Origin of the sequence: Telluria antibiotica (assembly GCF_011682055.1) — a bacterium.
GTDB lineage: Bacteria > Pseudomonadota > Gammaproteobacteria > Burkholderiales > Burkholderiaceae_D > Telluria > Telluria antibiotica.
Genome location: NZ_JAAQOM010000012.1, coordinates 171056 through 227208, shown reverse-complemented (window position 1 = coordinate 227208; position 56153 = coordinate 171056). Strand labels below are relative to the sequence as shown.

The 56153-nt window shown below is 68.7% G+C and carries 51 protein-coding genes, 1 tRNA gene and 1 pseudogene (2 of these 53 running past the window's edge); 12 read left to right on the top strand and 41 right to left on the bottom strand.

The window, feature by feature from the left end; translation table 11 throughout:
* The 5 genes and pseudogenes from HAV22_RS20175 to HAV22_RS20160 all read right to left on the bottom strand — a co-directional run.
* Positions 1-1385, bottom strand: the 5' portion of a protein-coding gene (locus HAV22_RS20175) for a methyl-accepting chemotaxis protein (protein ID WP_166861552.1). It extends 265 nt beyond the left edge of the window; only the first 1385 of its 1650 coding nucleotides appear in the window; it begins with the start codon at positions 1383-1385; the stop codon falls past the left edge of the window.
* Positions 1386-1572: 187 nt separating this feature from the next.
* The gene (ppc, locus tag HAV22_RS20170) at positions 1573-4320 is read right to left on the bottom strand and encodes a phosphoenolpyruvate carboxylase (protein ID WP_166861551.1); all 2748 of its coding nucleotides are present in this window, start codon (positions 4318-4320) and stop codon (positions 1573-1575) included.
* A gap of 310 nt (positions 4321-4630) precedes the next feature.
* Positions 4631-4804 (bottom strand): annotated as a pseudogene (locus HAV22_RS30880) (IS5/IS1182 family transposase); the annotation flags it as partial.
* Between the two features lie 39 nt (positions 4805-4843).
* Entirely contained in the window at positions 4844-5632 is a 789-nt protein-coding gene (locus HAV22_RS20165) for a class I SAM-dependent methyltransferase (RefSeq protein ID WP_166861550.1), read from the bottom strand.
* A gap of 389 nt (positions 5633-6021) precedes the next feature.
* Positions 6022-6873, bottom strand: coding sequence for a LysR family transcriptional regulator (locus tag HAV22_RS20160; protein WP_229421328.1), 852 nt, complete (start codon positions 6871-6873; stop codon positions 6022-6024).
* A 119-nt stretch (positions 6874-6992) separates the two neighbouring features.
* Between HAV22_RS20160 and HAV22_RS20155 the strand changes: the two genes are divergently transcribed.
* Complete coding sequence (locus HAV22_RS20155; RefSeq protein WP_166861548.1) at positions 6993-7466, top strand: lipocalin-like domain-containing protein; 474 nt, start codon at positions 6993-6995, stop codon at positions 7464-7466.
* 10 nt (positions 7467-7476) lie between these two features.
* Here the strand turns inward: HAV22_RS20155 and HAV22_RS20150 are convergent, their stop codons facing one another.
* The 9 genes from HAV22_RS20150 to HAV22_RS20110 all read right to left on the bottom strand — a co-directional run bounded on the left by HAV22_RS20150 (position 7477) and on the right by HAV22_RS20110 (position 18480).
* The gene (locus tag HAV22_RS20150; RefSeq protein WP_166861547.1) at positions 7477-8781 is read right to left on the bottom strand and encodes a GGDEF domain-containing protein; all 1305 of its coding nucleotides are present in this window, start codon (positions 8779-8781) and stop codon (positions 7477-7479) included.
* 309 nt (positions 8782-9090) lie between these two features.
* Positions 9091-9167, bottom strand: a tRNA-Pro gene (locus HAV22_RS20145).
* 67 nt (positions 9168-9234) lie between these two features.
* Entirely contained in the window at positions 9235-11130 is a 1896-nt protein-coding gene (locus tag HAV22_RS20140; protein WP_166861546.1) for an MFS transporter, read from the bottom strand.
* 169 nt (positions 11131-11299) lie between these two features.
* Positions 11300-12334: an AbrB family transcriptional regulator gene (locus HAV22_RS20135; protein ID WP_229421327.1), complete on the bottom strand. Its 1035-nt coding sequence runs from the start codon at positions 12332-12334 to the stop codon at positions 11300-11302.
* Positions 12331-13404 (bottom strand): ABC transporter ATP-binding protein, encoded by a 1074-nt coding sequence (locus HAV22_RS20130; protein WP_166861544.1) that lies wholly within the window; start codon positions 13402-13404, stop codon positions 12331-12333. The genes HAV22_RS20135 and HAV22_RS20130 overlap by 4 nt, the downstream gene beginning before the upstream one ends.
* A gap of 18 nt (positions 13405-13422) precedes the next feature.
* Complete coding sequence (locus tag HAV22_RS20125; RefSeq protein WP_166861597.1) at positions 13423-15222, bottom strand: ABC transporter permease; 1800 nt, start codon at positions 15220-15222, stop codon at positions 13423-13425.
* 75 nt (positions 15223-15297) lie between these two features.
* A complete protein-coding gene (locus HAV22_RS20120) occupies positions 15298-16395 on the bottom strand; it encodes an ABC transporter substrate-binding protein (protein WP_166861543.1) in 1098 nt (365 codons plus the stop codon).
* Positions 16396-16441: 46 nt separating this feature from the next.
* Positions 16442-17401 carry a Bug family tripartite tricarboxylate transporter substrate binding protein gene (locus HAV22_RS20115; RefSeq protein WP_166861596.1) on the bottom strand — a complete coding sequence of 320 codons (960 nt, stop codon included), beginning with the start codon at positions 17399-17401 and terminating at the stop codon, positions 16442-16444.
* A 23-nt stretch (positions 17402-17424) separates the two neighbouring features.
* The gene (locus HAV22_RS20110; RefSeq protein WP_166861542.1) at positions 17425-18480 is read right to left on the bottom strand and encodes a porin; all 1056 of its coding nucleotides are present in this window, start codon (positions 18478-18480) and stop codon (positions 17425-17427) included.
* A gap of 175 nt (positions 18481-18655) precedes the next feature.
* On the opposite strand from HAV22_RS20110, the gene HAV22_RS20105 reads away from it, so the two are divergent.
* The 3 genes from HAV22_RS20105 (at position 18656) to HAV22_RS20095 (ending at position 21871) form a co-directional block, all read left to right on the top strand.
* A complete protein-coding gene (locus HAV22_RS20105) occupies positions 18656-19354 on the top strand; it encodes a response regulator (RefSeq protein WP_166861541.1) in 699 nt (232 codons plus the stop codon).
* 8 nt (positions 19355-19362) lie between these two features.
* The gene (locus HAV22_RS20100; RefSeq protein ID WP_166861540.1) at positions 19363-20904 is read left to right on the top strand and encodes a sensor histidine kinase; all 1542 of its coding nucleotides are present in this window, start codon (positions 19363-19365) and stop codon (positions 20902-20904) included.
* A 733-nt stretch (positions 20905-21637) separates the two neighbouring features.
* Positions 21638-21871, top strand: a complete 234-nt coding sequence (locus tag HAV22_RS20095) for a hypothetical protein (RefSeq protein WP_166861539.1) — start codon at positions 21638-21640, stop codon at positions 21869-21871.
* Here HAV22_RS20095 and HAV22_RS20090 read toward each other — a convergent pair.
* From HAV22_RS20090 to HAV22_RS20045, 10 genes are all read right to left on the bottom strand, one after another.
* Positions 21862-23211, bottom strand: a complete 1350-nt coding sequence (locus HAV22_RS20090; protein ID WP_166861538.1) for a sigma-54-dependent transcriptional regulator — start codon at positions 23209-23211, stop codon at positions 21862-21864. The two genes, HAV22_RS20095 and HAV22_RS20090, sit on opposite strands and share 10 nt — an antisense overlap.
* A 9-nt stretch (positions 23212-23220) precedes the next feature.
* Complete coding sequence (locus HAV22_RS20085; RefSeq protein ID WP_166861537.1) at positions 23221-25083, bottom strand: sensor histidine kinase; 1863 nt, start codon at positions 25081-25083, stop codon at positions 23221-23223.
* 29 nt (positions 25084-25112) lie between these two features.
* Complete coding sequence (locus tag HAV22_RS20080) at positions 25113-26120, bottom strand: porin (RefSeq protein WP_166861536.1); 1008 nt, start codon at positions 26118-26120, stop codon at positions 25113-25115.
* A gap of 37 nt (positions 26121-26157) precedes the next feature.
* Positions 26158-27429 carry a dicarboxylate/amino acid:cation symporter gene (locus tag HAV22_RS20075; protein ID WP_166861535.1) on the bottom strand — a complete coding sequence of 424 codons (1272 nt, stop codon included), beginning with the start codon at positions 27427-27429 and terminating at the stop codon, positions 26158-26160.
* A 227-nt stretch (positions 27430-27656) separates the two neighbouring features.
* Positions 27657-28049, bottom strand: coding sequence for a hypothetical protein (locus HAV22_RS20070; protein ID WP_166861534.1), 393 nt, complete (start codon positions 28047-28049; stop codon positions 27657-27659).
* Positions 28050-28113: 64 nt separating this feature from the next.
* On the bottom strand, positions 28114-29436 hold the full coding sequence (locus HAV22_RS20065) for a hypothetical protein (RefSeq protein ID WP_166861533.1): 1323 nt from the start codon (positions 29434-29436) through the stop codon (positions 28114-28116).
* Between the two features lie 127 nt (positions 29437-29563).
* Positions 29564-29986: a lytic transglycosylase domain-containing protein gene (locus tag HAV22_RS20060; RefSeq protein ID WP_371869690.1), complete on the bottom strand. Its 423-nt coding sequence runs from the start codon at positions 29984-29986 to the stop codon at positions 29564-29566.
* Positions 29983-33660 carry a hypothetical protein gene (locus HAV22_RS20055; protein ID WP_166861531.1) on the bottom strand — a complete coding sequence of 1226 codons (3678 nt, stop codon included), beginning with the start codon at positions 33658-33660 and terminating at the stop codon, positions 29983-29985. Before HAV22_RS20055 ends, HAV22_RS20060 begins: the two co-directional genes overlap by 4 nt.
* 98 nt (positions 33661-33758) lie before the next feature.
* The gene (sctC, locus tag HAV22_RS20050) at positions 33759-35498 is read right to left on the bottom strand and encodes a type III secretion system outer membrane ring subunit SctC (RefSeq protein WP_166861530.1); all 1740 of its coding nucleotides are present in this window, start codon (positions 35496-35498) and stop codon (positions 33759-33761) included.
* A gap of 29 nt (positions 35499-35527) precedes the next feature.
* Complete coding sequence (locus HAV22_RS20045) at positions 35528-36922, bottom strand: helix-turn-helix transcriptional regulator (protein ID WP_166861529.1); 1395 nt, start codon at positions 36920-36922, stop codon at positions 35528-35530.
* A 203-nt stretch (positions 36923-37125) separates the two neighbouring features.
* Between HAV22_RS20045 and HAV22_RS20040 the strand changes: the two genes are divergently transcribed.
* The gene (locus HAV22_RS20040) at positions 37126-37809 is read left to right on the top strand and encodes a response regulator (protein WP_166861528.1); all 684 of its coding nucleotides are present in this window, start codon (positions 37126-37128) and stop codon (positions 37807-37809) included.
* Positions 37810-37824: 15 nt separating this feature from the next.
* Here the strand turns inward: HAV22_RS20040 and HAV22_RS20035 are convergent, their stop codons facing one another.
* The 12 genes from HAV22_RS20035 to HAV22_RS19980 all read right to left on the bottom strand — a co-directional run bounded on the left by HAV22_RS20035 (position 37825) and on the right by HAV22_RS19980 (position 47317).
* The gene (locus HAV22_RS20035) at positions 37825-38307 is read right to left on the bottom strand and encodes a T6SS effector amidase Tae4 family protein (RefSeq protein WP_166861527.1); all 483 of its coding nucleotides are present in this window, start codon (positions 38305-38307) and stop codon (positions 37825-37827) included.
* 14 nt (positions 38308-38321) lie between these two features.
* Positions 38322-38735: a Rap1a/Tai family immunity protein gene (locus HAV22_RS20030; protein ID WP_166861526.1), complete on the bottom strand. Its 414-nt coding sequence runs from the start codon at positions 38733-38735 to the stop codon at positions 38322-38324.
* Between the two features lie 19 nt (positions 38736-38754).
* Positions 38755-39102, bottom strand: coding sequence for a type VI secretion system tube protein Hcp (locus HAV22_RS20025; RefSeq protein ID WP_166861525.1), 348 nt, complete (start codon positions 39100-39102; stop codon positions 38755-38757).
* Between the two features lie 98 nt (positions 39103-39200).
* Positions 39201-41726, bottom strand: coding sequence for an ATP-binding protein (locus HAV22_RS20020; RefSeq protein ID WP_166861524.1), 2526 nt, complete (start codon positions 41724-41726; stop codon positions 39201-39203).
* A gap of 8 nt (positions 41727-41734) precedes the next feature.
* Entirely contained in the window at positions 41735-42562 is an 828-nt protein-coding gene (gene sctT / locus HAV22_RS20015) for a type III secretion system export apparatus subunit SctT (RefSeq protein WP_166861523.1), read from the bottom strand.
* Positions 42559-43065: a hypothetical protein gene (locus HAV22_RS20010; protein WP_166861522.1), complete on the bottom strand. Its 507-nt coding sequence runs from the start codon at positions 43063-43065 to the stop codon at positions 42559-42561. The genes sctT and HAV22_RS20010 overlap by 4 nt, the downstream gene beginning before the upstream one ends.
* Positions 43062-44393 (bottom strand): type III secretion system ATPase SctN, encoded by a 1332-nt coding sequence (gene sctN, locus HAV22_RS20005; protein ID WP_166861521.1) that lies wholly within the window; start codon positions 44391-44393, stop codon positions 43062-43064. Before sctN ends, HAV22_RS20010 begins: the two co-directional genes overlap by 4 nt.
* The gene (gene sctL / locus HAV22_RS20000; protein WP_166861520.1) at positions 44390-45061 is read right to left on the bottom strand and encodes a type III secretion system stator protein SctL; all 672 of its coding nucleotides are present in this window, start codon (positions 45059-45061) and stop codon (positions 44390-44392) included. Before sctL ends, sctN begins: the two co-directional genes overlap by 4 nt.
* Positions 45046-45699, bottom strand: coding sequence for a type III secretion protein HrpB4 (locus tag HAV22_RS19995; protein WP_166861519.1), 654 nt, complete (start codon positions 45697-45699; stop codon positions 45046-45048). Before HAV22_RS19995 ends, sctL begins: the two co-directional genes overlap by 16 nt.
* A complete protein-coding gene (sctJ, locus tag HAV22_RS19990) occupies positions 45699-46460 on the bottom strand; it encodes a type III secretion system inner membrane ring lipoprotein SctJ (RefSeq protein ID WP_208296284.1) in 762 nt (253 codons plus the stop codon). The genes HAV22_RS19995 and sctJ overlap by 1 nt, the downstream gene beginning before the upstream one ends.
* Positions 46457-46843 carry a hypothetical protein gene (locus HAV22_RS19985; protein WP_166861518.1) on the bottom strand — a complete coding sequence of 129 codons (387 nt, stop codon included), beginning with the start codon at positions 46841-46843 and terminating at the stop codon, positions 46457-46459. Before HAV22_RS19985 ends, sctJ begins: the two co-directional genes overlap by 4 nt.
* A 9-nt stretch (positions 46844-46852) precedes the next feature.
* Positions 46853-47317 (bottom strand): HrpB1 family type III secretion system apparatus protein, encoded by a 465-nt coding sequence (locus HAV22_RS19980; protein ID WP_166861517.1) that lies wholly within the window; start codon positions 47315-47317, stop codon positions 46853-46855.
* A 220-nt stretch (positions 47318-47537) separates the two neighbouring features.
* Here HAV22_RS19980 and sctU point away from each other — a divergent pair, with 220 nt between their 5' ends.
* The 7 genes from sctU to HAV22_RS19945 are packed head-to-tail and all read left to right on the top strand — an operon-like array spanning position 47538 to position 53937.
* Positions 47538-48638, top strand: a complete 1101-nt coding sequence (sctU, locus tag HAV22_RS19975; RefSeq protein ID WP_166861516.1) for a type III secretion system export apparatus subunit SctU — start codon at positions 47538-47540, stop codon at positions 48636-48638.
* On the top strand, positions 48635-50566 hold the full coding sequence (locus HAV22_RS19970) for an FHIPEP family type III secretion protein (protein WP_166861515.1): 1932 nt from the start codon (positions 48635-48637) through the stop codon (positions 50564-50566). The genes sctU and HAV22_RS19970 overlap by 4 nt, the downstream gene beginning before the upstream one ends.
* 5 nt (positions 50567-50571) lie before the next feature.
* A complete protein-coding gene (gene sctP / locus HAV22_RS19965) occupies positions 50572-51135 on the top strand; it encodes a type III secretion system protein SctP (RefSeq protein ID WP_166861514.1) in 564 nt (187 codons plus the stop codon).
* Between the two features lie 26 nt (positions 51136-51161).
* Positions 51162-52211, top strand: a complete 1050-nt coding sequence (gene sctQ, locus HAV22_RS19960) for a type III secretion system cytoplasmic ring protein SctQ (RefSeq protein ID WP_166861513.1) — start codon at positions 51162-51164, stop codon at positions 52209-52211.
* Entirely contained in the window at positions 52195-52842 is a 648-nt protein-coding gene (sctR, locus tag HAV22_RS19955) for a type III secretion system export apparatus subunit SctR (RefSeq protein ID WP_166861512.1), read from the top strand. Before sctQ ends, sctR begins: the two co-directional genes overlap by 17 nt.
* A gap of 4 nt (positions 52843-52846) precedes the next feature.
* Positions 52847-53107, top strand: coding sequence for a type III secretion system export apparatus subunit SctS (sctS, locus tag HAV22_RS19950; RefSeq protein ID WP_166861511.1), 261 nt, complete (start codon positions 52847-52849; stop codon positions 53105-53107).
* Complete coding sequence (locus HAV22_RS19945; protein ID WP_166861510.1) at positions 53104-53937, top strand: hypothetical protein; 834 nt, start codon at positions 53104-53106, stop codon at positions 53935-53937. The genes sctS and HAV22_RS19945 overlap by 4 nt, the downstream gene beginning before the upstream one ends.
* On the opposite strand, the gene HAV22_RS19940 is transcribed toward HAV22_RS19945, so the two are convergent.
* The 5 genes from HAV22_RS19940 to HAV22_RS19920 all read right to left on the bottom strand — a co-directional run.
* Positions 53934-54389 (bottom strand): CesT family type III secretion system chaperone, encoded by a 456-nt coding sequence (locus HAV22_RS19940; RefSeq protein WP_166861509.1) that lies wholly within the window; start codon positions 54387-54389, stop codon positions 53934-53936. The two genes, HAV22_RS19945 and HAV22_RS19940, sit on opposite strands and share 4 nt — an antisense overlap.
* A 102-nt stretch (positions 54390-54491) precedes the next feature.
* Positions 54492-54704 (bottom strand): hypothetical protein, encoded by a 213-nt coding sequence (locus tag HAV22_RS19935; RefSeq protein WP_166861508.1) that lies wholly within the window; start codon positions 54702-54704, stop codon positions 54492-54494.
* Between the two features lie 107 nt (positions 54705-54811).
* Entirely contained in the window at positions 54812-55024 is a 213-nt protein-coding gene (locus HAV22_RS19930) for a hypothetical protein (RefSeq protein ID WP_166861507.1), read from the bottom strand.
* A gap of 81 nt (positions 55025-55105) precedes the next feature.
* A complete protein-coding gene (locus tag HAV22_RS19925) occupies positions 55106-55348 on the bottom strand; it encodes a hypothetical protein (RefSeq protein WP_166861506.1) in 243 nt (80 codons plus the stop codon).
* A gap of 14 nt (positions 55349-55362) precedes the next feature.
* Positions 55363-56153: the 3' portion of a hypothetical protein gene (locus tag HAV22_RS19920; RefSeq protein ID WP_166861505.1), read on the bottom strand. Its footprint extends 118 nt past the window's final position; 791 of the gene's 909 nt are visible here — the last part of the coding sequence; the start codon falls outside the window, past its right edge — the gene reads right to left on this strand; the stop codon is at positions 55363-55365.

The window sequence follows — 56153 nt, the reverse complement described above, 5'->3', positions numbered from 1 at the left end:
TGTTCGCGCGATGCCTCGGCGATGTCGTTGACGATGGTCATGACGTGCCGGACGCTGGTGACGATCTCCGCCATCGTCCTGCCCGCCCCCGTCACCTGCACCGTGCCCGCCTCCACGCGCGCCAGCGACGACTCGATGAGGCTCTTGACGTCCTTGGCCGCGCTGGCCGAGCGCTGCGCCAGGCCCCGCACTTCCCCGGCCACGACGGCGAAGCCCCTGCCCTGCTCGCCGGCGCGGGCCGCCTCGACGGCCGCGTTCAGCGCGAGGATATTGGTCTGGAAGGCGATGCCGTCCATGATCGCGATGATGTCGGCGATCTGCACGGCCACCGTGCGGATGTCGCCCATGGTCGCCACGACGCCGGACACGGCATCGTGGCCTTGCGTCGCGATGACCGACGCCTGCGACGCCATGCGGCTCGCCTCGAGCGCGCTGTCGGCATTGCGCTTGACGGTCGCCATCAGTTCTTCCATCGAGGACGCCGTCTGTTCCAGCGCCGTCGCCTGCTGCTCCGTGCGCGCGGACAGGTCGAGGTTGCCCGCGGCGATCTGGCTGGATGCCGTCGCGATCGCATCGACGCCTCGCCGGGTCTTGTGGATGATGCGCAGCAGGCTGCCATTCATGTCGTTCAGCGCGGTCAGCAACTGACCCGTCTCGTCGCGCCCGCCTGCCTCCACGCTGCCCGTCAGGTCGCCCGCGGCCACGTCGCGCGCCACGGCGACGGCCCTGCCCAGCGGGACGGTGATGCTCGTCGTGATGAAATAACTGAGCACGGCCGCGGCCAGCAGGGCCACCGCGGTCAACCCCACGAGCGCCGTCGTGCCGGACGCGACGGCCTCGCGTCCCAGCTCGAGCTGCGTGCGGGCAATGTCGCGCTGCAGGTCGACGAGGGCCTGGTAGCGTTCCAGCAGACGGTCCTGCCTGGGCAACGTCTCGCCCAGCATCGTGCGCGTGGCGTCGTCGCGGCGGCCGGCCGTGATCGCCTGGATCACCTTGTCCAGCGACGTCACGTACGCTTCGCGCTCGTCCTTGATGTGCGCCAGCAGGTCCTTGCCGGCCTTCGATGCGACGAGCCTGTCGAGCGTGCGCAGGTAGTCCGCCACCTTCGCGCGGTTCGCGGCCATTTGCGCGAGGATGCGCTCGACATGGCCCGCATCGGCGGCGAGGAACAGTTCGTTGGCGCGCTGCGCATTGGCGCGCGTCAGCGCGCTCACCGTGAGCGCCGCCTCGACCTTCGCCCACTCGACGTCCGCGATATGGCCTGTGATGCGGTCGAGGCTCTTCAACCGGGTTATGCCGACCGCGGACAGGACGACCATCACGGCGATGATCAGCCCGAAGGCCAGGTGAAGGCGGGCGGCGATGCGCAGATGGGTGAATTTCATTGGGTCTCCGGACTCGATCGAACGACGCAGCGCGGAGCGCATTACCACCGATCTGTCCGGCAGGGGACGCGCGCCGCGCACCAACCGACATCATTTATTGGATAGGACATCGATGGCTTGTGGGGCGTCAACGGGACGAAAAAACGGCCGGCGCGAAGGCCGGCCGTGTCGCCCACGTGCGCGTCGATCAGCCGCTGTTGCGCAGGCCTGCCGAGATGCCGTTGATCGACATGTGCAACCCGTTGCGGGTCGCGTCGTCGTCCACGCCGGCGCGGTAGCGGCGCAGCAGCTCCACCTGCAGGTGGTTCAGCGGGTCGATGTACGGCAGGCGGTTGCGCAGCGAGCGCTGCATCTGCGGGTTCCCGTCCAGCAGCTCGTCCTGCTCCATGATCAGCTTGAGGATGGCCACCGTGCGCGCGTGCTCGGCGCTGATGCGCCCGAAGATGCGCTCGCGCAGCGAAGCGTCCGCCACCAGCGCCGCATAGCGGCCGGCGATCGCGATGTCGCTCTTCGCGAGCACCATGTCCATGTTCGACAGCAGCGTGGTGAAGAACGGCCATTCCTTGGCCATCGTGCGCAGCAGCGCGAGGCGCTCCGCGGGCGCGTCCGCGATGAAGCGTTCGACCGCCGTGCCGAAGCCGTACCAGCCCGGCAGCATCAGGCGGCACTGCGCCCAGCTGAACACCCAGGGAATCGCGCGCAGGTCTTCGATCGAGCGCGACTTCTTGCGTGACGCCGGACGGCTGCCGATGTTCAGGCCCGCGATTTCCGAGATGACGGTCGACTCCCAGAAATAGGTCTCGAAGCCGTCCGTCTCGTACACGAGCGAGCGGTACGCGGCGAGCGCTTCCGTGGACAGGCGGTCCATGGCGGCGACCTGCGCGGCGTCCGGCTGCGGCTGGGCGTGCGACAGCAAGGTCGCTTCCATCGTCGCTGCGACGAGCACCTCCAGGTTGCGCCGGCCGACGTCGGCGTTCGCGTATTTCGCCGTGATCACTTCGCCCTGCTCCGTCAGGCGGATGCGGCCCTGCACGGCGCCCGGCGGCTGCGCGAGGATCGCCTCGTAGCTCGGCCCGCCGCCGCGTCCGACGGAACCGCCGCGGCCATGGAACAGCTGCAGCTTGACGCCGTGCTCGCGGAACACCGCGATCAGTTCCAGCTCCGCCTTGTGCAGCTCCCAGCCCGACGTGACGTAGCCGCCGTCCTTGTTGCTGTCCGAGTACCCGAGCATGACTTCCTGCAGGCGGTCGCGCGATTGCAGCAGCCGCATGTAGAACGGCAGCCCGAACGCCGCGGCCATGATGGCAGGGCCGGCGCGCAAGTCGTCGATCGTCTCGAACAGCGGGATGATGTTGACGTCGAGCGTGCCGAGCGTCGGATGCAGCAGGCCCGCTTCCTTCAGCAGCACGGCCACTTCCAGCAGGTCGGAGACGGACGCCGCCTTCGAGATGATGTAGTTCGTGACGGCGTCGCGGCCGTACTTCACGTGCGCGTGCTTCGTCTCGCGCAGGATCGCGAGTTCGGACGCGGTTTCGTCGGAATAGGTTTCGAACGGCGACACGAGCAGGCGCGGCGACTGCAATTCTTCCAGCAGCACCGTGCAGCGCTCGGCTTCGGCCAGCGCCAGGTAGTCGACGCCGGGGCGCGCCTGCGCCATGAGTTCCGCGATCACGCGCTCGTGCACGTCGGAGTTCTGGCGCAGGTCGACGGGCGCCAGGTGGAAGCCGAACACCTTCACGGCGCGGCGCAGCAGGCGCAGGCGCCCGCGCGCGAGCTGGCGCGCGCCGTTGGCGACGAGCGATTCGTGGATGACGTCCAGGTCGGCCAGCAGGTCGGCCGCGCCGGCGTAGGCCGTCGCGGCCGGTTCGAGCGCGCCCGACACGAGCCACTCGCGCGTCGCCACGAGGCGCGCATGCATGCCGTGCAGCGCCTGGCGGTACGGCTCGTCCTGGTGGTGCGGCGAGTTGTCCGGCGCGCGCCCGGCGATGCGGTGCAGCGCCTCGGTGCTGCCGCACAGCGACTGCGCCTGCGACAGCTGCGACGCCAGCGTGTGCACCTCGGGCAGGTAGAAGTCCAGTGCGCGCGTGGCTTGCGCGCGCAGCGTGGCGCGCAGGATGTCGGCCGTGACGAACGGATTGCCGTCGCGGTCGCCGCCGATCCAGCTGCCCACCTTCATGAACGACGGCAGCTCGGTGCCGTCCCACGCGGCATCCTTCTGCGCCAGCGTGTCCTCGAGGGCGCAGTACAGGCGCGGCAGGCTCCTGAACATCGTGTAGTCGAAGAAGGACAGGCCGTTCTCGACTTCGTCCAGCACCGACAGCTTGGCGGGACGCAGCAGGCGCGTCTGCCACAACGTGAGGATCGCGCGTGCGAGGGCTTCGTCGTTGTCCTGCTCTTCGTCCGGCGTCAGCTGGGTGCGGTCACGCTCGCCGATCAGGCGCGCGATCGCCATCTGGCAATTCAGGACGCTCTTGCGCTGGACTTCCGTCGGGTGCGCCGTGAACACGGGGCTGACGTGCGCGTTCTCGAAGAACGCGGGCAGATCGCTCATTCGGCCGGCGTGGAACACGCCGTCGACGGCATGCGCGATGCTGCCCTTCTTCGGCGCCGAGCCCGCGGACAGGTGTGCGCGGCTGCGGCGGATGTGGTGCTGGTCTTCCGCGATGTTGGCCAGCAGCGAGAAATACGTGAAGGCGCGGATCAGCTGGGTGCGCTCGTCGGACGAGATGCCGGCCAGGATCGCCGCCAGTTCCTCGTGCGCGCTGCCGTCCTCGTCGCGGCGGAAACCGATGCTGCTTTTACGGATCGACTCGATGCGCTCGAACACGCCGTCGCCCTCCTGGGCCCGGATGGTTTCGCCCAGCATGCGGCCCAGCTGGCGGATATCCCGTCCCAGCAACTCTTCCTTGAAGTTCCGTGCCTCTTCAACGCTCATTCAAGCTCTCCAGATCAGTCGTCGCGGGGCGACGCAAAAATGTAAATAATTTACAGAACACGCACCAGCCGATCAGCGTTGGCGGACAACTCCTTGTATATACCAGCCCACATAACGTGGCGTGGCATAACGGAGAATGCAATGTTATGAAATTTTACTACAAACATTGTCGAGTTCGGGGGCGAGGTTGAAAAAATGCTACAGATTGAAGACGAGGGCGCGGCGCCGGTGTGGCGATCACGTGATGCGCACGCCACCCGTCGAGACCTGCGGAAGCGCTGAACAAGTCACGTTCGCGGGCGGCCTGTCGGGTCCCCTCGCGCGTGACCAAGCCGTTGCTGGCCAAGTGCACGTTGATTTCATCGAAGATCCGGCGCGTCAGGTTGTGCTTTTCCAGCAGTCGGCGGAACTTCGGCAGCGTCACCGCATCCGGCGCCGATTCGTGCGTCAGATCGATACCGACACGTCCCCGAATCGATTGGCTGCGCCGGTTCTATTTCCCGCTAAACAAATATCTGGATTGTCATATACCAATCTTGAAGATTCGTTTATTAATGGCTTTGGCGAGGGGGCGAAGCGGCTCGGGAGTCAGTTTTCGGATGGTTCTGAGTAAGACGGGGTCTTGCTTTTTATTGACATGCACTAGGTAGAGGTTCGGATGAACACAATTTAGAAAATTAAGATTTTTTAACGGCTCCCTTCCCTTGCTGGCAAGGCTCCTGTAAAGCGCAGAATTTTCTTTTGCATAGAGAAAAGTATTCTGTTGATACCAGTAAGGAATTTCACTGTCTCCCCAAAACCTTTCCCTGAATAAATCAAAGGGAAAATAACCTTTCCGACAGAACTTTTCCGCCCAATAACTATGCGGCTGCTCGTTGATATGATTCGTGCCGCCTTGCTTAGTGTAAGCAGCCCCGAACAGGATAGCATCGGAAAGATTCGTAAGAGATTCCACGAATTGATCTGCTGATTCTGGCGCCAAATGTTCCGCAACCTCTAACGACATTGCCAGGTCAAATCGATCGAACTCAGCCATCTCGATTGGTAGATTTAGATCTTTCGCAAAGAAGCGAATGGACTGGTCAGCCATATTTGCTTGACTATTCCATTCCCCGTCGATGCCAACGAGTAAAGTTGAGCCAAGCTCACCAAATGCCTTGAGCCAGGTTCCCCTGCCACATCCAATGTCGATGACGCTGTCGGGCTGGTAAATTGACAGCAATTCCGAGGCGTATCTTCTTCCGCTACGATAGGAGCCATCCATCTGCCCCTTGTAAAAGTCTTCATCGTAAAAACCAGTATGTTTTTTCATCACATGACTCATAGTTTTCTCTTTATGACAATCGTTCCGGAACCACTGACGGTGTCTGATTTCTATGATGACACTCGACGATAGCTGTCGAGTTTCAGTCGCCAGGCGAACACATCGAAACGCCCGTTGCTCTCCCTCGATGAGGAGCAACGGCTAGCCTACCCCAATCGTCACGAGCGGAGCGCAGCCCACGCGAGTCAAGAACGCGACCGCTTCCTTGCCTTGCGCTCGATCTGGCGCACCGATACCGGCTCGTGTGGATCGGATTTCGATCGATTTCCGATGCGCTGCGAGTCAATGGACATCAACGCGCACGGCAACGAGCCACCGACGCCGTACGCGTCCGCACTTGTGCGCCGCTCGCCCGAATGACGTGTGCCGGCGCGTCCCTATTCCTGTTCGAACATGGCAATGATCTCGTCCGCCACCGCGCGCACGTGCGGCGAGCGGCGCACGTCGCCGTGCATGACGAGCCACAGCTTGCGCCGCACGGGGCACGGCGGCGCAAGCACGACGAGCCCCGGCGCGCCGGCTACCGCATAACGCGGAAACACGCCCACGCCGCAACCGGCGACGGCCGCCTGCAGCAACGTCAGCAGATCGTTCGACCGCAAGGCATGGCGGCGGGTGCCGCGCAGCTTGTCCAGCCATTCCTGCTGCGGCGCGTCCGGCTGCATTTCGTCGTAGCCGAGGAATTCCCAATGCGCGGACGCGCGGCTCGCCACGTAGTCTGCATGCGCATACAGCGCGTAATCGACGTGCGTCAGCAGTTTCGCGACGAGCCCAGGCGACGTCGGGCGCGCGAACCGCAGCGCGATGTCGGCCTGGCGCCGCATCAGGTCGGCCGTGCGCGCTTCGGCGCGCACATCGATTTCCACGCCGGGCAGGCGCGCCAGCGGCCCGCGCAGCCGGGGGGCCAGCAGGCACGCCGCCAGCGCCGGCGGTGCGGACACGTGGACGACACCCGCGACCTCGCTCGCGCCGCGCGCCGCGTTGAGCAGTGCATGCATGCCGTCCTCCAGCGTGCGCGCGTAAGGCACGAGGGCCGTACCGGCGGCCGTCAGCGACCAGCCCTTCGGGAAGCGATCGAACAGGTGGGCGCCCAGCGCCGTTTCGAGCGCGTCGATGCGGCGTGCCACCGTCGTGTGCTCCACGCCCGTCGCGCGCGCCGCGCCCGACAGCGTGCCCGCGTCGCACAGCGCGAGGAAGAAGCGGAGGTCGTCCCAGTCAGGGGTCTGCATTGCGCCATTATGCACGGAACGTGCATTGTGCATTTATGCACCGAACACGTGCGCATTTCGGGAATTTCGTTCAGGTGGCGGCGCGGCTACGCTGACGTTTTCATCGACAGGAGAACGACATGCACAAGCAGATCGCCGGCATGGTGCTGGCCAGCGCCGTCCCGGCCGCGCACGCCGCAGTGCCCGAGCTCGCGGGCACCTGGACCCTCGTCGCGGCCGACGTGCAGCGTCCGGACGGCAGCATCGAACGCGACTACGGCGCCGCACCGAAGGGGCGCCTGTTCATCGACGCGCAGGGCCGCTACGCGCTGCAGATCTTCAAGGCGGAACGCCCGCGCTTCGCGACCGCGGACAAGGCCGCGGGCACGGTCGACGAATTGCGCGCCGCCGTGCTGGGGTCCAGCACGCACTACGGCACCATCGCGCTGGAAGACGGCCAGCTGGTCTTCCGTATCGAGGCCGCGTCATTCCCCAACTGGGAAGGCACGGTGCAGCGCCGCACTTTCGAACTGCATGGCGACGAGCTGCGCTACCGCGTGCCGGCGCGCCCGGATGGCGGGATTCCGATTTCGGTCTGGCGCCGGATGCCGTGACGGGAGGCCGTCAGGCGATCTCCACCCGGTCGCGGCCGTTCGCTTTCGCGCGGTACAACGCGCCGTCCGCCCGCTTGATCGCGGCGCCGAAGTCCTCGTCCGGCTTCAGCGACGTCACGCCGAACGACGACGTGACCCGCAAGCCGTGCGGCCACGCCTGCGCCGAGAGCGCGGTGCGCAGCTTTTCGATCATCGCCACCGCGTGGGCGACGTCGGTCTCGGGACACAGGAGGAGGAATTCCTCGCCGCCCCAGCGCACCAGCTTGTCGCTCGAGCGGACTTCGCCGTGGATCACGCCGGCGAAGCCCTTCAACACCTCGTCGCCGGCATCGTGGCCGTATTCGTCGTTGATCCGCTTGAAATGGTCGAGGTCCATGAAAACGACCGCCATCTCTTCGTCGACGCGGCCGGCGACGTGCAAGCGTTTCATCAACACTTCCCTGAGCCCCTGGCGATTCAACGCGCCGGTCAGCGGATCGGTGTAGGCCTGGTTGGCAAGGTCGCGCGCTTCCAGTTCCAGCGCCTTGTTGATGGTGGCCAGCAGTTCGACGCGCGCATTGCTGGCAGATAGATTGGAACGCACGTGCACGAGGCTCAGCGACAGCCCGAACACGCCGCACGCGATCCATGCCGCCACCAGATAGGTCAGCAGCTTGGTGTTCGATATCCACTTCCCGCGGAACTCGATGGAGCGCACCTCGATCGAGACCGACTGGCCCGACGGCACCGATCCCGTCGATATCTCCACGGCCGTGATGTTATCGAACCGGCTGTAGGTTTTTTCCAGCGGGACGTGGTTCGACGCGATCCACCAGTCCGCGGTGCGCAGGACGTTGACGGGAATCGTGAACGTGGACTGTGCGGGCACGTCGAATTCGACCGAGTCGTACCGCTGCGAGTTCCAGTCGCCGATCCTGGAGAATTCCGGCTCGAAATTCGTCAGGTGCAGCCTGATTTTTCTTCCGAACGGTCCCGCATACCGCATGTTGAACGTAATGGAGTCGAACTGGCTGAAGTCCATGCCCTTCCCCGCCTCGCCCAGGTGGAATTGCAGCTTGCAGAACGGCCAGGCGTACGCCGCCCCGAGGTCGCAGCGCATGACGAAGGCATCGTCGGACCGCACGAGCGTCGCGACGGAATTGCCGTCTTCGTGACGGTCGTCGGTGACGGTGACGCCGTAGGGGTGCCGGGGCGATATCTCGAAGACCCGGGTCATGCCGAGGTGCTGCCAGACCAGTAGCGTGGGGGTCAGGATCAACAATAATCCGACCACGGACTGGACGATCGTGACGGCGCGCGCGGATCGACGAAGCATGGGGAGATCGCTCATGTATTGACTGGCGATCAATATACTGAAAACGTCATGCCGTTGCGATAGTTTTCCGTGCGGAAAACATGCAAAAAAGCCAGTTCGCGTTGGAAACCGTTACCCAAGGACATTGATGACTAGGACGGAACAACTTGTTCACGCCAAGTCCTGCGCCGCGCTGAGAAGTAGCCCCAACGCGAACGGCGCCAGAGCGCTTTTCCGATTCTCAGATGCACTCGCCTGCATCAGATCGAAAAGAACAGCTGCAAACGAAAAAGGCCAGCTCGGAAGCTGGCCTAACTCGCTTGAATTCATTGGTCGGGGCGAGAGGATTCGAACCTCCGACCACGTGCACCCCATGCACGTACGCTACCAGGCTGCGCTACGCCCCGACTTGGGCGACAATTATAACAGAGGCACGCGGGATGACTAGCCCTTTTGTCACGAAGCATCTTGCCATCATTTCCACTCTCCCCGCAGCGCCAGCACCTCTTCATACAGCCCTTCCGGCGTGACCTCCTGCGGCGCCACCGGCCGGCCCACCGCGAGCGCCAGGCGCGACCGCAGGCCGCGCGCGAACGAGCGCTCGAACACGTTGGACGGATCGCGCGAGAACACGCTGCCCCACAGGCCGCGCAGCGCCATCGGGATCACGGGCACCTTGCTGCGGGCGACGATCTTGGCGATGCCGCCGCGGAATTCGTTAAGCTCGCCCGTGCGCGTCAGCTTACCTTCCGGGAAGATGCACACGAGCTCGCCCTCGTGCAGCGCCTGTGCGATGTCCACGAACGCCTTTTCCATCAGCCACGGGTTCTCGTGCGCGGGCGCGATCGGGATCGCCTTCCCGGTGCGGAACATGAAGCCCAGAAGCGGCGTCTTGAAAATGCGGTGGTCCATCACGAAGCGGATCGGGCGCGGGCTCGCGGCCAGGATGACGATGGCGTCGACGTAGCTCACGTGGTTGCACACGAGGACGGCGGCGCCCTCTTCCGGGATGCGGTCGACGTCCACCGTCGACACGCGGTGGATCGTGTGGATCAGCAGCCAGGCCAGGAAGCGCATCAGGAATTCCGGCACGAGCGAGAAGATGTAGACGGCGACGACGGCGTTCAGCAGCGCGGTCGTCAGGAACACCTGCGGAATCGTGAAACCATGGCCGAGCAGCACGGCGCCCACGCCGGCCGACGCCACCATGAACAACGCATTCAGGATGTTCATGCCGGCGATGGTGCGCGACACGTGGGCCGGATCGCAACGCGTCTGGATCAGCGCGAACAGCGGCACGATGAAGAAGCCGCCGAACACGCCCAGCAGCACGATGTCGGCCAGGATGCGCACGATGCCCGCTTGCGCCAGCACGCCCGCGACATCGACCGGCGCCGTGTTCGTGTAGCCCAGGCTCGCGAAGTACAGGTCGATGCCGAACAGCGACAGGCCGATGGCGCCGAACGGCACGAGGCCGATCTCCACCTTGCGGCCCGAGAGCTTTTCGCACAGCAGCGATCCGGTGCCGATGCCCAATGAGAACACGGTCAGCAGCAGCACGAACACGCTGTGATCGCCGTGCAGGTAGTCCTTCGCATACAGCGGGAATTGTGCCAGCACGAGGGCACCGTAGAACCAGAACCACGAATTGCCCAGCATCGAGAGGAACACGGTGCGGTTCTTGCGCGAGAACGCCAGATTGCGGACCGATTCCGCGACGAAGTTGGCGCTGATCTTCAGGTTCGGTGCAGGGGCCGGCGAGACAGGGATACGCCAGCTCGTGACGAGGCCCAGCACCGCCACCGCGAGCGTTCCGAATGCGACCAGGTGCACGCCGACGGCACCGTGGCCGGCCAGTACCGCACCCATCACCTCGCCCAGCAGGATGCCGACGAACGTGCCCATCTCGATGACGCCGTTGCCGCCCACGAGTTCCTCGGCCTTCAGGTGCTGCGGCAGGTACGCGTATTTCACGGGGCCGAACAAGGTCGAGTGCACGCCCATGCCGACGACTGCCGCGACGAGCAGCCACAGCGTGTGCGTGAGCCAGCCCGCAGCGGCGATGGCCATGATGCCGATCTCGAGCAGCTTGACGAAGCGTGCCAGCCGGCCCTTCTCGACCTTGTCCGCGATCTGGCCCGCCGTGGCCGAGAACACGACGTACGGCAGGATGAACAGGCCCGGGATCAGCTGGTTCAGCAAGTACGCAGGCACCGTTGTCCAGGACAGCGCGTCGTACGTGAGCACGACGAGCAGCGCCGTCTTGAACAGGTTGTCGTTGAAGGCGCCCAGGAACTGGGTCCAGAAGAATGGTCCGAAGCGGCGCTCGGTCAGCAGGGCAAACTGGCTGCGGTGGGTGGGGTGGCTCATGCTCGGCGGGAGGTAGCAATGTCAGGGATGCGACAATCTACAACACAACCGGCACCTTGAACACAGGATGTTGTTGGGCGTGAATCAAGAGTCGTGGTTTCCGCTACCTGCAAGGGCCTGAAACGCGCCCGCGACGGCATCCGTCGCGATTCGCATCACCCGGCGCGGGTCAGGCCACCCGCGTCCACGCCCGGTACAGCGGCCCGATGCCCAGCACGACGACGACCATGCGCGCGACGTGGAACGCCGTCACGACGGGCACGCCGAGGTGCAGCACGCGCGCCGTCAGCGCCATCTCGGCGATGCCGCCGGGCGACGTCGCGAGCACCATCGTCCCCGGATGCATGCCCGTGATCGCAGCCACGCAGAACGCGAACGCGCCGGCCAGGAGCAAGGTGACGACCGTGCACGCCGCCACGCTGGCCAGGTAGCGCGGCGCCGTGTGCACGAACGCGGGCGTGAAGCGCGTGCCCAGCGAGACGCCGATGAACAGCTGGCCCGTGCGGATCATCCATTCCGGCAAACGTGAAAGCTGCACGCCGGCCGCCGTCAGCATCATCGCGACGAGCAGCGGGCCGATCACCCACGCGTTCGGCAGGCGCAGGCGTTTCAGCGCGAGGGCGGCGGCGCTCGTCAAGGCGATCAGGATACACAGGCCAGCCACGTCGACGCGGCCCGCGAGCGGCGCGAACGCATCGAGCCCCGCGCCCCAGCCATGCGACGCCAGCCAGCGCACGACGAACGGTATCGTCCCGACGACCATCATGATGCGCAGGCTGTGCGCCGCGGCCACGCGTTCGACGACGGCGCCATGGCGCTCGGCCTGCACGGCCATCTCGGACGCACCGCCGACGGCCATCGCGAAGAACGCCGTCGCGTCGTCGCTGCCCGACAGCCGGCGCAGCAGCGCGCCGCCCGCCATGCCGAGGCAGACGGCGAAGCTGACGGCCAGCGCGATCCAGCCCACGTTGCGCGCCAGCGCCGCCAGCACGGGTGCGCTGAAGTACAGGCCCAGCGCCGTGCCGATCGCCCACTGCCCCGCCTCGCGCGCCTGCACGGGCGCGGAGAGGCGTGCGCCCAGCATGCACGCGATGGCGGTGGAGAACAGCGGCCCGATCATCCATGGCAGCGGCGTGTCGAGGGCGATGCAGGCCTGCGCGGCCACGAAGGCCAGCGCCAGCGCGGGCAAGAACGCGCGAATCAAAACACCCAGAGCTTCTCGGCGGGCATCTCGAGCCAGTAATTGCCCGGATCGATGCGGTGCTTGGAATAGGCGCGCACGCTCGAGCTGCCGTGCTTGAACAGGCATTCCCAGCGGTCGCCCAGGTACATGCACGTGGACAGCGGCAGCTGGATGCCGTTGTCGACCGGGTTGCGGCCGATGCGCACTTCTTCCACGCGGATCAGCGCGGACGCATCGGCGTCGGCGGCGGACGCGCCGTTGCCGCGCGCCGTCGCGTTCAGCGCCATGCCCTCCACCTGCAGGCGCGCGGCGCCGCCGTTGCGGGCGACCACTTTCGCCGGCAGGCGGTTGTTACTGCCCATGAACTCGGCCGTGAACAAGGTGTCCGGCGATTCGTACATCGATTGCGGCGTGCCCTGCTGCTCGATCTTGCCGTTGTTGAGCAGCAGGATGCGGTCCGAAATCGCCATCGCCTCGGCCTGGTCGTGCGTGACCATCAGTGCCGACAGCCCCAGGCGCACGATCAGCTCGCGCAGGAACGCGCGCGCTTCCTCGCGCAGCTTGGCGTCGAGGTTCGACAGCGGTTCGTCGAGCAGGATCACGGGCGGGTTGTAGACGAGCGCGCGGGCGATCGCCACGCGCTGCTGCTGGCCGCCGGAGAGCTGGTGCGGAAACCGCTCGCCCAGGTGGCCCAGGCCCAGCTGCGCGAGCACTTCGCGCACTTTCGGCTCGATGTCGCGCGCGGTCATCTTGCGCAGCTTGAGGCCATACGCGACGTTGTCGAACACGGTCTTGTGCGGCCACAGCGCGTACGACTGGAACACGAGGCCCAGGTTGCGCGCCTCGGCGGGCAGTTCCAGCTTCTTGCTGCCGTCGAACACGGGGCGCTCGCCGATGTCGATGGTGCCCGACTTCGGGCTTTCCAGGCCGGCGACGGCGCGCAGCAGCGTGGTCTTGCCGCTGCCCGAAGGGCCCAGCAGCGCCACGACTTCGCCGCGCTGCAGGTGCATCGACACGCCCTTCAGGATCGGGTTGGCGGTGGCGCCGTGGCCGTAGTCGAGGTGCAGGTCGTTGACGGTCAAAACGTTCATGATGTTTGTCTCGCTTTTTTAATTGTGTAACTTGACGCCGAAGCGCAGCGCAATACCGAGGCCGATGGCCACCAGCGTGATGTTGATGAACGAGAGCGCGGCCACGAGATCCGTCGAGCCGCCGGCCCACAGCGACACGAGCATCGCGCCGATCACCTCGGTGCCGGGCGACAGCAGGTAGACGCCCGTCGAGTACTCGCGTTCGAAGATCAGGAAGACCATCAGCCAGGCGCCCAGCATGCCGAACTTGATCAGGGGGAGCGTCACGTCGCGCGTGACGCGGCCGCGGCTCGCGCCCACGGCACGTGCCGCCTCTTCCAGTTCCGGGCCCACCTGCAGCAGCGACGTCGAGACGAGGCGCATGCCGTACGCGAGCCACACGACGGAGTACGCGAGCCACAGCGCGAAGATCGTCGAGCGGATCTGGCGCAGCTGCGGAATCAAGTGCTCCGACAGCCAGGCCGCCACGCCGTTGTCCATGCCGCGCAGCAGGCCATCGAGCCAGCTGGGCACGAACAGGAACACCCACAGGAACGACAGGCCGGCCAGGAGGCCCGGCACGGCGCGCGGCACCAGGACGCTGTAGTCCAGCAGGCGCGTGATGCCGTCGTTCTTGCGGTGCATGGCGAGTGCGATCGCCGTGTAGCAGGCCACGGCCAGTGCGCCGCCGATCACGCCGATGAGGATCGTGTTGACGATGCCGCGCACGAGCGACGGCTCCTGGAAGATGTCGCGGAAGTGCTGCAACGTGAGCACGTCGGCCAGCTTGACGCCCTCGCCCCAGTACTGGACGAACGAGCGCAGCACGATGCCGGACAGCGGCAGCACGATGGTCACGAGGATCCATGCGCCCAGCACGGCGAGCGCCGCCCACTTCCACTTGCCCAGCGACAGGGGTTTCTGGCGCGCGCCCTTGCCCTTGATCGACACGTATTTGTTGGCCGACTTCAGCAGCCAGCGCTGCAGCATCACGAGCGGCAGGGTGACGGCGACGAGGCACACGGCGACGGCGGCCATCAGGTGGTACGACGGCGTGCCCAGTTTATTGGTCAGCTTGTACAGGTACGTCGCGAGCACGAGGTGGCCTTCCGGGTCGCCCAGCACGAGCACGAGGCCGAACACCTCGAAGCCGAGGAAGAACACGAGCACGCCCGCATACGCGAGGGCCGGCATGATCATCGGCAGCGACACGTTGAACATCACCTGCCACGGCGAGGCGCCGGACACGCGCGCCGCTTCCTCCACGTCGGAGCCGAGGCTCTTCAGCGCGGACGAGGCGTACAGGTACACGTGCGGCACGTGCGTGAGGCCGGCGATGACGACGATGCTCGTGAACGAATACACGTTCCACGGCACGAAGCCCAGCAGCTCGTGCATCCACGTCGTGTAGAAGCCGACGGGGCCCATGGAGACGACGTAGCCGAAGCCCATCACCATCGGCGACACGAAGATCGGCACGAGCAGCAGCGGCGCGATCCAGCCGCGGCCCGGCAGGTCGGTGCGCACCATCAGGAAGGCGAGCATGCCGCCCAGCGGCACGGCGATGACGGCGAGGCCGGTGGCCAGCAGCATGCCGTTCTTGAAGGCGAGCCAGAAGTCCGGGTCGTCGAAGATGAAGCGGAACGCGTCCAGGCCCAGCATCTTGTCGGGCATGAAGAACGGCGCCGTCAGGAAGCTCTGGTAGAAAACGAGGAACAGCGGCAGGAAGATGGCCACGCAGGTGAGCAGCACGACGACGCCGCGCGTCCAGTTGAAGCGTGGCGCGCGCACGGCCGGCAGGTTGCCGGCGCCGTCGGCGTCCTTGGTGTCGAGTGGCATGGTTGAAGTAGGCATGGGATATCCGATCGAATGAAGCCGGCGGGCGCGAGCCCGCCGTGTACGTCCTTAGACTGCTTACTTCTTGCCGGCGGTGGCCTTCCATTCCTTCAGGAACGCGAGGCGGAGCGCCGGCTCCAGGTATTCGGCGACGGCCGGGCTGACGGGCAGCGGCTTCAGGTTCTTCTCGCCGATTTCCTTGATCAACTCGCTCGACGTCGTCTCGCCCGTGACGTCGGCGCGGATCGCGAACAGCTTGGAGGCGTTGGCGATGACGGTCTGGCCGCGGTGCGACAGGATGTAGTCCGTCCACAGCTTGGCGGCGTTCGGGTGCTTCGCCACCTTGTTGATGAACGTGACGCGCGAGATGACCAGGGTGTAGTCCTTCGGCAGCACGACGCCCAGCGACGGGTCGGTCTTGGCGCGCACCAGGGCGTAGGAACCGAGCACGTTATAGCCGATCAGGTTCTCGCCCGACGAAATGCGCTCGAGCATGGTGCCCGTCGACGACTGCACGCGCACCTTCGCGGCGCCGAACGCCTGCTCCAGCTGCTTGTATTGGGCGAAGTCGTGCGCGTCCTGCGTCATGAACATGAAGCCGACGCCCGATTTCTCGATGTCGTACGTGGTGACCTTGTCCTGGAACTTCGGCTGCTGGATGATGCGCACGAAGTCGGCGTGCGTCTGCGGCACTTCCTCCGCCTTCAGCAGGCGCTTGTTGTACACGAAGGCGGCCGGCTCGAACGTGGTGCCGTACGCCGTGTCCTTCCACGCGGCCCATGCCGGCAGCTTGGACGCTTCGACCGATTTATATTGCATCGCGTAGCCGCCCGCGGCCAGCTTCATCTGCAGGTCCATTGCCGACGACCACAGCACGTCGGCCGTGTCGCCGCCGGCCGCGTTCTCGGAGAAGAAGCGGTTGTACACCTCGGTCGAGTTCATGTCGTTGTACTCGACCGTGATGTTCGGGTACAGGGCATTGAAATCCTTGATCAGCGGCTGGGCGGCCTTGCTGTCGGTGGCGCCGTAGATCACGAGCTTGCCTTCCTTCTTCGCGCCGTCGACCAGTTGCTGGTAGCCGGCCGGATAGCCGGCCGGCACCTCGGCCAGTGCGGATGCGCACGATGCGGCCGATGCCAGGACAGCTGCTGCGATCAGGGTCTTCTTGAAGTTCATGGTTGTCTCCTAGGGTAGGTATTGTTGTCGGCCGGTGGTGCCGGCCTCAGTGCTCGCGAACCAGGTTGAATTCCCTGGCTTGTCGGTTGTAATCGAGGACGGCCTGCTTGACCCAGCGCGTCAGGGCATCGCCCGTCAGCGAGAACGGATACAGGCCGGTGGCCGTGCGCAGTTGCGTGAATTCGGGCGTCGCCTGCGCACGGGCGAACGCGTCGACCCAGCGGCGGTAGTCGGCATCCGGCACGCCGGGTCCCATCCACACGCCGCGGATCACGGGCCACACGATGTCGTAGCCCTGCTCGCGCGCGGTGGGAACGGCGGCCAGCACGCCGGGCAGGCGGCGGTCGGCCAGCACGGCCAGCACGCGCACGTTGCCGGGGCCGGCGTACAGCACCGCTTCCGACGCGTCGCCCGAGATCACCTGCACGTAGTTGGCGCTCATCGCCGTGAACGTCTCGCCGCCGCCTTCCAGCGCCACGAAGCGCAGGCGGCGCGGCTCCACACCGGCACGGCGCGCCAGCAGCGCCACCTTCATCCAGTCCTGGCTGCCGATGGTGCCGGACACGCCGATCAGCACCTGCTCCGGATTGCGCTTGATCGCGTTCATCAATTCGCCGAGGCTGTGCCAGGGCGAATCCGCACGCACCGCGATCATTCCGTAGTCGACGCCGAGCGCCGCCACCCAGCGCACGTCACCCGCGGTCGCCTTGCCGAACTTGCCCTCCGCGAGGTTGAGCAGCGAGCCGCCCGAGAACGCGACGAGGGTGTCGGATTCGGCACGCCGCTGCGACACGAGCGTGTGCCACGCGACGGCGCCAATCCCGCCTGGCAGGTAAGCCAGTTTCAGCTTCGCGTTCGGCAAGGCCTTCTGGGCCAGCTTGCAGGTCAGGTCCATGGCACCGCCCGGCTTGGACGGCACCACGCATTCGGCGCCGGCGGATGCCGCCGACACCGGCAGGGAAGCCACGGCGAGTGCCGCGAACAGGATGTGAAGCGCGCGGATCATCATGTCGCGGCCTCGGCGTGGGGTCAGAACCGGTACTGGATGCCGGTGGTGACGCCCGTCTGCGTCGTCCCGAAGCCCGGGTCGTCGCGCGACAGGCCCACGAGCTGGCCGTGGTCGGCGCTCGCGTGCGCCACGGCGGCGTACAGCCAGACGCGCTTGGACAGCGAGTACATGGCGCGCGCCACGTACATGGTCGGGTCGGCGTCCTTCGCGGTCGGCAGGTTCTTCGTGTTGACGTGGTAGACGGCGCCCGTCAGGGTCCATGGGTAGACCAGGTAGGTCGCGCCGGCCCAGTAGGTGTCGCCGCGCAGGTCAGGCGTGGCCGCCTTGCCCGCTTGCAGCTTGTAGCCGCGCATGCCGACCTGGTAGGTCATCGGGCCGGCCTTGTATTCGCCGCCCAGGTGGAATGCCGTCGTCTTGTCGCGGTTGCCGGTGGCGGGGACCGTGTTGCCGTTGACCTGCTCGTACGCGGCCATCGCGCCGAAGCCGCCGCCGAACCACGAACCGCCGACGGCGTACTTGCGGCTGTCCGCGTTGTTGCCGGCCTGCTCACCCATGCCGATGGTGGCGCCGTAGGTGAAGCCGCCCGTGTGGCCCGTGTACTTGATCAGGTTGTCGAACGCGGTCGTCATGCCGTATTTCGACGGCCCGGTGGCGCTGCCCGACGTCGCCCACGAGTAGTTCGGCGCGAAGCCCATCGGGTCGAACTTGATGACCAGGTCGTAGGTCGTCGTGAACGAGCGGCCGATCACGACTTGTCCGAAGTCGCCTTCGAGGCCGACGTTGGCCTGGCGCTTGAACAGGTTGCCGTCCTGGGCGCCCGTATCCATCAGGATGCCGCCTTCCAGGTTGAAGATGGCTTTCAGGCCGCCCCCGAGATCTTCGCTGCCGCGGAAGCCCCAGCGCGACGTGTTCTTGCCCCCCGAGATGACGCGCACCTGGCTGCCGTCGTTGGCGGCGGCGTGGTTCACGTATTCGACGCCAGCGTCCATGATGCCGTAGATCTGGACGTTGGTCTGTGCGGATGCGTTCAGGGAAAGCGCTGCCAGGATGGCAAGCGCGAGGGCCGATTTCTTCATGATGTCTCCGTTGTTGTAATCAATGCGGTCGTGAGCCGCCTCGTGAAGCCAAGCATAGGTGGACTTAGCTTTCATTCAGCTTTCATTAAAGCTTTCAATCGCAACATTGTGGAAATCACGTAACAGTACCAGCGCAGTGGAGACACGGGGGCACGCCGTCGCTTACACTGGCACGATGCGAATCCTGTTAGTCGAAGACCACGTCGAGCTGTCCCACTGGGTATCGAAAGCCCTGCGCGACGCCAATCTCACCGTCGAATGCGCGGCCACCGGCGCCGACGCCGACGCGCTGCTGCACACCCAGGACTACGCCCTCGTCATCCTGGACCTCACCCTGCCGCGCATGGATGGCCTGGAAGTGCTGCGCCGCCTGCGCGCGCGCGGCGGCACGCGCGGCCGCACGCCCGTGATGATCCTGACGGCGCGCGGCGGCCTGGAAGAACGGGTGCAGGGCCTGAACCTGGGCGCCGACGACTACCTCGCGAAGCCGTTCGAACTCGCCGAACTGGAGGCGCGCGTAAAGGCACTGTTGCGCCGTAGCGTCGGCAACGAGGCGCCCGTGCACAGCTGCGGGCAGCTCAGCTTCGACACGGTCGCCCGCATGTTCACCTACTGCGGCGAGCCGCTGGCGCTGACGCCGCGCGAGCACGCCGTGCTGGAAGCGCTGATCTCGCGTCCCGGCCGCGCCGTGTCGAAGGAAAAGCTGTTCGACGAAGTGTTCGCACTGGACGACGACGCCAACCTCGACGCCATCGAACTGTACATCCACCGCGTGCGCAAGAAGCTGGACAAGCGCCCGGACGGCGGCGCCGCCATTGCCACCCTGCGCGGCATCGGCTACCTGCTGCAGGAGCGCCCGCCCGCCGGGTCTTGAATCCCGCGATGGCCGTCTCCTTCGCCCCGTCCGCACTCCTCGCGCGCCTGTGGCCGCGCGCGGGCCGGCGCGCGGGCGCGGACGATGCGCCCGCGGCGCCGCTGGGCAGCCTGCGCGGCCAGCTGCTGCGCTGGCTGATCGTACCGCTCGTGATCCTCGTCGCGGCGAACGCCGTGTCGCTGTACCGTGACGCCCTCGACGCCGCCGACATCGCCTACGACCGCTCGCTGCTCGCCTCCACGCGCGCGCTGGCGGAGCGCGTGTCCGTCCGCGACGGCAAGGTCGTGGCGGACGTCCCCTACGTGGCGCTGGACAGCTTCGAGACGGACACCCTGGGCCGCATCTACTACCGCGTGAGCGGCCTGCATGGCGAGACGGTGTCCGGCTACGACGACCTGCCACCCGTCCCGAAGGACACGCCCCGCTCCGAGCTGTACCCTGCCCTCGTGCGCTTCTACCACGCCGACTACAACGGCGAGCCGGTGCGTATCGCCGCCCTGCTGCAGCCCGTGTACGACGATTCCATGCGCGGCATCGCACTGATCCAGGTCGGCGAGACGCTGGACGCGCGCCGCGCGCTGTCGCGCCGCATCCTGCTGAACACCCTGCTGCGCCAGGCGTTGCTCGTGCTCGCGGTAGCGACGCTCGTGTGGTTCGCCGTGCGGCTCGTGCTGCAGCCGCTGATGCGCCTGAAACACGTCGTGGAGACGCGCGCGGTCACGGACTTGTCCGACGTCGACGAAGCCCTCGTGCACCGCGAGGTGCGCCCGCTCGTCGCGGCGATGAACGGGACGATGGCCCGGATGCAGAACCTGATCGCGAGCCAGCGTCGCTTCATCGCCGACGCGTCGCACCAGCTGCGCACGCCGCTGACGGTGCTGAAGACCCAGGCCGAGCTGGCGCTGCGCGAAAACGATCCGGCCGCGATGCAGGCGATCGTGCGCTCGATCGCGGCGACGACGGATTCGACCGTGCACCTGGCGAACCGCCTGCTGACGCTCGCGCGCATCGAGCACGGCGGCGCCAACGCGCTGCTTTCGCCCGTCGCCCTGTCCGACGTGGCGCGGCAAGTGGGGCTGGAACTGGCGCTGCCGGCCGTCCAGAAAGGCATCGACCTCGCGCTGGAGGCGGAGGACGACGGTGCAACGACGGTCGACGGCCAGGCGCTGCTGCTGCACGAGCTCGTGAGCAACCTCGCCGACAACGCGATCCGCTACACGCCGCCGGGCGGCACCGTGCTGCTGCGCGTGCGGCGGCTGATCGGCGTCGTCGTGCTCGACGTGCAGGACAGCGGGCCGGGGCTCGACCCGTCCGAATACGACAAGGTGTTCATGCCGTTCTACCGGGCGCAGGCGGCGCTGGAAAGCAATCCGGGCGGCACCGGGCTCGGGCTCGCCATCGTGCGCGACATCGCCACCGTGCACGGCGCAACGCTGGCGCTGGACCGCGCGGAAGGCGGACGCGGGTTGAAAGTCAGCGTGATGTTTCCGGCGCGGGAGTTGCCGACGGAGGCCGAGGGGAGCGACCGCGGTCGATTCAACGCCGGTTGAACGCGTGGGCACGGGGTGCCCACCCCACAATGACCGTGCCGTGGCGGCCTCCGCCCACGCGGACTGAATGCGTGGGCACGGGGTGCCCACCCTACGATGGCCGCGCCGTGGCGGCCTCCGCCCGCGCGGACTGAATGCGTGGGCACGGGGTGCCCACCCTACGATGGCCGCGCCGTGGCGGCCTCCGCCCACGCGGACTGAATGCGTGGGCACGGGGTGCCCACCCTACAATGGCCGCGCCGTGGCGGCCTCCGCCCGCGCGGACTGAATGCGTGGGCACGGGGTGCCCACCCTACAATGACCGTGCCGTGGCGGCCTCCGCCCACGCGGACTGAATGCGTGGGCACGGGGTGCCCACCCTTCAATGACCGTGCCGTGGCGGCCTCCGCCCACGCGGACTGAATGCGTGGGGACGCGGTGCCCACCCAACGACGGTCGTAGGGTGGGCGGCCTCCGCCCACGCGGACGCCGGCGACGTGTTGGCGTTACGCGTGGACACGGGTGCACACCATGCCGTCACGGTTGTGCGCGCGCAAACGGCGGCCCCTCGCACGTCCCCGCACCGTTTTGCGATCCCGCCGGTACGGCGCCACTCGACTTCAAAAAGCTATTTTTCTGCGCATATTGCGCGCAGATAAGCATGCATTGCGGCACCCACCCCGCGTTTTTGAGCGACAGCAAGAGGCCTGCGAGACGTGAATCTTGTGCGCCGCAACACCGCTACACTACCCGCATGAAAACCACCCATACCCCCCCGCTCCCCGGCGCCGACGACGCGCTGTTCGACGACATCGAGCGCCGCCTGCGCGCACTCACCACCGCGCCGCTGCACCCGCCGTCCGCCATCCCGAGCCGCTGCGTGGACGAATTCGCGGACGGCTTCCTCGGCTACACGGGCGGGCCGGCGTTGCCGGCGCGGAAACTGGCGCGCCAGCTGGCTGCGTACCGCCCGAACGGTTATTTGTAATCGTCCGGCGACAGGCCGTACTTCTGCACCTTGTAGTACAGCGTCTGCTTGGGCACGCCCAGCGCCGCGCTGACGTCGGCGATGCTGCCGGCCGCCCTGCGCAGTTCCTGCTCGATGACGGCACGCTCGAACGCCCCGACCTGGTCGGCCAGCGGCACGGGTGTCGCGCTGCGGGCCGACAGCAGGCCGTCGGCGCCGCTCGCGAGGCCCAGCACATAGCGTTCGGCGATGTTGCGCAGCTCGCGCACGTTGCCGGGCCAGTCGTGCGCCATCAGCGATTGCATCAGCGGGCCCGGCACCGTCGGCACGGCGCGCTTGTACCGCGCAGCGGCGCCCAGCATGAAGTGCTCGAACAGCAGGGGGATGTCTTCGCGGCGCTCGCGCAGCGGCGGCAGGTTCAGCACGATCAGGTTCAGGCGGTAGTACAGGTCGCTGCGGAATTTTCCCTGGTCCGACCATTCCTTCAGGTCGACCTTGGCGGCGGCGATCACGCGCACGTCCACGGGCACCGGATTGTTCGAGCCGAGGCGTTCAACGTAGCGTTCCTGCAACACGCGCAGCATCTTGACCTGCAGCGACATCGGCATGCTTTCGATCTCGTCGAGGAACAGCGAGCCCTTGTGCGCGTGCTCGATCTTGCCGATCTGGCGCTTGGCGGCGCCCGTGAACGCGCCCATCTCGTGGCCGAACACTTCACTCTCGAAGATGTTTTCCGGGATCGCGCCGCAGTTCAGGGCGACGAAGTTGTGCGCGCGCCGGGTGCTGAACTGGTGCAGGCAGCGTGCGACCATCTCCTTGCCGGTGCCCGTCTCGCCATAGACCAGCACGTCGGCCGACTCGTCGGCGAGGTCGAGGATCAGCCGGCGCAGGTTGCGCATCGGCGCCGAATCGCCCAGGAGCATCGCCTCGATGCCGGCGCCGTTCGCGATGCGGTCGCGCAGCGCCGCCACTTCCAGCACGAGGCGGCGCGTTTCCAGCGCCCGCTGCACGGCTTCGACGAGCTGCTCCGACGAATATGGCTTGGCGATGAAATCGTAGGCGCCGCCGCGCATCGCGCCGACCGCCATCGAGATGTCGCCGTGGCCCGTCACGAGCAGGACGGGAATCTGCGGGTCGATGGCCTTGACGGCGGCCATCAGGTCGAGGCCGCTCATGCCGGGCAGGCGCACGTCGCTGACGATCACGCCGGCAAAGCCGGGGACCACCTGCGCCAGCGCCGGTTCGGCGGCGTCGAAGGCATCGACATGGAAGCCGGCCAGGTCGAGCGCCTGGGCGCTGCCGGCACGGACGACGGCATCGTCTTCGACGAGAAGGACTTTCAGTGTTTCATACGTGGACATGACGTTATCCTACTCCGCCCGCGGCAGATCGACGATGAACCGGGCGCCCCCGCCCGGCGCCGGCTCGGCGCGCAGGTGGCCGCCGAACTCGCGCACGATCTGCTCGGAAATGGCGAGACCGAGGCCCAGCCCTTTCCCTTGCGGCTTGGTGGTAAAGAAGGGTTCGAATAAATGCGCGCGGATGTTCTCCGGGATGCCGGGACCGCTGTCGGTCACGGTGATCAACACGCGCGCGCCGTTGCGCTCGGCGTCGACGACGAGCTGGCGCTCCGTGCTGCCCGCCATCTCCATCGCGTCGAGCGCGTTGCTGAACAGGTTCACGAGCACTTGCTGCAGCCGGTTGCTGTCGCACAGCGCGTACAGGTCGCGCGCGTGCGTCGACATGCGGAAGCCCACGCGCTCCTGCGCGATGCGGCGCTCGACGAGGAACAGCGCGGCCGCGACGACGTCCGCCACCACCACCGCGCTCAGCGTGGCGTCGGCCTTGCGCGCGAACTGGCGCAACTGCCCCGTCAACTGGCCCATGCGCTCGACCAGCTGCGCGATCGTCGCCAGGTTGGCGCGCGCGTCGTCGATGCGGCCCCGCTCGATCAGCACGCGGGCATTGTCCGCCATCGTGCGCAGCGCCGTCAGCGGCTGGTTCAACTCGTGCGTGATGCCGGCCGACAGCTGCCCCAGCACGGCCATCTTGCCCGCCTGGACCAGTTCGCCCTGCGTCTTGCGCAATTGCTCCTCGGTCTGGTGCCGCACGATGTTTTCCTCGCGCAGCTCGCGCGTCATCTGCTGCAGGCTCGCGGTGCGCTCGGCCACGAGGCTTTCCAGGTTGTCGTACGCGCGCTGCAGGTCCTCGCGCGCGCGCAGGCGCTGGCGGCCGAGCCGGTGGCGCTGGCGCGCGTACAGCACGAGCATGATCACGAGCGCTTCCGACAGCAGGGTCAGCGACGCGGCCGCGCGTGCGCTCGCGCGGGCGGGCGCGAGGTCGGACAGGTACACCATCTGCCAGTTGCGCGTGACGAGCGCGCGCGACTGGCTCAGCATGGCGCCGCGTACGCCCGGCACGGCAACGATACGGGCGCTGCTGTCGAGCACGCGCACCTCGCGCAGGCCCAGCGGCGTCAGGTCATGGGAAAAATACTGGCGCGACTGTTCCAGTTCCTGCCGGACCCCGGGCGCCAGCGGGGCCAGGGTGCGGTACTTCCATGCCGGGACCGAGCTCAGGAACACGACGCCGTGCGCATCGGCCAGCAAGACCTTGCCGCCGGCGTCGGCCCAGCCACCCTCGACGCTTTCGATGTTGACCTTGACGGTCGCGACGCCCAGCATGCGGCCGTCGCGATAAACGCCGCGCGCGAAATAATAGCCGGGCTCGCCGCGCGTCGTGCCGACGCCGTAGAAGCCGCCCGGCGCGCCCCGCATCGCGTCGCGCACATAGGGCCGGAACGCCACGTTGTCGCCGACGAAGCTGTCGGGCTCGCGCCAGTTGCTGGAGGCCTGCGTCACGCCGTTCAGGTTGACGATGTAGATGGTGGTGGACCTGGCCAGGCGGTTGACGCGCTCCAGGTAGACGTTGACTTCCGTCCGCAGCGCCTCGTCGCCGGGCCGCTGCAGCATGGCGATGACGTCCTTGTTCAGTTCGAACGTGCCGGGCAGGAAATCGTATTTCGACAGCAGGTGCTCGAGGCTGGACGTGTCCGTGTCGAGCCGCTGCGTGCCGGTCAGCCGCAGCCGCCCGATCGCGGCATCCTCGGCATAGCGGTACACCACGAACGCGAGCAGCACACACCCGGCCAGCAGACCGGCCCACAGCGCCAGCCGCCGGCGTGGCCAGCGGCCGGCCCGGCGCGGGGTGACGATGGGGTCGGCTGCTGGCATGGGGGTCCTGGAAGAGTCAACGAGTGCAATTAGAACACATGGCGGACTCCAAGGTTGATGCCGGTGGTACCGGTACCGCTGTCGGTGGCGTTGCCGACATGGTAGTTGGCGCCGTCGCGGTTGACGATGTGGCCATAGGCCGCGTACAGGTCCGTGCGCTGGCTCAGGCTGTACTCGTAGCCGATAGCCGCCTGGCGGGCCTGCGCGTCGCGGCCGAAGTCATCGCGGTGCGCCATGAGCGACGCGAGCCAGCGACCCGGCCCCATGCGCACGGCCACGCCCACGAGCGCATCGCGGCTGGGGTTGCCCAGCAGGTCGCGGTTACGCGAGTAGGCGCCGTGGAAGACGACGTCGCCGTAGCGGTAGCGGCCGACCAGCATCGTGTTGCGGCTGTGCGCGACGCCGGCCATGTCGCCCTGCTGGTGGTGCGCCAGCACGACGGTCAGCGGGCCGGCCTCGTACGTGGCGGACGCGCCGATGGTACGGTGCTTCGCCGTGTCGCCGGCCACTTCGCCCGCGCCGTACAGCACCTCGGCCTGCAGGTCGTGCCACTTCGGCGACTGGTAATCGACCGAGTTGTCGACGCGGGTCAGCGTCGAGAAGATGTTCTGCGCATTGCCGGCGAGACCCGTGCAGAACGGGTCGGCGATGTCGCGCAAGGCCTTGTAGTAAGGGGCGTACTGGCGGCCGAGGCTGATCGAGCCGGCGGCGCCGGACAGGCCCACGAGGGCCTGGCGCCCGAACAGCAGGCCGCCCTGCCCCGCCTTGCCGGTGTCCATCCCGATGCCGTTTTCCAGCACGAAGAACGCGCTCAAGCCGTCGCCGAGGTCTTCCTTGCCCTTGAAGCCCAGGCGCGAACCGGACGCCACGCCGCTGCTGACGTTGTCCATCGAGCCGGCCGGGCCGCCCCGTTCCAGCACGATGCCGGCATCGGCCACGCCATAGACTTTCACCAGGGATTGCGCCTGGACGCAGGCAGCGGTCAGGCTCAGCGCGCAGGCGCCGGCGATATATCGATATTTCAAGCAAGTCTCCATTGGTTGTGTGATCGTTGTGTGCGGGTCGTACGGACGGTCAGCCGACCTGCGCCGCGACCGGGGCGACCTGTTGCGGCGACGTCTCCAGCGCGTCTTCCCAGTTCGCGACGACGGCCGTGGCGATGGCGTTGCCGACCGCGTTGGTGGCCGAGCGGCCCATGTCGAGGAACTGGTCGATGCCCATCAGCAGCAGCAGGCCCGCTTCGGGGATGTGGAACTGGTTCAGGGTGGCGGCGATCACGACGAGCGACGCGCGCGGCACGCCGGCCATGCCCTTCGACGTCAGCATCAGCAGCAGGAGCATGGTGATCTGCGTGCCCAGCGACAGGTCGATGCCGTACGCCTGCGTGATGAACAGGACGGCGAACGTGCAGTACATCATCGAGCCGTCCAGGTTGAACGAGTACCCCATCGGCAGCACGAAGCTGGAGATCTTGCGCTGCACGCCGAACTGGTCCAGCGCCAGCAGCAACTTCGGATACGCCGCTTCCGAGCTCGCGGTCGAGAACGCGAGCAGGAACGGTTCGCGGATCAGCACCAGCAGGCGCAGCACGCGCTTGCCGATGAACAGCGAGCCGCCCAGGATCAGCAGCAGCCACAGGCATACGAGGCCCAGGTAGAAGCCGCCCATGAACTTCGCGAACGTGACGAGGATGCCCAGGCCGTTCGTGGTGATGACCGACGTCATCGCGGCGAACACGGCCAGCGGCGCCAGGTTCATGATGACGCCCGTGATGCGCAGCATGACCTGCGCCAGCTGGTCGATGACGGCGGTGAGGCCCGACGCCGACTGACCCAGCGCGCCCAGCGCGCCGCCGAAGAACAGCGAGAACACGAGCACTTGCAGGATCTCGTTGTTGGCCATCGCCTCGATCGGCGACTTCGGCACGAGGTGGACGACGAAGTCCTTCAAGGTGAACGCCGACGTCTTCAGCCCGGTGGCGGCATCGACCGGCGGCAGCGGCAGGTTCAGGTGCGCACCCAGCTGCATCACGTTGGACAGGATCATGCCGAGGCTCAGCGACGTCAGCGAGGCGATGACGAACCACCCCATGGCCTTGACGCCGATGCGGCCGGCGGCGCGGCCGTCGCCCATGTGCGCGATGCCGACCGTCAGCGTCGAGAACACGAGCAGCGAGATGATCATCTTGATCAGGCGGAGGAACACATCGGTGACGATGGAAACGTGTGCCGCGATGTCGGCACTGATCTGCTTGTCCGCGACGGTTTCATGGCAACCGTAACCAACGGCGACACCCAGTACCATCGCGATCAGGATGTACAGGGTCAGGGGGCGTGTCTTCTTCAATTTAATCTCCAGATCGAGGCGCTTGCTGCGCCGCGTGTTGTCATGACCGGCGGGGGGCACCGGGTGTACGGACAACAGCAATACACATGCCAGAATGGCTGCCAGACATTTGTTCCGGCAACCCTATGATTTGGAAGGAGTTTTTCTGGAGAAACTAACTGATGGCGGCCCTGGCCGTACCGAAATCCAGAGGGTCCGGCTGGGCGCCGTATGAAAACTTGGAAGGGTTACTGCGACAGCGACTTGAGGCCTTTTCCCAGTTCCTCGATGACTGCGTTCTTCGACTGGTTGACGGCAATCTGGTTCTGGATCTGGGCCAGCGCATTCTGCGCGGCCATGGTGGCGAGCGCGGACGCCTGCATGGCCGCCATGTCGTTGCCGGCGGACGCGGGCGCAAGTCCCCGCGGCGGCGGGCGCAGCTGGCGAGGCGCCGAGCCGGCACCTCCCGTGTTGCCGGTCCGGACTGCGGGCGGCGCCAGCCGGGCCAGCGGTCCGGTGACGGCCGCGCGCGCGGGTCGCGCGGTGGCGCCGGCAGCGGGCGCGCTGGCCGGCGCCGGTCCGGGTGCCGCGTGCGCGCCGATCGTCCCCGCGGACGGCGCGCCGATGCGATTGATGGTCATGATGGTCCTCCCTGGTTGACATTTGACGGCGCGGACTTCGCTGGCCGCGCCGGACGGGTTGCCGTTATTGCGACAGCGCCTTGACGCCCTTGCCCAGTTCGTCCTCGACCTGGTTCTTGGCCTGGTTCAGGGCGATCGCGTTCTGGATGCGGGCGATCGCATCCTGGGCCGCCATGGTGGCGTATGCCGATGCCTGCGCCGCGCCGATGTCCGCGCCGGCGGCGCCATACGCGCCGGCGCCGGCGCCGACGTCCGCGCCGGCCTGCGCGGCGTCGCTGCCGTTGGCGCCGTCCTTGTCCTTGCGCTTGTCGGCGTCCTTGCCTGCGTCCTTGCCTGCGTCCTTCCCCGCGTCCTTGTCCGCGACCTTGTCGGTGCCTTTGTCGGCACCCTTGCCCGCGTCCTTGTCGCCGCTCGCGTCGGCGGCCTTGTCGGTGCCCTTGCAGGCCGTCTTGTCCGTGCCCTTGCCGGCACCCGTGTCGGCGAGCTTTTCCGACGTGTGGAGAGTGCCCGCGTCCGGGCCGTTGCCGGCGTCGGCGTTCGGCGCACCCCGGCGGCCGGCCGGGTCATGGCCGGCGTCCGCGCCGCCGCCGCGATGGCGATGACGGCCCGACAGCGCGTCCGCCGCCAGCGGGGCCGCCGCACCGGCCGCCAGTACCGTGCCGCCCGCCGCGGCCGCGCCCGCGTCCCCGCCGGGGACCGAGCCGATCTTCTGGGCCACCTCGTTCGCGGCCGCGCCGGCCGCGAGTCCCGCGCCGCTTTCCGCCGCGCGCTTGAACAGGCCCTTCGGACCACCGACGATGTCGCCCACGAAGCCCTGCACCGCCGAGTTGCCGACGTGGCCGGCCTCCATGGCGCCGACCACCGCGTTTGCCGCCATGCCCTCGGGCGTCAGGTCGCAGGCGAGCGACACGGCTTCGCCGGCCACGCCCAGGACGTCGCCACAGGCCTTACGGAAATCGCCCGAGGCGATGTCCTTGGCGGCATTGATGGTGCCGTTCACCGTACCCTCAACCGCGTCGGCCACGTCCTGGACCATCTTGTCGGCGACGTTGCGTTCGAAGTCGACCGCCTTGTCCTCGAAGCCCTTGACCTTCTGCGCCATCTTGTCGAGCGACTTATTCAGGTGCATGTCGGTGGTGGCGTCGCAGATCGCCTCGATTTCCGTCTTCGGGAGTTCGGTGAATGCCTTGACGCTGCACTGCGCGCAGCGCACCGCGTCGTTGAGGGCCGCCTTGAACCTGCCGTGGGCGACGTCGTCCGCCATGTGGATGGCCGCCTCGCCGGCGTGGACCGCGTCCTTGGCGATGTTTTCGACGCCGTGCACGACGTCCTTGGCCGCATGCTCGATCGCATGGCCCAGATGTTTGAAGAAGCTCTTGAAGCTCATGTTGATTGCCTTTCTGCGAGTTGAAATTGGATTCCGCCGGGCCCGCGAAGAGCCCGTTCCAGCGTAGCGGCCGCGGCGCGGCGGGCCTGCGCGCGGAACGAAGCCGCGCGCTGCGGCGCGAAGCGGCTCAGCCGCCGTGCGCTTCGACGATGCGCCGGATCGACGCCTGGTAACGTGCGCGCTCCGCCGGCGTCTCGGAGTGATAGGCGCCGACCGCGTCCCACGTGTTGCCGTACTTGAGCATCATCTTGCGCAAGTGCCAGGCGGCGACGTAGACCCCGACGCACGGCTCCATCAGCCGGGACGGGGCGATGCCCCAGCGCCGCAGTTCGCCCGCGTGGACCGAGTTGATCTGCATGAGGCCGTAGTCGACGGAGCCGTTGGCGTTGCGGTGCAGCGCGTCGCCGCGGCCGTGCGATTCCTGCCACGCGATGGCGCGCAGCACGGCCGGATTGACGTGCTGGTAGGCGGCCGCCTCGTCGAAGCAGTCGGCATGTGCGGGCGCCCACGCCCCGACGCACACGGCAAGCGCGACGAGGCGGCGCATCACACGGCTCCGGGTTCGTGGTCGGACGATGGGGCGTGCGGCGCGGGCTGCCGGGCCCACGCGCGCACGACGTCCGGCGGCGCCGCCGTCGCGTACAGTTCGCGGTCCGTGTTCACCGTGCGGCTGGCCATGGAGACGACGCCGAAATTCAGGCCGCGCACGTCGGCGGCGCTCTGCGACTCGATCGCCTGCATCTGCATCGGCACCCACGAATGCTCGTCGCTCAGGCGCGCCATCATGTGCTGCGAGATCTGCGCGAGGCGCGGATCGTCCGGGTTGCGTGCGTGGATGACCGAGGCCAGCGCGGCGCTCTCGTCGAGACCCTTGCGCACGTCCGCGCGCAGGCGCGAACGCACCGCGTAGCGCTGGCCGGGACCCGCCCAGTTCTCGACGCGGGACATGAATTTCTGCATCTCCTGCGGCCCCTCTTCCGGCCCGTGCGCGGCCACGAACACGCGCTCGAGCTGTTCGTGGCGGCCCGGCTCGGCCACCATCGCCTTGAACTGGGCGGCGTCGCGGTAATCGACTTCGCGCAGCGTATAGGTCTCGGACAGGCGGCCGTTGTCGACGAGCGCGCGGAACGTCGTGTTGACGCCCTTGTCCACGAGGCTGAGATTCATCTGCTTGCCGAACATCGGAATCGGACGGTTCAACGTTTCGGACGTCGGGTCCGTCGTGGTGCCCGGCGCGAACGTGCCGCTGCCGCCGGCCAAGGGAATCGTCGGCACGACCGTGGAACCGCTCACGGTGGCGTTCACCTGGAAGCGCGACAGCTCGTTATTGCGGATCATGCGGTGGTCGCCCGTGGTCTCGGTACGGCGGTTCATGGCTTTCGACGTGAGGTCGGCGGTGATGCTGGCCGCGGCGCTCACGCCCGCGGACTCGAACGGCTTGTCCGACGCGATGCCCACGGCGCGCGCGTTGACCGACCCGGTGGCCGTGTGGTGCAGGCTGTTGGCGGACTGCGATTGCCAGCCGATCGACAGCGTGTCACTGTCGAGGAATTCGCTCGCGAGATGTTCCCACGTCCGCGCCGGATCCAGCTTGGCGCCGTCCGGGCCCTTGGCGAGGGCGAACATGGTGTCGATGAACTTGACCATCTCGTCGCGCGACTTGCCGGCATTCCAGCCTTCGCCGTTCGGATTCTCTTCGCGCATCGTGCGCACCATCACGCCGCGCACGCGCGTCGTGTCGCCCGCGAGCGGCGTCACGGTCGCGGCACCGCCGCCCTGCAGCCCGAATTTCGAGAAGCCCTTGCGCAGCGACGTCGCGATGCCGCCACCGAGGCCGCCGGCGACCTGGCGCTGGGTGCCGAGGAACACTTCGGCGCCGTGATGACTCGTGCCGAAGCTGAACACGGCATTGTTGGCGTGCAGGACGCGCACGTCGGCCACCGGCGTCACCGACGCCTTCACGGTCCAGCCGGACAGCGCCGCCGTAAACTGCTCGGACGCCTTCTTCAGCGCGATCGACACCGCATTGGTGTTCACGCCCAGCGTGCCGCCACTCGACGCGGTGACCGCGGCGCCCCACTGGTGTTCCTGCATGAAGGTGCGTACGAACGCCTGCACGCCTTCCGGGGTCAGGTCGGCCGGCTTGGTGTTGGCCGGGTCGACGAGGGTGGCGGCCTTGCGCATGGCGGCGCCGAATGCCGTCTCCCGGTTGGCCGTCGGGCTACCTTCCGGCGCCGGTTCGGACTCGTGCAGGCCGCCTTCCTTGGCCCACGCGCGCACGTTCTCCAACGTCACGCTCTTGCCTTCCCAGTGCGTCAGCTTGGCGGCCAGCGCCTGCACGCCGCTTTCCGGCACGCCGTGCCGGGCGGCGATGTCCAGTGCCACCTGCATCAGCGCGTTCTTGTCGAGCACGTGACCGAGCGGGCGCGTCTGCTCCATCGTGGCGGTCACGTAGTGCAGCAGCGCGCCGCGCTCCACCGCGGGCGCCAGCGGCGTGCCCGGCGTGGCCAGCGCGTGCGCGTCCGCATCCGCGCCAGTCCTCGGCAGGTGCGCCGCGAGGTGCTCGCTCAGGGTCGTCATGGCAGTGCCGACGTGCTTGTCGAGCGCCGTCATGTTGTCGTCCGGGTGACCCTGCGCGGCGTTGTTGACGCCCATCGAGCGCAGGGGATCGATCGGCGACTTCTTGCGGCCGAAGGCGTTGTGCACGCCGGCCATCGCCAGCTTTGCCTGCGCCTTCACGAACGGTACGGCGGTGGCCGGCTTGCGCACGTCCAGCTTCACCGCGCTGTTCTTGTCGTGCTTGGCCGCGCGCGCCACGTATTTGCCGAACTTGGCGAGACGGCCCTGCAGCTTCGACAGGTCGGTGCCCGGACCGCTTTCGCGGAAGCCCTGCTTCCACGCGAACACCGCCGCCTTGTCGGCCGGCGGCAGTGCCGCGTACGGGCTCGCGCCTTCGACGGCGGGCGCCGCATGCATGCGCAGCTCGACGGCGAGCACGGTTTCCGCCAGCGTGGCCGGTGCACCCGTCGCCACCTTCAGCGTGGCGTGCATGCCCGCCTGCGCCAAGGGGTCGCCGTGCACGAGCTTGAGCTCTTCCGACACCTTGGCGGCCGCCGTCAGCAGGCGCTGCATGCCGGCCTGGCGCTCGGGCGCGGGCGGCGGCTGCATCATCTTCAGCAGCGCCTGGAAGCCGGCGTGCGTGGACGCCAGGCCGGCCGCCGTGCGCAGCGCGTCCACCCCCGCCCCTTCCAGCGTGCCGGACTTCAGCGCGTGCAGCATCGCGTCCACCTGCGGCCCGGAGCACAGCGTCGCCAGGGCGGCCGTCGCGCGCTCGGGATCGCGCGCGCATGCCTGCGCCAGGTGCTCGCCCACCAGCAGGTGCTGGGTGAACGGGAAGCTGGTGGCCGGCGGGTCGGCCGGAAGATGGCTGCCGCTGGGTGCGGCCGGTCCCGCCAGCGCGGGCATCAGGTGGTCGATCAGCACGGTCAGGCGCGCCGCCGACTGCATCTGGTTGCGCGGATGGGCGAACATGTTCCAGACGTGGTCCTTCAGCGCGACCTCGTCGTGCAGGGCCGCCATGGGCTCGGCCGGCTTGCCCGTCTTGGCCGGCGCCGGCACCTCGGGCGCGATCTGCTTGACGACAGTGCGCATCGTCTTGAGGTAATTGTTACGGTCGGCGCCGAGCGGGCCTTTCGGCAAGGGCTGGCCCGGCGCCGGCGGCGGCGGCGCGGGCCGCATGCGCGGGGGCAGCTGCGCGGGCGCCAGCGCGGGACCGGTCTGCGGCAGCTGCACGCCCTTGGCCGGCCGCGTGCGCACCCGCGTGAACAGGCTCGACGTCTGTGTGCCTACGTGCTTCGGGGCCGGATTGCGCATCGTGTGGGCGACGTCGTCGACCGTCGGCCGGCGCGGGGTGGCGCCGGCGCCAGGCGCCGCTGCGGGCGGCGGGGGCGGCGGGGCCGGGTGCGTTTCCGCGACTTCCTCGATCTCGCTGACGGCCGGCGGCGTCGGATGGACGGCCGCGCTGCTGCGGTTGCTGCGGTTGCCGCTGTCGCTGCTGTCGCTGCGCATCAGTTGCGCCAGCGTCGGCAACCGGTTCAGTTGTGCGGGCGCGCTGCCGCGGCGGGCGCGGGGCGCGGCGGCCGGTGTCGTCGACGGTGTTTCGGTGGTGGCATGGTCGTCGACGTGATACGGAACGATTTGGGAAGTGCTGCCGGTGCGGATCATGCGGAACTCCTCGAGAAGGTGCGTTGGGCCAGCTTAGCGGGCGCGGACGGCGCCTTCGCGCGGCAAACGAAGGCGTCGCCGCCGCGCCGAAGCACCGGTCACGTGGGCGTGACGACGCGGGGCGTGAGCAGGAACAGGCGGCGGAATTTCTGCTTCTGGTCCTGCTTGTTCTTGAAGAGCGCCCCGACAACGGGCAGCTTCGACAGGAACGGCACGTCCGTGTTCCCCGTGGTGCTCTGCTCGACCGAGTACCCGCCGATCAGGAGGCTTTCGCCGTCGCGGATCAGGGCTTCCGTGTCGATCTCGCTGTTGCTCACGACCGGGAGCTGGCCGACGAGCTGGCCCGTCAGCTGCCCGTCCTCGATGTGGACCGTGAGCCGGATCCCGCCGTCGGCCTGCGGCACCACCATCGGCAGCACGCGCAGCGAGGTGCCGGCCGAGACGCTGTACAGGTCGGCCGATTGATAGCCCGCGACCGGCACGTAGAACGTCGTCTTGTTGTCCATGACGGCTTCCACGTGGTCCAAGGTGGCGACCTTCGGGCTCGCCGTGATGCGCGCTTCGCTCGTCTGCTCCAGCGCACTGACGCGGGCCAGCAGGTAGCGGCCCGCGCCGCCCAGCACGGCCGTCAGCGTGCCGCCGGTGGGCGTCAGGGCGGGCGTGTTGTCGGTGCCGGGCGTGCCGAAGCCGGACGGGTTCAGGGAGCCGGGGAAGCTCGCCTGCGCCAGGTTGCCGGCGCCCGTCTCCAGGTCGAGATGGCTGCCGTGCAGGCGCCAGTCCACGCCCAGCTGCGCCAGCGCGTTCTCGGTGACGTCGATGATGCTCGCGCTGATCTCCAGCACCTGCGGCCGGGTGTCGAGCGTGGCGATCAGGCGTTCGTAGTCGGCCATTTTTTCCGGCAGGTCGCGCACCAGCACCGCGTTCGTACGCGGGTCGGGTTGGATCGTGGGCATGTCGTCCTCGGCCGCGGCGGTGCCCTGCCCCGCGGGCGGCGCCGGCTCGGTCGCGGCGCCCGCGGGCAGCGGCGGCTTGCGCGGCGTGCTGTCGGCGCCGCCCAGGCCGGGCAGCGCGGCGCTCCAGAAGCCGCCCGGCGCGGCCGGCTGCTCGTTCTTCGGCGCGGCGCTGGCGACGCGCGCCACGAGGCTAGTTGCCACCGGCGCCAGCGGCGGCGCGGCGGCGTTTTTCTGGTACATGCTGCGCAGGATGCCGGCCACGCCGGGCAGCGTTACCTGCTGGCCGCCGATGCGCAGCGGATGGTCGGCCGCCCAAGCGTACCGCAGGGGAAACACGCGCACTTCGAGCGTGCGCCGCTGCTGGTGGTCGACGTCGATCTTGTGCGCGAGCTCCGTGACCAGCTCCACGTAGCGCGGCGGCCCCGACACGAGCACCGTGTCGGTCGGGTCGTCGTACACGATGGCGAAGCGCGGATCGGCGATGCGCAGGCGGGTGACGGCGGCGCGCAGGTCGGCCGGATGGGCGTGCGACAGGCCGATCGACGCGCTCTTCACCTCGTTGGCGCCGGCCACGTACAGCACGGTGCCGTCGTAGTACCAGACGAAGCCGAACGACGCGGCCAGGTGGTCGAGGAAGCGCTGCGGCGACTCGGCGAAGCTGCCGGTGACGTTGCCCTCGACCTGGGGCGAGATCGACGCCATCACGTTCTGGCTCGCGGCCAGCTCGCGCAGGATTTCCTTGACCTCCTTGTGGTCGGCAACGTACTTGATGCTGCCGGTGCGCCAGGGGATCGTGTGGGCCGCGGCGGGTGCCGCGCTGGCCGGTTGCGCGCAGGCGAGCCAGAGCGCCAGCAGCGCGGCGCCGGACGGGAAACACTTGTGCATGGGATTCCTGTGGTGGTGACCGGCGGCGTTCAGCGGCAGACGCTGGCCGACGGCGCTTCGTTGAACTGTTTGCGGTAGCCGCGGATCAGCGACGAGCGGCTCTTCAGCCCGAGCCGGTGCGCCGTCTTGAGGATGCCGTCGCCGGCGCCGTCCTCGGCCAGCAGCTCGGCGCGCACGGCGTCGAGCCGCATGCGTCGCAGCACGGCCGTCGGCGACATGCCGAGGTTCTCGCGGAACGCCAGTTGCAGCGCCCGTTCCGTGACGCCGATATGGGCCGCGATCTCGCCCGTGGACAGGTCGTTGTTGCGGTAGTGGTCGGCGATGTAGCGGTACGCGCGGCGGTACTTGGCCGGCAGGCGCGCGCTGATGTCGTCGCTGGGCTGGGCGGCGGGCAGCGCCATGCCGTCCAGCGGCTTGATGACCTGGGTCTCGCTGCGCAGGCATTGCAGCGCCTCGGCCGTGTACGCGGCATACGCCTTGAATGCCGCGGCGGCGTCGCCCTTCAGCATCGCGATCTTGGCCTGGCAGTAGCGCTGGTCCAGGCTCCAGCGCCGGTCGCGCGGGTCGGCGTGGCGGCCGCGCTGCAGGCTCTGCTCGGCCAGGTCGACGTGTTCGCCGGCCAGCGCGGCGAGCGCGATCTCGACGTGCATGGCGACGTCGCTGGCGCTGTGACGATACAGCACGCTCATCACGTCGCGCTCGCCGTCGGCCAGGCGCAGCAGCAGGGCCAGGCACGCATGGCGCCGGGCCGCCAGTTCCGGCGCCGGCCGGCGGGCGTCGCAGGAGGCCATGGCGTCGGCGAAGCGCTGCCACTGGGCGCGGTGGTCGCCGCGCACGGCGGCCGACTGCCAGAACACGTGGTCGCGCAGGCCGGCGGCGCAGCGCACGCCCAGCCGCACGGCGCAGTCGAGCGCGAGCAGGTCGGCCAGCAGCAGCCAGCGGCCGTCCTCCGCCGCGTCGCCCAGCACGCGCGCCTGGCGCAGCGCGTCGTCGCACGCGGCCTGCTGGCCCAGCTGGTGGTGCACGAGCGCCGCGCCCAGCACCGCCTCGGCCTTCTGCGGCACGGTCGCGGCGCCGTCCTGGACGATGCGGGCGAAGCAGTGCAGCGCGGCGCTGTAGCGGTGCATGTTCAGCGCCTGCCAGCCCGCGTTGCGGCACGACAGCAGGCGCACGGCGTCGTTCGATTCCTGCAGTTTTTGCGCGCGCCGGAAATGGTCTTCTGCGTCTTCTTCGTAGCCCAGCAACAGGGCCGCGTCGCCCAGCGCCTGCAGCGCCGGCGCGTCGGCCATCCCGTCGTCACCACCCAGCCGACGCGCGTGGCGGTGGGCGGCCTCGAAGTCCCCGTCCTGCATGGCGCGGGCATAGGACGGCATGGCCTGGTCATGGGTTTGTGCGGAAATCAGCGCGAGATAAATCTGAAACATGGGCGTCACCTCGTTCGTGCAACATGCGATGGGAGCAGCGCCGGATTGGCTGTCTGCAGTGCACCCATGGTCGCAAAACAACGGAACGTTGACGATCCCGCAAATGTCGGATAGCCCCGCCCGACAATTGTCCGACGCAAACATTTAGTCTGTGGTACTGTGAAAAATGTTTCCAATTCTCAAGTAACAAAATCGGAGAACAGATGAGCGACGCGGCAGAATTGACGATCCTGGTGCTGGAAGACCAGGGCCTGGTGCGCGCCGGCATGCGGGAACTGATCCGGATCGCGCAGCCGGCAGCGCACATCGAAGAGGCGTCCAGCTACGACGACGCGATCGCGCTGCTCGGCACGAAGCGCTTCGACCTCGCCTTCCTGGATTTCACGCTGAAGTCCGAAAAGACGGGGCTGGACGTGTTGAAATACCTGCGCGAACAGAACCTCGAGACCCGCGCCATCATGCTGTCCGCCCGCGCCGACCGGCCGCTGGTCCTCGAATGCATCCAGGCCGGCGCCTGCGGCTACATCCCGAAGGACACGGACCACGAAGGCATCTTCCAGCGCGCGCTGGATACCGTGTTCCAGGGCGGTATCTTCGTGCCGGTGACGGCGATGGCGCGCGACGGCATGCACACGCCGCCCGTCACGCCGCTGCCCAGCGTGCCGGCGGCCGAGCTGGGCGTGACGGGACGCTGCGCCGAAGTGCTGTACTACCTGTGCCAGGGCTTGCCGAACAAGACCATCGCCAACAAGATGCAGGTCGAGGAAGGCACGATCCGCAAAGATTACGTGCCGAAGCTGTTCCGCATCTTCCAGGTCACGCGCCGCACCGAGCTGCTGGTGGAGGTGTCGCGCCGCGGCGTCATCATCCCGCCGCTGCCCCACTGAGCGGCACGGCGGGCTTCACGGGCATTCCCAGAACCAGCATTCGACGGCCTGCGCGTACACGTGGCCGCCCTCGCACGCGAGGCGGTGGTGCGCGTCGTGGCAGATCAGGTCGATGTGTCCTTGCGGGTCGTACGGTCCCCACAGGCCGACGAAGCGGATCACGCCGTGCCGGTCGCCGACGCGTTCGCGCAGCAGCGCGGCGCCGAATTTTTCGGGTTCGCCCCAGATCGTGCACAGGTAGTTCGCGAGTGTCTCCTGCTTGATCTCGATGAACCTGCCACGGTACTTGCCCTCTTCGATCTTCAGGTAGCCGGCCGGGAGGTGGACGCCGGCGCCGTGAAGGGCGAGGCTCATGCGGATGGCGCACGTGTTGCGCCAGTCCGAGTCGAGTATTTTTCCCGTGTGTCCGATCCAGCGCCACAGCTCTTCGGGCGGGACGTTGTACGGATCGGGAAAGTGCATGCGCAGCAGCGCATAGGGTGGTGTGGGCCTGAACATCAAGTCCTCCCGGGTCAAGGGCAGCAGCCATCGGGTGGACAAGGCCACCGCTCCTGCCACATGCGTACGAGATGATCCGATGCGCGCTCCTTCCGCTGCGCGGCCTTCAACTTGCGCAGGTAGGCCGTCGCATCCCTGCGCATGGCCTCGGGCGACTGCTTGCGCAGCTTGACGTGCGTGCGCCCCGTGTAACACCACAGACCACTCTCGGTGGCGTCATACACACCCTTGACGTACTGGATGGCACCGGCGTCACCCTGCTCCAACCGGCGCAGCAGGTCGCCCGCCGTGAGCCACGGCGACGGCGCCGGAACCGTCTTGGCCGGCGTCCCCGGCATGATGAACGGATGCTCGTCGTCCGGCACCTGCGCCATGGTCGCGGAGGATGCCGCCAGCATCAGGGCCAGTGCCGCGGCGGCTGAACGCACGTTCGATGCGGCGTCCATGTCACGCGACCCGGTTGGTGGCCAGGTCCCAGCCGCCGGCCGTATTGCCGCCCGCGCCGCCCGCGATGCGCTGCTGGGTGTAGCGCCACTTCACCCGCGAGAATTTCAGGCCGACGTGGTCCAGCATGCCGATGCCCGCGGCCACCGACTGCGCCACGTCGCCGATCACCACGTTGTCCAGCTCGACCTCGTAGTACTTGACGCGCGTGCCCTGGCCGTCCGCCCGGAAGAATTCGAACCGCGCCTTCGGGATCGTCCGGCCCGGAGCGCATTCGATCCGGCCGGGATGCTCGCCGTCGGCCGATTCGCCCCGGATGCCGTCGAGCTGCAGATATACGTCGATTGCCATCGCCGCCTCCGTGAAGTTGACGGGGCATCGTCGCAAACCCGGGTCCGGCGCGACTTATTGGCGATCAACCTCCGGCCGCCGGCAGATCAACGGCGGCGCTACCCGCATGCGGCACGGATGGTGGCGAGCAGCGCCGCCGCGCACACGGGCTTGCGCAGCACCGTCGCGTGTTCCAGCTCGTCCGTCAACGCGACCCGGGCGCTCTCGCCGGTCAGCACGACGACGGGCAGTATCCAGTCGAATTCGTGCGTCACCATGCGCACGACGTCGCGCGCCGTGCGGCCGCCCGGCAGCGAATAATCCGTCAGCACGAGGTCGGGCATGCGTTCGAGGCCAGGCAGCAGCGCTTCCAGCGCGGCCAGCGATTCGACCGACTCGTACAGCACCCGGTATTCGCGCAGCAGCACCTCCGTCGATTGGCGCACGAGGCCATCGTCCTCGACGTACAGCACGTACAGGCCCGCGACGTCGGCCGCATCCGTGGGCGCGACGGCCGCCGCCACCGGGGCCGCCACGTCGCCCGCGGTGGCACGGGGCACGCTGACGGAAAAGCGGCTGCCGACACCGGCGCGCGAGCGCAGCTTGAGCGCGTGGCGCTCGAGCAGGGCCAGCGACGACGCCACGATCGACAGGCCGAGACCGATGCCGCGGTTCCGGTCGCGTCCCGGATTGGCGACCTGGAAGAATGGCTTGAACACCTGCTTCTGCAAGGCGTCCGGGATGCCGACGCCGTTGTCGACGATGTCGACCCGGCAGTGGTGGCGCAGCCGCACGACGCCCACGACGACGACCGCCCCGCCGGGTCGCGTGGGATCGCTGTACTTGATGGCGTTCGACAGCAGGTTGGCGAGCACCCGGCCCAGCATCTGGCGGTCGCTGCGCACGGCCAGCGAGCCCGCGGCGGGCAGGCGCAGCCGGATGTCCACCTGGCGCGGCTCGCTGAGCGGGCGCAGCGCCAGCACCGTCTCGGCGACCAGTTCGCCGAGGTCGAAGCTGCCGTACTCGGCGACGATGGCGCCGCATTCCAGGCGCGACAATTCCAGCACCGCGTTGAACGACGAGCGCATGGCGTTCGTCGCTTTCTGCGTCGTGTCGAGCAGCTCGCGGCCCTTGGCGACGTCGCCGCGGTCGAGCGCGTGGCTGGCCGCGCCGAGCAGGTTGCCGATCGCCTGCATCGGCTGGCGCAGGTCGTGCGCGGCCTCCGCGACGAACTGCGACTTCTTGTGGTTCTCGTGCAGCGCGCGGCGGCGCGACCGTTCCTTGTCGCGCAACTTGAAGAAACCCACGACGGCCACCAGCAGCGCCACCACGATGCCCAGCGCCAGCTCGAGGTTCTCGTTTTTCAGCTCGGCCTGCTGCAACTGCGTCTTTTCGCGCAGCGCCGCGATCTCCTTCTGGCGCGCGGTGACCTCGAACTCGGAGCGGATCTTCAGCGTGGCGCGATCGAGCGCGCGCGCGGCCATGTCCTCCTTGAGCTTACCCAGTTCGCGCACGGCGGCATACGCTTCGCGGTACTGGCCGGCCCGCTCGTACGCTTGCGCCATGTGCTCCAGCGTGTCGATGACGGACTGGTCGTCCTTGCCGGCCCGGTAGACGGCCAGCGCCGCACGGACCTCGCCTTCGCCCTGCCGCACGGCGCCAAGGCCGATATGGCACAGGCCCATGCTGGCGCGCGCGTCGACACTGTCGCTGGCGCTGGGATGCGCCGGCAGCAGCGCCAGCGCGCCCTCGGCCAGGTGCAGGCAGTCGGCATAGCGGCCGGCCTTCCACGCGTTTGCGGCGCGCCTGAGCTGCATGCTTTTCTCGAGCTGCTTGTCGCCCACCAGCCGCGCCAGCGACAGCGCCTGCTGGCACGCGCGTTCGGAACGTTCCGGCTGGCCCAGCGAGTCGTACAGGTCGCAGCGGCCCTGCGCCAGCATGCCCTGCATGGCTTGCGCGTGCTGGGCGTCGGCGATCGCCTGCGCCTGCAGGTTGTAGTCGAGCGCCTGGCGGTAGTCGCCCATCTGCGTGTACAGCGTGCTGATGTTGTTCAGGGCGATCGCACGGTGCAGCACGTCGGTCTTGCTGCGGCCGTCCAGCAGGCCCAGCGCCGCGGTCTGGTGGCGCAGCGCGCTCTTCATGTCGCCCTGCTGCTCGGCACACATGGCGGCCGTGTCGTGCATGGCGGCGCTCGTGCGGTGCACGGCGCCATCGTCGCGCGCGAGCGCCGCCTCGACCACCTGCACGCACTCGGCCTGCCGGCTGTCGAACAGCGACAGCACGCGGGCCCGGTAGTTCTGCGCCCACAGCTCGCTCTGCAGGTCGTGCTCGCGCGCGCCGAACGCGGCCAGTTCGTCGATGTAGCGGCGCGCCCGCTCGTCGTGCGCCTCGACGTAGAAGTTGACCAGGGTGTTCAGCGTCTTGCTGCGGTCGTCCAGCGTGGCCGACGCCGGCATATGGTCCTGCAGCGCCTGCAACTGCGTCAGCGCCGCCTGGCGGTCGGTCTGGAACAGGCCGAGGATCCGCATCAATTCGGCGTGCACGGGCGTTTCCGGCGGGTCGGCCGCCTGTGCGGCGCCGGCACCGCAAAACGCCACGCACGACAACCACACGGCACGGAGGAACAAGGAACGCAGGACGGACATGACAACTTTCATCGGTTGGGCGCCGCGCCCAGCACGCCATGCCGGACGAAGCGCTCGAAATGCTCGAAGGTGAACGAGGTCTTCGCCTGTTCGGCGAAGGTGCCGGTCAACAGGACCAGCATCAGCAGGGCGACGGCGCCGCGCACGGGCTGGCTCAACGTGGTCGGCTCGAGCTTGTCGGCCGCCTTGGCCACGAGCCCGAACCCCAGGTCGATCAGCACCAGCACGAGCATCACGGGCGCCGCCAGCTTGACGGTCGCCGCCGCGATGCCGTCGACCTGGCTGATCAGGAAACTGTCGGCCAGCGCGTCCAGCGACGGCAACGTGGCCGTCAGCGGCCACCAGCGGAACGACGCGAAGATCGCCCCCAGCAGGAACAGCATGCCGCCGGAGACGTAGAACAGCACGATCGCGAACTGGATCAGCACGTTCGACACCGGCGTGGCCTGCTCGCCGCGCAGCGGATTGCTGGTCTGGACGTTGTTGAAGCCCGCCATATTGTCGATCACCACCCCCACGCTTTGCGCTATCCAGAACACCGGCGACGCCACATAGCCGATCACCATGCCGATGAACATCTCCTTCCCCACCAGGATCAGCGCGGTCACGCCGTCCAGCCGCGCCAGCGTGTCGGCCGGCTGGCCGGCCGCGATGAACCAGCCGATCAGGTACACCACGCCGTTGCGCGCGCCGCCCGGCAGTACCTGGTCCGACGTCGCCGGCAGCACGACGAATACCACCAGCAGCCGGATGCTGCACAGCGCCAGAAGGGTCACCACCGCGTACAGGCTTTCATGCGCCTGCCACAGCGTGGCGAGGTTGTCGAAGCCGCTCATGCCGCCTCCGCCCTGCCGGCGCCGCGCCGTGCCAGCGCCGCCTCGGCCGCTTCCTCGTCGTGCGCATCCTGCTGCGCCGCGTCGGCCATCCTGGCCTCGTCGGCCAGGCGCCGGGCCAGGTCGTCGCGCCGGGCCGTGGCCGCGGCGATTTCCTGTCGAGTTTGCCGAATGTCGTGCTGTTTGTCCAAGACATTTTGCTGCGCCGCACCCAGCGCGGCAGCGGCTGCCGCCTGCCGGGCGGCGAGCTGGCCGCGCCACGCGTCGTACTCGAGGTAGCGCTGCGGCGACACGCCGGCCGCGCCGGCCAGCAGCGCGTCGAGCCGCGCGGCGTGGTCGGCCAGCGCGGCGTCGGCCGCGACGACGTCGGCGGCGCGCTGCTCGGCGGTCGCCTCGGCCTCGGCCAGCGCCGCGCGCCGCGTGGCCAGCGTGCGCTCCAGGCGGCCGATGGCGCGCGTCGCGGCCCCGTGCAAGACGTGCCAGGGCGACCGGCGGCCCCCGCTCATGACGCGAGCGCGGCCAGCTGCCGCAACGTGTCGCCGGGGTCCGCGCATTCGTCCGTCGCCTGGTTGAGGAAGGCGGCGATGGCGCCCTGGCGGGCGATGGCGTCGTCCGCTTCGGGATCGGCGCCGGCCTGATATTCGCCGATCTGCAGCAGCGTCTCGACGGCGTCGTACTTCGCCATCAGGGCGCGCACGCGACCCGCGTGGGCGCGGTGCTCGGCATCGACGACCTGGCTCATCACGCGGCTCAGGCTCCCGAGCACGTCGATCGCCGGATACTGGTTGCGAGCGGCGATGCGGCGCGACAGCACGAGGTGGCCGTCGAGGATGCCGCGCACTTCCTCGCTGATCGGGTCGCTGCCGCTGTCGTCCTCGGCCAGCACCGTGTACAGCGCCGTGATCGAGCCACGGTCTCCCATCCCGGCCCGCTCCAGCAGGCGCGGGAGTTCCGCGAATACCGAGGGAGGAAAACCGCGCCGGGCAGGCGGTTCGCCCGCCGCCAGGCCGATCTCGCGCTGGGCGCGCGCGAAGCGGGTCAGCGAATCCATCATCAACAGCACGCGCTGGCCGCGGTCGCGGAACCATTCGGCGATGGCGGTGCCGACGAAGGCGGCCTTGGCGCGCTCGATCGACGAGCGGTCCGACGTGGCGCACACGACGACGCTGCGCGCCATGCCGGCCGGCCCCAGCACCAGCTCCATGAATTCGCGCACCTCGCGGCCCCGTTCGCCGATGAGGACGATCACGTTGACGTCGCTCGCGGTGCCGCGCGCCAGCATGCCCAGCAACGTGCTCTTGCCCACGCCGGCGGGCGCGAACACGCCCATGCGCTGGCCCTCGCCCAGCGTGGTGAGACCGTCGATCAGGCGCACGCCCGTCGGCAGCGCCGTCTCGATCAGCCGCCGCGTCATCGGATTCGGCGCCGGCGCCTGGATGCTGACGTGCTCCGCGCAGTGCAGCGGGCCGGCGCCGTCGATCGGTCGGCCGAAGCCGTCCAGCACGCGCCCGCGCAGCGCGTCCCCGACGCCCACCGCCAGCGGCTGGCCGTGGCCCGTCACGCGGGTCGCGCGGCACAGTCCTTCGACGCTGCCGAACGGCGCCAGCACGGCCAGGTGGCGCGTGAAGCCGACCACCTCGGCCTGCTGCAGCAGGCTGCCGTCGGCCTGGCGCAGATCGCACAATTCGCCCAGCTGCACGGCGAGGCCGCCCACGCGCAGCAACGTGCCCGTCACCTCGACGACCTTGCCGACACGTGCCGCGGCGGGCTGCGCGGCGACGGACGCTTCCATGGCGTCGGCCAGCGCGTGCAATGCGTGCGAGCGGTCGTTCATGGTGCCGTCTCCAGCGCGCGGTCGAGCGACTGGCGCAGCGCGGCCAGCTGGGCCGGCAGGCCCGCGTCGAGCACGCCGTCGTCCCATTCGCACACGCAGCTGCCGGGTGCAAGCGCCGCATCCTCGACGATGGCCGGGCGCACGGCCCAGGCGGTGCCGGCGAAGACCTGGTGCACGTGCGCCGCGTCGTCCGGGTGGATGGTCACCGTCAGGAACGATGCCTGTTCCAGTTCGGCGCCGACGAGGTCCGCGGCGCGCCGGAACAGGCTCTCGCGCGGCGCGTCCGTCAACAGCTTGCGCGCGGCCGCGAACACGATGGCCGCCAGGCGCTCGCGCATCGCCTGCAACGCGGCCCGGCCGTCGCGTGCGCCCGCCTGCATGCGCGCGTGCGCGTCCGCGAGGCCCTGGCGGTGGCCGGCCGCGTAGCCGAGCCGCGTGCTGCCCGCCGTGCGCCGCTCGGCGTCCGCCTCGATCGCCGCGGCGCGCGCCTCCGCCGCCGCCACGATGGCGGCCGCCCGCTGCCCGGCCTCGGCCAGCAGCGCGGCGCCGCGCTCGTCGAGCGCCTGCGCTGCGGCGTCCAGCGCCAGCAGCTGCGCGACGTCTTCGCGCCGCACGACGTCGCCGCCGACGCCGAGCAGGCCCGTGTCGCCTCTCAGCCAAATAACCATGCCAGCTCCGGATACAGGGTGGGAAGGAGCGCCGTCAGCGCGGCGCTGTCGCCGGTCGGTCCGTCGGCCGGGCCGCCCGCATGTGCGACGGCGCCGGCCGGCAGCACTACCTGCACGAGGCGGCGCAGCGTGGGGTCACCCCACGCGCCGTCGCGCTCGAAACCGGCGTAGCCGTCGACGGCCCAGTCCAGCAGGGTGGCGTGGCGCGGCCAATGATCCGCAGCCGGCGCGGCGTCGGCGCCGGCGGCGCGCAGGCCCGCCAGCGCCGGTGCGCCGACGAAGCCGCGCAACCCGGCCAGCAGCGCACCGTCGACACAGCGTGCCAGCGCGGCCCGGTGCGCGTACAGCGCGCGCGCCGCCAGCACGACGAGCAGCGCGGGCTTGTCCAGCGTCGCCAGCCGGTGCGTCGGCGGCGTGAAGGCGGCCGGCGCCACGGGCCCCAGCCGCAACCGGCTGCGCAGCAGTGCGCTGCGCCACAGCGGTGCCAGGTCGGGCGACGGCGGCACGAAGCCCTCCTCGCGCGCGAGTTCGTCGAGCCAGCTCGGGTCGATGTCGTCGGCCAGGCGCCGCAGGCGCGACTGGTAGGCCTGCAGCAGCAGCGACAGTTCGAGCACGGGCAAGAGTGGTGTCGCGTCCATCACGCCACGCCCTCGCGCCGCGTCACGCGTCCGCGCAGGCGCGCCAGCACTGCGGCCGGCAAGGCGCCGCGGCGCAGCCGCCACGCGGCCAGCGCCAGCACGAGCAGGCCGAGCGCAGCCGCGCCGCCCCACAGCAAGCCCCGCGGCAGCCGCGTCACCCGCGGCGGCAACGGCGCGGCTGCGGCGCCCTGCACCAGCACGACGCTGACGTTGTCGTAGCTCAGGCCCTCGACGCTGTGCACGACCAGGTTCTTGATGCCGGGGACGAGCGACGCGACATCGGTATTCGGCCGGTACTTGATGAACACGGACGCACTGGGCGGCTTGACGACGCTCGACAGCGGATCGTTGTTCGGCAGCGCGATCTCGACGTGCGCGAGCGCCACGCCGTCGATGTCGTTCAGCGTGCGCGCGAGCTGCTGCGAGACGCCGAAGATGAAGCGCACGCGCTCCTCCGTCGGCGTGGAGATCAGGCCGTCTTTCTTGAACATCTCGCCCAGGTTCGTGTACTTCGCATGCGGGAGGCCATGCGCGTGCAGCGCTTCCATGGCGCGCGCGAAGTCGTCGTCGGCGACGCTGACGAGCCAGCTCTTGCCGTCGTCGGGCGAACTCTTGGTCGCCGCGATGCCGGCTTCCAGCAGCACGGTCACCATGTCGTTGGCGTCGCTCTCGGACAGCTGCGCGTACAGCTGCTTGCTGCAGCCGGCCAGCGCGGCGGCGAGGCAGAGCAGCACAAGGAGGGATCGGAGGGTGGTCATCATTGGTTCTTCATCAGCGTCTGGATCGCCGTCTTGCCGGATTCGGCCAGCGTGTTCACGACGTTCAGCTTGAACGACAGCACCGCCATGTCGGTCTGCATGTGCATGACGGCGGCGGCGGCTTCCGGCATGCTCGTCATGTCGCCGATCGAGAACGACTGGATGGTCTCCAGCGTGGCCCTGGCGGCATTGTCCTCGGCGCCGACGATGCGGCTCAGCTGCGACGGGCCGTGCGTGCGCGCCTGGCCGGCCGGACCCTGGCCGACCTGCTGCATCAATGCGGCGAAGCGGTCGACGAGCGCGGACGGCGCGGACGGTGCGGCCGCGGCCGGCGCGACGGGTGCCGCCGGAGCGACGGGCGACACGGGGGGAACGGGTGCGATCATGTCGACTCCTCAGGCACGCAGGTAATAGGCGGGGGCCAGGTCGGCGGCGACGGGCGCCGGCACGGCCGCGGGCTCGGGCCCGGCGTCCGGCGCCTTGCCGAACAACAGGTTGACGAGGGCCACCGCTTCCGGATCGTCGTTCCGGGTCAGCACCTCGTTGGCGCTGATGCGCCAGGCGTCGTCCCCGGACGCGTACAGGCACATGGCCTGCAGCGCGGTGCAGATCGGCAGGTTCTGCATGTCGGCGCTGCTGCCGTGCAGGTTGCGCAGCACTTGCGTGGCCTCGATGTAGCGCTTGCGCTTCATGAGCAGCCACACGTCGAACGTATCGAGTTCGCGGAAGCGCGGCCGCAGCACCCGCAGCGCCGCCAGCAGCGCGTCCGACTCGGCCAGCTTGCCGTGCTTGATCCCCGCCATCAATACCTCGATCAGGCCGGTGACGACGACCCTGTCGCAGTTGCTGTAATCGTTCATGAGCTTTCCTCGCATTGGTTGCATCCGCAAGATGTCTTGCGCCGGAGGACACAGTAGCCGCCGGTGCGGACGGGGCCCGCCGCCGAAGCGAAGCGTCCGCGCACGAAACGAAACGACCCTCCCCGCTTCGGCCCATGCGCCCGCCCTTCGTTCGGCGCCGCGGCCGCGCTGAGCAAACGGCCGACAATCCGGGCGTGACTTTCACGAACCCGGCGACGCCATGTCAGACGAAAAAACCGAACAACCCAGTGACAAGAAGTTGGAGGACGCCCGGCGCGACGGCAAGGTCGTCAAGAGCACCGACCTCACGGCGGCCGCCGTGCTGCTGGCCACCGGCGGCCTGATGCTGCTGGCCGGCCCCGCGCTCGGCGACGGCCTGCGCGCGCTGCTGGCGTCCGCGCTCGACCCGGTCGCCGTCGGCCGGCCCGACGCCGACCTGCTGCTGTACGCGCGCCGCATCGGCCTGCAAGGCCTGCTCCTGCTGGCGCCGTTCCTGCTGGTGGGCGTGCTGGCGGCCGTCGTGGGCACGCTCGCGCAGACGGGGATCAACCTGTCGTTCAAGCCCGTCGAGCCGAAATTCGACGCCGTCAATCCGGGGGCCGGGCTGACCCGCATCTTTTCCATGCGGTCGATGGTCGACCTGGGCAAGATGACGGTCAAGGCCGTGCTGATCTTCCTCGTGATGTGGAAGACACTCACCTTGCTGGCGCCGCTGCTCGTCGGCGCCGCGTATCAGCCGGCGCTCGACGCCGCGCAGCTGGCCTGGCGCGTGCTGGCCCGCTTCCTCCTCGTCGGCGGCGTGCTGTTCCTGCTGCTGGGCGCGGCCGACTACGGCATCCAGCACTGGCTGTTCATCCGCGACCAGCGCATGAGCAAGGACGAGGTCAAGCGCGAACACAAGGAGTCCGACGGCGACCCGCACCTGAAGGGACAGCGCAAGATGCTCGCCAAGGAAATCGCCCTCGGCCCGCCGCCGCCGGACCGCGACCGGCTGCGCCGCGCCCAGGCCGTGATCGTCAACCCGACCCACTACGCGGTGGCGCTGTGCTACGAGCCCGGCGGCCTCGGGCTGCCGCAGGTGGTGGCCAAGGGGCTCGACGAGCAGGCACTGGAAATCCGCCGCATGGCCCAGGAACTGGCGATCCCGATCGTCGGCAACCCGCCGCTGGCGCGCGCGCTGTACACGGTGCCTCTGGACGGCGCCATTCCCGAACCGCTGTTCGACACCGTCGCCGCCATCCTGCGCTGGGTGCGCGACATCGGCACGCCGCACGCCGGCGACGTGCCGCCGACTTCTTCCCACCTCGTGGACCCGCTATGAAACTGCCCGGAAAAATGGAATTCGGTGGCGAGATCGCCATCGCCGCCCTCGTCGTGGCCGTGATCGCGCTGATGATCCTGCCACTGCCGACGTTCGCCATCGACAGCCTGCTCGCGCTCAACATCGCCGTCTCCGTGACCCTGTTGATGATGACGATGTACATCCCCAACGCGGTCGCGTTCTCGTCGTTCCCGTCGCTGCTGTTGTTCACGACGATGTTCCGGCTGTCGCTGAACATCGCATCCACGAAGTCGATCCTGCTGCACGCGGACGCCGGCCACATCATCGAGAGCTTCGGCGAACTGGTCGTCGGCGGCAACCTCGTCGTCGGACTCGTGGTCTTCCTCATCATCGCCACCGTGCAGTTCATCGTCATCGCCAAGGGGTCGGAGCGCGTGGCCGAAGTCGGCGCCCGCTTCACGCTCGACGCGATGCCCGGCAAGCAGATGAGCATCGACGCCGACCTCCGCGCCGGCAACCTCACCGCCGACACCGCGCGCCGCAAGCGCGCCATGCTCGCGATGGAGAGCCAGCTGCACGGCGGCATGGACGGCGCGATGAAGTTCGTCAAGGGCGACGCCATCGCGGGCCTGATCATCACGATGGTCAACATCCTGGCCGGCATCGTCGTCGGCATCACGTACCACAACATGAGCGCGGGCGAGGCGGCCGGGCGCTTCGCCGTGCTGTCGATCGGCGACGCGATGGTGTCACAGATCCCGTCGCTGCTGATCTCGGTGGCGGCCGGCATCATGATCACGCGCGTGGCCGACGAGCACCGCGAGGGCGAGCAATCGCTGGGCGCCGAGATCGCCCGCCAGCTCAGCGGCAACGCCCGTGCATTGTTCAGCGCCGCCGCCCTGCTCGCGGCCTTCGCGTTCGTGCCCGGCTTCCCGTCGACCATGTTCCTGCTGCTGGCGGCCCTCGTGGGCGCGGCCGGCGCCGTGCTGCGCAAGAAGGAGCGCGCGGCCGCGTCGCCGGACGCGCAACTGCCGGCACTGAAGCGCCTCGGCGGCGTCGACGACAAGCAGGCCGCCCCCACGATCGCCGCCTGCGCGCCGCCGTTTTCGCCGCCGATCGCGCTGCGCCTGTCCGCGCCGCTGGCCGCGCTGCTGGACCCGGCCGCGCTGGACGCCGCGTTCGAGCGGGCGCGCCAGGGCCTCGTCGAGGAACTGGGCCTGCCGTTCCCCGGCGCCGCCGTCTGGACGAGCGCCGCGCTGGACGGCCTCGCCTACGAACTGGCGCTGCAGGACGTGCCGATGGGCGAGCAGCGGCTGGAAGCAGGCGCCGGCGCGCCGGAAGCGGCCCTCGTCGACGCGACGGTGACGGCGCTGCGCGCGCACGCCCAGTTGTTCGTCGGCCTTCAGGAGACCCAGTGGCTGCTGGACCGCGTGGCCGCCGACTATCCGGGGCTCGTGGACGAAGTCAAGAAGGCGCTGCCGGTGCCGCGCATCGCCGACGTATTGCGCCGCCTGCTCGAAGAACGCATCCCGATCCGCAACATGCGCGCCATCCTGGAAAGCCTCGTCGCTTGGGGGCCGCGCGAAAAGGACATGCTGACGCTGTGCGAATACGTGCGCGGCGACCTGGGACGCTTCATCGCCCACCGCGCCACGGGCGGCCAGCGCAAGCTGCCCGCGATCCTGCTGGACAGCGGCGTCGAGCAGCTGATCCGCCAGGCGATCAAGACGACGCCGGCCGGGAATTACCTCACGCTGCCGCCGGACCAGGTGCAGGCCATCATCGCCCGCATCCAGCAGATCGCCGGCCCCACGCCCGTGCCGCTGCTGGCGGTGGTGACGTCGATGGACATCCGGCGCTACGTGCGGCGCATGATCGAGCAGCCGCTCGCCTGGCTGGACGTGTATTCGTTCCAGGAGCTGGGCGGTAACGTCGACCTGCAACCGCTCGGCAAGCTCGCGCTGTAGCCGCCATGACGATCAAGCCGACGCTCGTGCAGGCCGTGCGCCTGCTGCCTCGTTCCGACACCGCGCCCGCCGGCCGTGCGCGCGCGCTGCGCGGCCGCTTCCAGGACCGGCTCGCGCCCATCGCCGACGAATCCGGCCCCGCGCTGCCGGACGACGACGCGGCACCGGACGCCGACGCGCACGCGCCGCAACCGGTCACGGCGACGAGGCCCGACGCCGCGCCTCCCATCGCCGCCGAACCGGCCCTGTCGCGGCGCGTCGTCCACGCGTGCATGCGCGACGAACATGACGGCCTGCGCATCGCGCGGCTGGCTGCCGTCATCGGCGAATTCGTCAACGCACCTGCGATCCTCGACAGCGGCTGCTGGGAATTGCAGATCGCGCTGGACCCCGCGCTGCTGCCCGCCACCCGGTTGCGCCTGCATCTTTCGTCCTGTCGCTTGTCGCTTCGTTTCGAGAGCGCCGACCGCGACGCCCGTTGCGTAATCTTGGACAACAGCCGGGAATTGCAGCGCCGCCTGCACGCGCTGCTGCCGCCGCACATCGACGTCGACATCGCCTGCTGGTGACGCCGGCGCCGCACCGAGACCACATCATGCCCCGAGACAGCAAAAACATCGCCCCGCTGCATCCCCGCCTGCCCCTGCTTACGCCTTCGCTCGCGCGCCTGACGCGCGTGCTGTTCACGCCGACCGCAGCCGCCCTCGCCGCCCCGGCGGAATGGCGCATCGTGCCGCTGGCGCAGGGCAGCGCCCCCGCGCCCGCGCAACCGGCCTGCCTGCATTTGCACAGCGCGCATGGCGGCCTGCGCTGCGTGATCGACCTGGACGCGCACCCCGCCCTCGAAAGCGCCGCGCTGGCGGCCGCCGGCCACTGGCGCGCGGCGCTGGCCGACGCGCTGCTGCGCCCATGCTGGACCATCCTCACGCAACTGGGCCTGCCCGCGCTGTCGGTCGCGGCGCTGCTGACGGACGCCGACGCGACCGCGCACCACGGGGGCATCGCACTGCAACTGCGCGCCGACGGCGATGCGGCGGCACCCGCCCTGTTCATTACCGACATCGATGCCGGCCTGCTGGACGCGCTGGAAGCGGCGCTGCCGCCGCCGGCCGGATTGCCCGACTGGCTGGACGCGCTGCCGCTGGGAGGCAGCGCCGTGCTGGCCGGACGCCGTGCCACGACGGCCTTGCTCGCGTCGCTGCGTGCCGGCGACGTGCTGCTGGGCTGGCGCGGCGGCATGGCCGGCAGCGCGCAGCTCGACCGCGTCACCTTGCGCTGGGGCGCGGCGCGGGGCCGGCACGTCGGCGCCGTCGCCGCCATCGCCGGGCGCGCCGTCACGCTGGCCACCTCTCCCACACTTTGCCTGGAGTCCCATCCCATGGATCACACGGAACATCCCGTCACCGACGTCGCCGCGCTGGAGCTGCCCGTCACGCTGGAAATCGTCACGCTCGCCATGCCGCTGCAGCAGATCGGCGCCCTGCTGCCGGGCCAGGTGCTGGAACTGCCGCTGGCGCTGGCCGACACGCGCGTGCGCCTCGTCGCCTGCGGCCAGACGCTGGGCCACGGCAAGCTAGTGGTCGTCGGCGAACAACTCGGATTCCAGGTCACGACCATGGTGCACCAAGATGAGCCAGACGCCTGATTTCGCCTCGCTGATCCTCGGCGTCTTCGCCCTCGCACTGCTGCCGTTCGCCGCCATGGTGGTGACGTCGTACACGAAGATCGTCGTCGTCCTTGGCCTGCTGCGCAACGCGATCGGTGTCCAGCAGGTGCCGCCCACGACGGTCCTCAACGGCATCGCCATCATCGTCTCGTGCTACGTGATGGCGCCGGTGGGCATGGAGGCGATGAAGCAGGCGCAGACGCATGGGGCGGAAGGCGGCGGCAACGCCGTCGTGCAGCTGCTCGACGGCGCGCGCGACCCGTTCCGCCAATTCCTCGTCAAGCACACGAACGAGCGCGAGAAAGCGTTCTTCCTGCGCTCGGCGGCGCAGGTCTGGCCCGCCGACAAGGTCGCCCAACTCAAGCCGAACGACCTCGTCGTGCTGGCGCCCGCGTTCGTGCTGACGGAACTGACGGCCGCCTTCAAGATCGGCTTCCTGCTGTACCTCGTCTTCGTCGTCATCGACCTGGTCATCGCCAACGTCCTGATGGCGCTGGGACTGTCGCAGGTCACACCCAGCAACGTCGCCATTCCGTTCAAGCTGCTGCTGTTCGTCGTGATGGACGGCTGGTCGACGCTGATCCACGGCCTCGTCCTGACTTACAGGTGACACGATGGACTTCGACAACATCGGACGCTTGACGTCCTCCGCAATGATGCTGTGCCTGCTCATCTCGCTGCCGGCCGTGCTGGTGGCGGCCCTCGTCGGCCTGCTCGTCTCGTTCGTGCAGGCGGTGACGTCGCTGCAGGATTCCAGTATTTCGCACAGCGTCAAGCTGGTGGCGGTATCCGTCGCCATCATGCTCGCGGCGCCCTGGGGCGCCTCCGCGATCCTGCAATTCGCGCGCAGCGTGATGCAGGCCATCTTTTCATGAAGGTCGACGGCGCAGGGCCCGGCGCGCTGCAGCTGCTGCAGGCACAGGCCGACATCGAAGCCGCCAACCGGCCCGTGCCCGGCCTGGCGGCGGCGCAGCGTAACCTGTCCGGCCGCCGCACGGGCCTTGGCCACGCGGCCGCGGCTCAGGACGCCGCGCCGCCGGACCTGGTGTATGCGCCGCTGCACCACACACGCCTCGCCGCCCTGCAGAACCAGCTGCGTTCCAGGAAAAAGCGCGGCGCGGCCGGTTCGGAAGCCAACGACAGCGCCAGCGAGTTCGAAGAACTGTTGCTGCTGCTCGAAGCGAAGGCGCAGTCGCAGACGACGGCGCTGCCGCAGATCCGCGTGGGCGCCCGGCGGCGCGGCGACCAGCCGGACCAGCATGCGGGCGAACGTCCGCCATCGCCATGGCCGCGCGCCGGCGAAGACCACACGCCGCCCACCCTGCGCGAGCGGCAGCAACAGGCCGTAGACCGGCTGGTGCGCGACCACGTAAGCGCGGGCTGCACGGTCGACGGCGCCATGCGCGCGCTGCATGCGCTGCAACGCGATCCCGAGCACGCCGTGCCGCTGGCGACGGCCGTGCTGCACGTCACGCGCGAATTCCTCGCCCAGCCCGCCGCGACCGGGGCCGCCAGGCTGGCGGACGTCAAGAGCCGCCTGCTCGCGCTGCTGCCCCCGCCCACCTCCCACGCGGCGCCCGCGCTGCGCCAGCTGCACCTGCTGCTGCCCGTCCTGTTGCTCAATGCCCAGCGGCCGCGCACGTCGCGCCAGCGCGCGCTGGCGCTCGCGAAGATCGACGTCCTGCTGCGCTGCGCCCGCCGCTAGACCTTCATCCACAAGTACGAGCCGTCGGCGATCTGCTCGAACATCTCGTCGTCCGTCTGGAAGATATTGTCGCGCCAGTAGCGGCCGTGTTCCGCGTAATGCGCGAGCAGCCCGGCGAGCCCGTCTCCATCGAGCCCGTCGTGGAACTCGACCCGCACGACCATCACGATGCAGCCCGTGTCCGCGTCCATGCCCAGCTGGGCCTGGTCCTGCGCGTAGATCAGCAGGTTCGCCTCGAGCAGCAGGCGGAAGACCTTGAGCGTGCGGCCGCTCGTGACGATGCCGTAGTTGACGTTCAGGTAGAGCGCGTCGGGGTCGGTCTCGACGTGGTCGACCAGCACCTCGAAGCCCTCGACGTCGAGGATGCGCTCGTCCAGCACCGTGTCGACGTCCGGGATGCCCATGACGGCGCACAGTTGCTGGACGACGGCGGTATAGCGTTCTGCGCTCACGATAAGTCCGATCCGGTGAAAGACATAAAAAAACCGGCTTGCGCCGGTTCTCCGATACTGCGGGAAACGCCGCCGCACCAGGGCGCGGCGGCGTGGCCGGCATTACTGCGACAGCGCTTTCACGCCCTTGCCCAGTTCTTCGATGACGGCGTTCTTCGCCTGGTTCAGCGCGATTTCGTTCTGGATCTGCGCGATCTTGTCCTGTGCGGCCATCGTGATGCGGGCTGCCGCTTCGGCTGCGGCGATGTCTGCGCCGGCTGCGCCGTAGGCGCCTGCGGTGGAAGCGCCGCTCGATGCTTTGCTGGTTTTCGACATGGTGTAACTCCTTTACGTTGAGGGACTGCGAAAATGGGGGTGCCGGATCGGCGGGGCCCCGCGGACGGCGCCGGCGCGATGCCGGCCCCGGCGCGGTCGGCGTTCGATTACTGCGACAGCGCTTTCACGCCCTTGCCCAGTTCTTCGATGACCGCGTTCTTCGCCTGGTTCAGCGCGATTTCGTTCTGGATCTGCGCGATCTTGTCCTGTGCGGCCATCGTGATACGAGCTGCTGCCTCGGATGCGGCGATGTCTGCGCCGGCTGCGCCGTAGGCGCCTGCGGTGGAAGCGCCGCTCGATGCTTTGCTGGTTTTCGACATGGTATGACTCCTTCAAAAAATGATGATCAAATACGCGTGGTTGGACAACGGGTACTGCGAACTACAACGTACTGCTGGGGGTTAAACGTGTTGCTGCCGCATGGCCTGGCATATCTGCGCGGCGGCCAGCAGGCCGGCGTGCAGCGTCTGCTTTTCCTTGCGCAGCGCGGGGTCGGCCTCGGCCGCCCAGCCGTCGAAGGCGGCTGCGCTGTGCTCCAGCGCGACGACGACGGCGCGGCAGCGCGGATCGTTCGGGTTGGATTCGACCAGGGCCTGGAAACGATCCATGTCGGCCACGATCGGGGCGGTCAGTGCGTCAAACATCGGATCTCCTCGTATCAGTCGTGGGCGGCCATTGACGCGCCCGGAAAATGCTTGCTGCCGTCGAGCGACTGCACGTAGCGCAGGCCGCCGGCATCGAGCGCGGAATCGCTGTCGGCCACGCTCCAGCCGGGACGCACCTCGGTGACGTCGGCATCGAGCCGGCCGACGGCCGGGCCGAGGTCTGCGGCCAGCTGCGCCAGCCTGCGCTGGACGGTGGCGCCGTCGCGGGTGGTGCCGGTGACGATGAAGCGGCCGTTGCCCGCGTAGCCCGCCTTCAGGGTCGGCTCGTGCAGCGATTCGCCGATACTGGCCAGCACGTCGTTGACGACGGCCAGGTGGGCGACCGCGTGGTCGGGCGCGGCGCGGCGCAGCAGGTCGCGCACGGCATCGGCGTCGGCGCCGGTGGCAACGACGCCCTGCACGACCGTCATGCCGTCACGCTGGCTGACGTGCAATCCGCCCTGTCCGATCCCGGCCAGCAGCGCCGGAATGTCGGAGCGCATGCCGTCGCGCGCCGCCGCCGGGGACGCCGGCTGCATCGCGAGCAGCGCGGTGCTGAGCAGCGTGGCCGGCACCGCGACGGCGCCCAGCGCCAGCCAGCGGCGCGGGGGCCGCCGGCGCGTCGGCAGCACCGCCGCCGGTTCGGCCGCAGGCGCGGCCGCCGGCGCGGTCGCGGGGTCGCCGATGGACAGCGCGATGGCGTCGAAATGGAGCGTCTCGTGCTCGACGACGTCGATCGTGGCGTCGCCATCGTGCAGGCGGATGCGGCCGTCGGCGTCGATGGTCACGTCGATCGTGGCGTGCG

Excerpts from the sequence above, each read along its gene's own strand:
- HAV22_RS20025 (WP_166861525.1), bottom strand. The coding sequence starts at position 39,102 with ATGGCAATCGACGTATATCTGCAGCTCGACGGCATCCGGGGCGAATCG.
- sctL (WP_166861520.1), bottom strand. The coding sequence starts at position 45,061 with ATGGTTATTTGGCTGAGAGGCGACACGGGCCTGCTCGGCGTCGGCGGC.
- HAV22_RS20100 (WP_166861540.1), top strand. The coding sequence starts at position 19,363 with ATGGCCGTCTCCTTCGCCCCGTCCGCACTCCTCGCGCGCCTGTGGCCG.
- HAV22_RS20155 (WP_166861548.1), top strand. The coding sequence starts at position 6,993 with ATGCACAAGCAGATCGCCGGCATGGTGCTGGCCAGCGCCGTCCCGGCC.
- HAV22_RS20105 (WP_166861541.1), top strand. The coding sequence starts at position 18,656 with ATGCGAATCCTGTTAGTCGAAGACCACGTCGAGCTGTCCCACTGGGTA.
- HAV22_RS20110 (WP_166861542.1), bottom strand. The coding sequence starts at position 18,480 with ATGAAGAAATCGGCCCTCGCGCTTGCCATCCTGGCAGCGCTTTCCCTG.
- sctQ (WP_166861513.1), top strand. The coding sequence starts at position 51,162 with ATGCCCCGAGACAGCAAAAACATCGCCCCGCTGCATCCCCGCCTGCCC.
- HAV22_RS20040 (WP_166861528.1), top strand. The coding sequence starts at position 37,126 with ATGAGCGACGCGGCAGAATTGACGATCCTGGTGCTGGAAGACCAGGGC.
- HAV22_RS20140 (WP_166861546.1), bottom strand. The coding sequence starts at position 11,130 with ATGAGCCACCCCACCCACCGCAGCCAGTTTGCCCTGCTGACCGAGCGC.
- HAV22_RS20150 (WP_166861547.1), bottom strand. The coding sequence starts at position 8,781 with ATGCTTCGTCGATCCGCGCGCGCCGTCACGATCGTCCAGTCCGTGGTC.
- HAV22_RS20130 (WP_166861544.1), bottom strand. The coding sequence starts at position 13,404 with ATGAACGTTTTGACCGTCAACGACCTGCACCTCGACTACGGCCACGGC.
- HAV22_RS20070 (WP_166861534.1), bottom strand. The coding sequence starts at position 28,049 with ATGACCATCAATCGCATCGGCGCGCCGTCCGCGGGGACGATCGGCGCG.
- sctS (WP_166861511.1), top strand. The coding sequence starts at position 52,847 with ATGGACTTCGACAACATCGGACGCTTGACGTCCTCCGCAATGATGCTG.
- HAV22_RS19970 (WP_166861515.1), top strand. The coding sequence starts at position 48,635 with ATGAAACTGCCCGGAAAAATGGAATTCGGTGGCGAGATCGCCATCGCC.
- HAV22_RS19935 (WP_166861508.1), bottom strand. The coding sequence starts at position 54,704 with ATGTCGAAAACCAGCAAAGCATCGAGCGGCGCTTCCACCGCAGGCGCC.
- sctN (WP_166861521.1), bottom strand. The coding sequence starts at position 44,393 with ATGAACGACCGCTCGCACGCATTGCACGCGCTGGCCGACGCCATGGAA.
- sctR (WP_166861512.1), top strand. The coding sequence starts at position 52,195 with ATGAGCCAGACGCCTGATTTCGCCTCGCTGATCCTCGGCGTCTTCGCC.
- HAV22_RS20080 (WP_166861536.1), bottom strand. The coding sequence starts at position 26,120 with ATGGAGACTTGCTTGAAATATCGATATATCGCCGGCGCCTGCGCGCTG.
- HAV22_RS19945 (WP_166861510.1), top strand. The coding sequence starts at position 53,104 with ATGAAGGTCGACGGCGCAGGGCCCGGCGCGCTGCAGCTGCTGCAGGCA.
- ppc (WP_166861551.1), bottom strand. The coding sequence starts at position 4,320 with ATGAGCGTTGAAGAGGCACGGAACTTCAAGGAAGAGTTGCTGGGACGG.
- HAV22_RS20090 (WP_166861538.1), bottom strand. The coding sequence starts at position 23,211 with ATGTCCACGTATGAAACACTGAAAGTCCTTCTCGTCGAAGACGATGCC.
- HAV22_RS19925 (WP_166861506.1), bottom strand. The coding sequence starts at position 55,348 with ATGTTTGACGCACTGACCGCCCCGATCGTGGCCGACATGGATCGTTTC.
- HAV22_RS20010 (WP_166861522.1), bottom strand. The coding sequence starts at position 43,065 with ATGAGCGGGGGCCGCCGGTCGCCCTGGCACGTCTTGCACGGGGCCGCG.
- sctJ (WP_208296284.1), bottom strand. The coding sequence starts at position 46,460 with ATGATGACCACCCTCCGATCCCTCCTTGTGCTGCTCTGCCTCGCCGCC.
- HAV22_RS20165 (WP_166861550.1), bottom strand. The coding sequence starts at position 5,632 with ATGAAAAAACATACTGGTTTTTACGATGAAGACTTTTACAAGGGGCAG.
- HAV22_RS20045 (WP_166861529.1), bottom strand. The coding sequence starts at position 36,922 with ATGTTTCAGATTTATCTCGCGCTGATTTCCGCACAAACCCATGACCAG.
- HAV22_RS19985 (WP_166861518.1), bottom strand. The coding sequence starts at position 46,843 with ATGATCGCACCCGTTCCCCCCGTGTCGCCCGTCGCTCCGGCGGCACCC.
- HAV22_RS20120 (WP_166861543.1), bottom strand. The coding sequence starts at position 16,395 with ATGAACTTCAAGAAGACCCTGATCGCAGCAGCTGTCCTGGCATCGGCC.
- HAV22_RS20115 (WP_166861596.1), bottom strand. The coding sequence starts at position 17,401 with ATGATCCGCGCGCTTCACATCCTGTTCGCGGCACTCGCCGTGGCTTCC.
- HAV22_RS20055 (WP_166861531.1), bottom strand. The coding sequence starts at position 33,660 with ATGATCCGCACCGGCAGCACTTCCCAAATCGTTCCGTATCACGTCGAC.
- HAV22_RS20125 (WP_166861597.1), bottom strand. The coding sequence starts at position 15,222 with ATGCCACTCGACACCAAGGACGCCGACGGCGCCGGCAACCTGCCGGCC.
- sctT (WP_166861523.1), bottom strand. The coding sequence starts at position 42,562 with ATGAGCGGCTTCGACAACCTCGCCACGCTGTGGCAGGCGCATGAAAGC.
- HAV22_RS19995 (WP_166861519.1), bottom strand. The coding sequence starts at position 45,699 with ATGGACGCGACACCACTCTTGCCCGTGCTCGAACTGTCGCTGCTGCTG.
- HAV22_RS20095 (WP_166861539.1), top strand. The coding sequence starts at position 21,638 with ATGAAAACCACCCATACCCCCCCGCTCCCCGGCGCCGACGACGCGCTG.
- sctC (WP_166861530.1), bottom strand. The coding sequence starts at position 35,498 with ATGCACAAGTGTTTCCCGTCCGGCGCCGCGCTGCTGGCGCTCTGGCTC.
- HAV22_RS20065 (WP_166861533.1), bottom strand. The coding sequence starts at position 29,436 with ATGAGCTTCAAGAGCTTCTTCAAACATCTGGGCCATGCGATCGAGCAT.
- HAV22_RS20085 (WP_166861537.1), bottom strand. The coding sequence starts at position 25,083 with ATGCCAGCAGCCGACCCCATCGTCACCCCGCGCCGGGCCGGCCGCTGG.
- HAV22_RS19930 (WP_166861507.1), bottom strand. The coding sequence starts at position 55,024 with ATGTCGAAAACCAGCAAAGCATCGAGCGGCGCTTCCACCGCAGGCGCC.
- HAV22_RS20160 (WP_229421328.1), bottom strand. The coding sequence starts at position 6,873 with ATGCAGACCCCTGACTGGGACGACCTCCGCTTCTTCCTCGCGCTGTGC.
- sctP (WP_166861514.1), top strand. The coding sequence starts at position 50,572 with ATGACGATCAAGCCGACGCTCGTGCAGGCCGTGCGCCTGCTGCCTCGT.
- HAV22_RS20020 (WP_166861524.1), bottom strand. The coding sequence starts at position 41,726 with ATGTCCGTCCTGCGTTCCTTGTTCCTCCGTGCCGTGTGGTTGTCGTGC.
- HAV22_RS20035 (WP_166861527.1), bottom strand. The coding sequence starts at position 38,307 with ATGTTCAGGCCCACACCACCCTATGCGCTGCTGCGCATGCACTTTCCC.
- sctU (WP_166861516.1), top strand. The coding sequence starts at position 47,538 with ATGTCAGACGAAAAAACCGAACAACCCAGTGACAAGAAGTTGGAGGAC.
- HAV22_RS19980 (WP_166861517.1), bottom strand. The coding sequence starts at position 47,317 with ATGAACGATTACAGCAACTGCGACAGGGTCGTCGTCACCGGCCTGATC.